55 protein-coding genes and 2 tRNA genes (2 of these 57 cut by a window edge) are annotated in these 56319 nt (G+C 61.4%); 19 read left to right on the top strand and 38 right to left on the bottom strand.

Annotation, left to right across the window (positions count from 1 at the left end):
• Both C795_RS0106780 and C795_RS0106775 read left to right on the top strand, forming a co-directional pair.
• Positions 1 to 534 carry the 3' portion of a hypothetical protein gene (locus tag C795_RS0106780; protein ID WP_017793000.1) on the top strand. It extends 15 nt beyond the left edge of the window, so only the last 534 of its 549 coding nucleotides appear in the window; its start codon lies off the left edge, out of view; the stop codon is at positions 532 to 534.
• A complete protein-coding gene (locus C795_RS0106775; RefSeq protein WP_017792999.1) occupies positions 534 to 950 on the top strand; it encodes a hypothetical protein in 417 nt (138 codons plus the stop codon). The genes C795_RS0106780 and C795_RS0106775 overlap by 1 nt, the downstream gene beginning before the upstream one ends.
• Positions 951 to 1073: 123 nt before the next feature.
• Here C795_RS0106775 and C795_RS0106770 read toward each other — a convergent pair whose 3' ends face one another.
• The 13 genes from C795_RS0106770 to C795_RS0106710 form a co-directional block, all read right to left on the bottom strand.
• Positions 1074 to 2156 carry a hypothetical protein gene (locus C795_RS0106770; protein ID WP_157486994.1) on the bottom strand — a complete coding sequence of 361 codons (1083 nt, stop codon included), beginning with the start codon at positions 2154 to 2156 and terminating at the stop codon, positions 1074 to 1076.
• Positions 2157 to 2512: 356 nt separating this feature from the next.
• A complete protein-coding gene (locus C795_RS0106765) occupies positions 2513 to 2953 on the bottom strand; it encodes a hypothetical protein (RefSeq protein WP_157486993.1) in 441 nt (146 codons plus the stop codon).
• Between the two features lie 83 nt (positions 2954 to 3036).
• Positions 3037 to 4227, bottom strand: coding sequence for a hypothetical protein (locus C795_RS17175; protein ID WP_157486992.1), 1191 nt, complete (start codon positions 4225 to 4227; stop codon positions 3037 to 3039).
• Positions 4228 to 4473: 246 nt separating this feature from the next.
• Positions 4474 to 4899, bottom strand: coding sequence for a hypothetical protein (locus C795_RS0106755; RefSeq protein ID WP_017792995.1), 426 nt, complete (start codon positions 4897 to 4899; stop codon positions 4474 to 4476).
• A gap of 173 nt (positions 4900 to 5072) precedes the next feature.
• Entirely contained in the window at positions 5073 to 6656 is a 1584-nt protein-coding gene (locus C795_RS0106750; RefSeq protein WP_157486991.1) for a P-loop NTPase family protein, read from the bottom strand.
• A gap of 63 nt (positions 6657 to 6719) precedes the next feature.
• Positions 6720 to 6917, bottom strand: a complete 198-nt coding sequence (locus C795_RS0106745) for a hypothetical protein (protein ID WP_017792993.1) — start codon at positions 6915 to 6917, stop codon at positions 6720 to 6722.
• Positions 6918 to 7169: 252 nt separating this feature from the next.
• The gene (locus C795_RS0106740) at positions 7170 to 8189 is read right to left on the bottom strand and encodes a hypothetical protein (RefSeq protein WP_157486990.1); all 1020 of its coding nucleotides are present in this window, start codon (positions 8187 to 8189) and stop codon (positions 7170 to 7172) included.
• Between the two features lie 72 nt (positions 8190 to 8261).
• Complete coding sequence (locus tag C795_RS0106735) at positions 8262 to 9023, bottom strand: hypothetical protein (RefSeq protein ID WP_017792991.1); 762 nt, start codon at positions 9021 to 9023, stop codon at positions 8262 to 8264.
• 194 nt (positions 9024 to 9217) lie between these two features.
• A complete protein-coding gene (locus C795_RS16565; RefSeq protein ID WP_017792990.1) occupies positions 9218 to 10609 on the bottom strand; it encodes a hypothetical protein in 1392 nt (463 codons plus the stop codon).
• A gap of 181 nt (positions 10610 to 10790) precedes the next feature.
• Positions 10791 to 11657 (bottom strand): M50 family metallopeptidase, encoded by an 867-nt coding sequence (locus C795_RS0106725; RefSeq protein WP_017792989.1) that lies wholly within the window; start codon positions 11655 to 11657, stop codon positions 10791 to 10793.
• A gap of 3 nt (positions 11658 to 11660) precedes the next feature.
• Positions 11661 to 12344, bottom strand: a complete 684-nt coding sequence (locus C795_RS0106720) for a S24/S26 family peptidase (protein ID WP_017792988.1) — start codon at positions 12342 to 12344, stop codon at positions 11661 to 11663.
• A gap of 183 nt (positions 12345 to 12527) precedes the next feature.
• Entirely contained in the window at positions 12528 to 13133 is a 606-nt protein-coding gene (locus C795_RS0106715) for a SipW-dependent-type signal peptide-containing protein (RefSeq protein ID WP_017792987.1), read from the bottom strand.
• A 202-nt stretch (positions 13134 to 13335) separates the two neighbouring features.
• The gene (locus tag C795_RS0106710; protein ID WP_017792986.1) at positions 13336 to 13689 is read right to left on the bottom strand and encodes a hypothetical protein; all 354 of its coding nucleotides are present in this window, start codon (positions 13687 to 13689) and stop codon (positions 13336 to 13338) included.
• Positions 13690 to 14198: 509 nt separating this feature from the next.
• Between C795_RS0106710 and C795_RS0106705 the strand changes: the two genes are divergently transcribed.
• The gene (locus C795_RS0106705; RefSeq protein WP_017792985.1) at positions 14199 to 15107 is read left to right on the top strand and encodes a hypothetical protein; all 909 of its coding nucleotides are present in this window, start codon (positions 14199 to 14201) and stop codon (positions 15105 to 15107) included.
• Between the two features lie 87 nt (positions 15108 to 15194).
• Here C795_RS0106705 and C795_RS0106700 read toward each other — a convergent pair whose 3' ends face one another.
• From C795_RS0106700 to C795_RS0106650, 10 genes are all read right to left on the bottom strand, one after another.
• On the bottom strand, positions 15195 to 15956 hold the full coding sequence (locus C795_RS0106700) for a hypothetical protein (protein ID WP_017792984.1): 762 nt from the start codon (positions 15954 to 15956) through the stop codon (positions 15195 to 15197).
• Positions 15957 to 17370: 1414 nt separating this feature from the next.
• Positions 17371 to 17607, bottom strand: a complete 237-nt coding sequence (locus C795_RS0106690) for a hypothetical protein (protein ID WP_017792982.1) — start codon at positions 17605 to 17607, stop codon at positions 17371 to 17373.
• Positions 17608 to 17610: 3 nt separating this feature from the next.
• Positions 17611 to 18222, bottom strand: a complete 612-nt coding sequence (locus C795_RS0106685) for a hypothetical protein (protein WP_017792981.1) — start codon at positions 18220 to 18222, stop codon at positions 17611 to 17613.
• Between the two features lie 813 nt (positions 18223 to 19035).
• Positions 19036 to 20226, bottom strand: coding sequence for a hypothetical protein (locus C795_RS0106680; RefSeq protein WP_017792979.1), 1191 nt, complete (start codon positions 20224 to 20226; stop codon positions 19036 to 19038).
• A 468-nt stretch (positions 20227 to 20694) separates the two neighbouring features.
• The gene (locus tag C795_RS0106675) at positions 20695 to 21183 is read right to left on the bottom strand and encodes a hypothetical protein (protein WP_017792978.1); all 489 of its coding nucleotides are present in this window, start codon (positions 21181 to 21183) and stop codon (positions 20695 to 20697) included.
• A 403-nt stretch (positions 21184 to 21586) separates the two neighbouring features.
• On the bottom strand, positions 21587 to 22087 hold the full coding sequence (locus C795_RS0106670) for a hypothetical protein (protein ID WP_017792977.1): 501 nt from the start codon (positions 22085 to 22087) through the stop codon (positions 21587 to 21589).
• A gap of 158 nt (positions 22088 to 22245) precedes the next feature.
• Positions 22246 to 22521, bottom strand: coding sequence for a hypothetical protein (locus C795_RS0106665; protein WP_017792976.1), 276 nt, complete (start codon positions 22519 to 22521; stop codon positions 22246 to 22248).
• Positions 22522 to 23252: 731 nt separating this feature from the next.
• A complete protein-coding gene (locus tag C795_RS0106660; protein ID WP_017792975.1) occupies positions 23253 to 24161 on the bottom strand; it encodes a HEAT repeat domain-containing protein in 909 nt (302 codons plus the stop codon).
• An 87-nt stretch (positions 24162 to 24248) separates the two neighbouring features.
• Positions 24249 to 25916, bottom strand: a complete 1668-nt coding sequence (locus C795_RS0106655; RefSeq protein WP_017792974.1) for a tyrosine-type recombinase/integrase — start codon at positions 25914 to 25916, stop codon at positions 24249 to 24251.
• A gap of 188 nt (positions 25917 to 26104) precedes the next feature.
• Positions 26105 to 26191, bottom strand: a tRNA-Ser gene (locus tag C795_RS0106650).
• Positions 26192 to 26393: 202 nt separating this feature from the next.
• On the opposite strand from C795_RS0106650, the gene C795_RS16285 reads away from it, so the two are divergent.
• Positions 26394 to 27092: a lipase gene (locus tag C795_RS16285; RefSeq protein WP_232225451.1), complete on the top strand. Its 699-nt coding sequence runs from the start codon at positions 26394 to 26396 to the stop codon at positions 27090 to 27092.
• 24 nt (positions 27093 to 27116) lie between these two features.
• On the opposite strand, the gene C795_RS0106640 is transcribed toward C795_RS16285, so the two are convergent.
• Both C795_RS0106640 and C795_RS0106635 read right to left on the bottom strand, forming a co-directional pair.
• Positions 27117 to 28355 carry a glycosyltransferase gene (locus C795_RS0106640; RefSeq protein WP_017792973.1) on the bottom strand — a complete coding sequence of 413 codons (1239 nt, stop codon included), beginning with the start codon at positions 28353 to 28355 and terminating at the stop codon, positions 27117 to 27119.
• Positions 28355 to 29542, bottom strand: a complete 1188-nt coding sequence (locus tag C795_RS0106635; RefSeq protein WP_017792972.1) for a glycosyltransferase — start codon at positions 29540 to 29542, stop codon at positions 28355 to 28357. Before C795_RS0106635 ends, C795_RS0106640 begins: the two co-directional genes overlap by 1 nt.
• A 241-nt stretch (positions 29543 to 29783) precedes the next feature.
• Here C795_RS0106635 and C795_RS15405 point away from each other — a divergent pair, with 241 nt between their 5' ends.
• A complete protein-coding gene (locus C795_RS15405) occupies positions 29784 to 30134 on the top strand; it encodes a helix-turn-helix domain-containing protein (protein ID WP_017792971.1) in 351 nt (116 codons plus the stop codon).
• Between the two features lie 17 nt (positions 30135 to 30151).
• Here C795_RS15405 and C795_RS0106625 read toward each other — a convergent pair whose 3' ends face one another.
• From C795_RS0106625 to dnaK, 5 genes are all read right to left on the bottom strand, one after another.
• Positions 30152 to 31342, bottom strand: a complete 1191-nt coding sequence (locus C795_RS0106625; RefSeq protein WP_017792970.1) for a class I SAM-dependent methyltransferase — start codon at positions 31340 to 31342, stop codon at positions 30152 to 30154.
• Positions 31339 to 31761 (bottom strand): heat shock protein transcriptional repressor HspR, encoded by a 423-nt coding sequence (locus C795_RS0106620; protein ID WP_017792969.1) that lies wholly within the window; start codon positions 31759 to 31761, stop codon positions 31339 to 31341. The genes C795_RS0106625 and C795_RS0106620 overlap by 4 nt, the downstream gene beginning before the upstream one ends.
• A gap of 102 nt (positions 31762 to 31863) precedes the next feature.
• The gene (locus tag C795_RS0106615) at positions 31864 to 32820 is read right to left on the bottom strand and encodes a DnaJ C-terminal domain-containing protein (protein WP_017792968.1); all 957 of its coding nucleotides are present in this window, start codon (positions 32818 to 32820) and stop codon (positions 31864 to 31866) included.
• Positions 32813 to 33430, bottom strand: coding sequence for a nucleotide exchange factor GrpE (locus C795_RS0106610; RefSeq protein WP_017792967.1), 618 nt, complete (start codon positions 33428 to 33430; stop codon positions 32813 to 32815). The genes C795_RS0106615 and C795_RS0106610 overlap by 8 nt, the downstream gene beginning before the upstream one ends.
• A gap of 2 nt (positions 33431 to 33432) precedes the next feature.
• A complete protein-coding gene (gene dnaK, locus C795_RS0106605; RefSeq protein ID WP_017792966.1) occupies positions 33433 to 35277 on the bottom strand; it encodes a molecular chaperone DnaK in 1845 nt (614 codons plus the stop codon).
• A gap of 205 nt (positions 35278 to 35482) precedes the next feature.
• Between dnaK and C795_RS0106600 the strand changes: the two genes are divergently transcribed.
• Together C795_RS0106600 and C795_RS0106595 are read left to right on the top strand one after the other, a co-directional pair.
• A complete protein-coding gene (locus C795_RS0106600; RefSeq protein WP_033349297.1) occupies positions 35483 to 36823 on the top strand; it encodes an MFS transporter in 1341 nt (446 codons plus the stop codon).
• An 87-nt stretch (positions 36824 to 36910) separates the two neighbouring features.
• The gene (locus tag C795_RS0106595) at positions 36911 to 38263 is read left to right on the top strand and encodes an ATP-dependent DNA helicase (RefSeq protein ID WP_017792964.1); all 1353 of its coding nucleotides are present in this window, start codon (positions 36911 to 36913) and stop codon (positions 38261 to 38263) included.
• A gap of 83 nt (positions 38264 to 38346) precedes the next feature.
• On the opposite strand, the gene C795_RS16860 is transcribed toward C795_RS0106595, so the two are convergent.
• Positions 38347 to 39471: a biliverdin-producing heme oxygenase gene (locus C795_RS16860; RefSeq protein WP_017792963.1), complete on the bottom strand. Its 1125-nt coding sequence runs from the start codon at positions 39469 to 39471 to the stop codon at positions 38347 to 38349.
• A 154-nt stretch (positions 39472 to 39625) separates the two neighbouring features.
• On the opposite strand from C795_RS16860, the gene C795_RS0106585 reads away from it, so the two are divergent.
• Positions 39626 to 40882 carry a serine hydrolase domain-containing protein gene (locus C795_RS0106585; RefSeq protein ID WP_017792962.1) on the top strand — a complete coding sequence of 419 codons (1257 nt, stop codon included), beginning with the start codon at positions 39626 to 39628 and terminating at the stop codon, positions 40880 to 40882.
• Positions 40883 to 40963: 81 nt separating this feature from the next.
• Positions 40964 to 41034, top strand: a tRNA-Gly gene (locus tag C795_RS0106580).
• 65 nt (positions 41035 to 41099) lie between these two features.
• Here C795_RS0106580 and proC read toward each other — a convergent pair.
• Complete coding sequence (gene proC / locus C795_RS0106575; RefSeq protein WP_026139505.1) at positions 41100 to 41909, bottom strand: pyrroline-5-carboxylate reductase; 810 nt, start codon at positions 41907 to 41909, stop codon at positions 41100 to 41102.
• A 172-nt stretch (positions 41910 to 42081) separates the two neighbouring features.
• Between proC and C795_RS0106570 the strand changes: the two genes are divergently transcribed.
• The 5 genes from C795_RS0106570 to C795_RS0106550 all read left to right on the top strand — a co-directional run bounded on the left by C795_RS0106570 (position 42082) and on the right by C795_RS0106550 (position 47295).
• Positions 42082 to 43044, top strand: coding sequence for a cation diffusion facilitator family transporter (locus C795_RS0106570; RefSeq protein WP_017792960.1), 963 nt, complete (start codon positions 42082 to 42084; stop codon positions 43042 to 43044).
• A 258-nt stretch (positions 43045 to 43302) separates the two neighbouring features.
• A complete protein-coding gene (locus C795_RS0106565; RefSeq protein WP_017792959.1) occupies positions 43303 to 44451 on the top strand; it encodes an ABC transporter substrate-binding protein in 1149 nt (382 codons plus the stop codon).
• Positions 44452 to 44496: 45 nt separating this feature from the next.
• On the top strand, positions 44497 to 45348 hold the full coding sequence (locus tag C795_RS0106560; RefSeq protein WP_017792958.1) for an ABC transporter permease: 852 nt from the start codon (positions 44497 to 44499) through the stop codon (positions 45346 to 45348).
• Positions 45345 to 46229: an ABC transporter permease gene (locus tag C795_RS0106555; RefSeq protein ID WP_017792957.1), complete on the top strand. Its 885-nt coding sequence runs from the start codon at positions 45345 to 45347 to the stop codon at positions 46227 to 46229. The genes C795_RS0106560 and C795_RS0106555 overlap by 4 nt, the downstream gene beginning before the upstream one ends.
• Positions 46219 to 47295 carry an ABC transporter ATP-binding protein gene (locus C795_RS0106550; RefSeq protein ID WP_017792956.1) on the top strand — a complete coding sequence of 359 codons (1077 nt, stop codon included), beginning with the start codon at positions 46219 to 46221 and terminating at the stop codon, positions 47293 to 47295. Before C795_RS0106555 ends, C795_RS0106550 begins: the two co-directional genes overlap by 11 nt.
• A 30-nt stretch (positions 47296 to 47325) precedes the next feature.
• Here the strand turns inward: C795_RS0106550 and C795_RS0106545 are convergent, their stop codons facing one another.
• The gene (locus tag C795_RS0106545; RefSeq protein WP_017792955.1) at positions 47326 to 47760 is read right to left on the bottom strand and encodes a nucleoside deaminase; all 435 of its coding nucleotides are present in this window, start codon (positions 47758 to 47760) and stop codon (positions 47326 to 47328) included.
• Between the two features lie 56 nt (positions 47761 to 47816).
• On the opposite strand from C795_RS0106545, the gene upp reads away from it, so the two are divergent.
• From upp to C795_RS0106525, 3 genes are all read left to right on the top strand, one after another.
• Positions 47817 to 48455, top strand: coding sequence for a uracil phosphoribosyltransferase (upp, locus tag C795_RS0106540; protein WP_017792954.1), 639 nt, complete (start codon positions 47817 to 47819; stop codon positions 48453 to 48455).
• 420 nt (positions 48456 to 48875) lie between these two features.
• Positions 48876 to 49577, top strand: a complete 702-nt coding sequence (locus C795_RS0106530) for a winged helix-turn-helix domain-containing protein (protein ID WP_017792952.1) — start codon at positions 48876 to 48878, stop codon at positions 49575 to 49577.
• A gap of 142 nt (positions 49578 to 49719) precedes the next feature.
• Complete coding sequence (locus C795_RS0106525; RefSeq protein WP_157486987.1) at positions 49720 to 50289, top strand: DUF4870 domain-containing protein; 570 nt, start codon at positions 49720 to 49722, stop codon at positions 50287 to 50289.
• Between the two features lie 85 nt (positions 50290 to 50374).
• Here C795_RS0106525 and C795_RS15400 read toward each other — a convergent pair whose 3' ends face one another.
• Positions 50375 to 50728 (bottom strand): TIGR02611 family protein, encoded by a 354-nt coding sequence (locus C795_RS15400; RefSeq protein WP_083879148.1) that lies wholly within the window; start codon positions 50726 to 50728, stop codon positions 50375 to 50377.
• Positions 50729 to 50880: 152 nt separating this feature from the next.
• Between C795_RS15400 and C795_RS0106515 the strand changes: the two genes are divergently transcribed.
• Together C795_RS0106515 and C795_RS0106510 are read left to right on the top strand one after the other, a co-directional pair.
• A complete protein-coding gene (locus C795_RS0106515) occupies positions 50881 to 52107 on the top strand; it encodes a MalY/PatB family protein (RefSeq protein ID WP_017792949.1) in 1227 nt (408 codons plus the stop codon).
• Between the two features lie 95 nt (positions 52108 to 52202).
• Complete coding sequence (locus tag C795_RS0106510) at positions 52203 to 53555, top strand: O-acetylhomoserine aminocarboxypropyltransferase/cysteine synthase family protein (protein ID WP_017792948.1); 1353 nt, start codon at positions 52203 to 52205, stop codon at positions 53553 to 53555.
• Between the two features lie 111 nt (positions 53556 to 53666).
• Here C795_RS0106510 and panB read toward each other — a convergent pair whose 3' ends face one another.
• The 4 genes in view from panB to C795_RS0106490 are tightly spaced (at most 58 nt apart) and all read right to left on the bottom strand, a layout consistent with a single transcriptional unit that may run on beyond the window.
• Positions 53667 to 54512: a 3-methyl-2-oxobutanoate hydroxymethyltransferase gene (gene panB, locus C795_RS0106505; protein WP_017792947.1), complete on the bottom strand. Its 846-nt coding sequence runs from the start codon at positions 54510 to 54512 to the stop codon at positions 53667 to 53669.
• 58 nt (positions 54513 to 54570) lie between these two features.
• Complete coding sequence (gene panC, locus C795_RS0106500) at positions 54571 to 55413, bottom strand: pantoate--beta-alanine ligase (protein ID WP_017792946.1); 843 nt, start codon at positions 55411 to 55413, stop codon at positions 54571 to 54573.
• Positions 55410 to 56219 (bottom strand): DUF2520 domain-containing protein, encoded by an 810-nt coding sequence (locus C795_RS15395; protein ID WP_017792945.1) that lies wholly within the window; start codon positions 56217 to 56219, stop codon positions 55410 to 55412. Before C795_RS15395 ends, panC begins: the two co-directional genes overlap by 4 nt.
• 9 nt (positions 56220 to 56228) lie before the next feature.
• Positions 56229 to 56319, bottom strand: the final stretch of a protein-coding gene (locus C795_RS0106490; RefSeq protein WP_017792944.1) for a UDP-N-acetylmuramate dehydrogenase. Its footprint extends 1136 nt past the window's final position; only the last 91 of its 1227 coding nucleotides appear in the window; its start codon lies off the right edge, out of view; the stop codon is at positions 56229 to 56231.

Raw genomic sequence — 56319 nt, 5'->3', positions numbered from 1 at the left:
TGGATGTGGCTTGACCTTAGTGCAGCACCAAGTGTCTTGGATTTGGTGGCATTCGCTATCGGAGCAGCTGCCCTTGGATTCGCGATCTGGCAGCTCTCGAAAACTCAGAGTTCTTTTGTAGCAGCGAAGAATGCGCTAGACCACACGAGGAAATCACTCATCAAGAACCGAGTGCTGACAGTCCTGTCAGGGTTTGAGAGTTTGCTGAACCGAGTTGACGCAGCTTCAGCTGCGGACAACCGGCATGCACTTGGCGAAGAGCTCACGCAGTTTAGCTTCAGGGCCCATGAAGCAGTAGCGCTTCTAAATGAGATAGACGAGGACACCGCCGAGATTGAGAGAATGTTGGACAACCTAGCTGACAACGTCTCTGATGCGCGCTCAAAACTATTTGAGTCCCCCGACGTGCAACTGCAGGTCCTCGTAGGGATACCGGTTGCACAGATTCGCATTCTGCTACCCCGTGTGAACGCCCTCGGAATCACTCTCCAAAACAAGTCCATTGAATCCATTGCGAATCAGAAGGAAAAGTAATGTCTCTAGATCATGACTCCTGGGAGCGTCTCCTAGCTGCCACAATCAAGGCCACCGAGACAAGAAAGCTCGTCTGGCGAGAAGAGCCAATCGTAAGAGGAGTAGGTCTTGATGGATTCAGACAGACTCTATTGAGCCAACTAGGTGCACCGAAAAAGTTCTACGCTGTCACAACTTCGTTCAGTTACGAGCTTTCTGCTGATGTTTATGGTCGCGCCCCCTATGAGTTGACTATTTGGAATCGTGGCGGCCCTAAGCCCGATGTTCTCGCAAACTTCAAGTCTTCATCTGCATTCAACGAACCGTCAACGATTGAGATCAATCAAAAACTCGAAACACTTTTCCGTATCGTCAACGGATCTAGTGAGCGAAAGATGAAGGACTTCGAGAAACTCCTTGATGAACTAGGCGAGTAAGTGTCTAAAGTCACGCCTCTCGAGAAACTTAAAGAATGAACTTTTAAGAATGAAGATTCTTTGAGTTTGAGCCGCTATTCCACACGCAGGAGACTTCACCCCTCAGCGGCACCTTCAAGGGCGTTACAGGCCCGCAGGAGACGAGAGAGGGCCGCTCTGAGGCCGCTGCAGTAGGAGATGTGGAAGGTTTAGAGTCGAAAGGATTTCTGAAACCTGCTCTGCCGCGTTTACTCCTCCTGCTGCTTCCTTTATGAGTGAGACAAGGTCCGGGTACTGCTGCTGAAACTTGCCCCATTCTTTCTTGTCGATGGCAGCGAGAACCTCCACAGATTCGATTCGTGACGAGGCTTCTTTTTTTCGCGCAGCCCGTAGCTCACCAACGCCGTAAGCCCTTTTAAGATTTGGCGTGAGTCGATAGAGATGTAGGCCGCTCAGGAGCCCTTCAAGATTTTTCCAAAACGTTTCCGCACCGCGCGGAGGCTCAATCCCTATAGCTTCCGCTTCTGCTGATTCGATCAACGGCGCGAACATCGAAACCGAGCGTGAAGGGGAAGTCTCTTCCTCGCTCTCAGGACGTTTATCGTGCAGAGACCCTTTCGTGACGTATGACGAAAGCTTCATCGCTGCTGTGTCTACAGGGTCAGCTATGACGAGCTGTTGATGGGTCAGCCGTGAAGAGTGGCCGTGCATTTCAGCTGCGCGCTTCCATCGGCTATGTAGGGATCGCTTCAAGGTTGCGACATCGGAGGGTACTTTGAGGGGCTTCTCTGTGAAGAGTAAGAAGTGGACGTGGATATGAGCTTGAACGCGCGTGTAGGCCACAGCAGGGTTCGCGTCAGGAGTGAGGAGCACCTCGATAGAAGTCGCCCTGCCGATGATGCCAAGCTGCTTCGATTCTCGGGACCAAACATTCCCTGCGAACATGCGCTGCAGCGCATACCTCACCGCTTCAAGCTGTGAGGCGATCTTCCACCCTTTCGCCCATGTATCGACTTCAGCTACACGCTCAAAATCATCTCGCAGCTTTTGGATCATGGCTTTCTCATCCGCCTTCTTCGCTGATAAAGCCTTGATTTCTTTGTACTGCTTGAGTGACCGGAGACCAATCTCTTGTGAGCTAAATCCCACCGGACTGAATGCAGGTGAGGAAGAAATCGTGAAGGTGCCGAAGAGCACCCCACCCCCTGCCGCAAAATGTTCACTCATCACATGCTGCAGCTCGGCTTGATGATTTGAGGCTGCGCGAGCATGCCCCCGAGGACAAGTCACAGGACTGCATGACTGCGTCTGTGACAGCCCACCGAAACTCTTCCGCTCCGTAGTCGTGATCCTTTTAACTAACTGCGCACCACCACCGAGACCGGCCCTATTGCACCACCGCCCCTGCACTGACCCGCTATGGGCGTTATAGAAACGGTGAAGTTCAGTCGGCGTGAGTAGGGGTGTTGATACAGAGGTAGGGGTGGGCATGGGGACGGGTGACTTTCATGGGTATCTCGGTGGGGGTCTCCTTTTCTGTCGGGAGCGGACATGGGGGCTTAGGGACGGTGCAGCCGGGCTATTTACTCAACGGCAGGCTCCACTTTCTTTCGAGGCGGGCGAGTCTGCAGTTCACCCTCATTAAAAAATGATCGGGTCGCGATCTTCACGGTCATCGTGTCGGCATTGAAGGTCACGATTTCACTGAGTGGCATGTCCGGCAGCTGCTCGACAGCATGCGCGAGAGCTTCGCGAAGATCGTCAACCGCGAGGGGCTGAGCCTCACGCGTAGCGGGGTCTTCTAATACCGCGTTGCCGAAGCGCAGGTAGGCGACGGGCTCACCGCGATTCGCGAAGCTTGGGGAGCTCCTGCGTGCAGATTCGTTGTTGTACCACACCTGAAGATTGCGGATGATGAGCCCCTGCTCCACAAAGAAGTCTTCGATTTCGAGGCGGATTCTCTTAACGGAAGCGAGGACTCCGGCAGGGGTGAAAGAGTGACTTGTTGGGCTTGGGTTTGTCATGGTGATTCTCCTTATAGATAGTGGAGACGCGCACGGATTGCAGACGTCTCCATTTCACTATCGGTACATCCACTCCCGTTAGGTCACCCATTTCGAGAGACCGCCCTCAGGACGGTGATCTTGGGCGACTTGGAAGAGCCGCAGGAGGCCGTATCGGTCGCCCATACGGTCTGCACTCCTGAGCTCAATGAGCCCTGTTTTTTCACCTTGAAGTCGCCCGTAAAGCGGTATTGGGAGCTGAAGTGGAAGGGCCGCTCTTTCTCGGACGCCCAATGGAATCGAATGTCACTCGACTCTTTTTTCACCCATTCACCCCACGCCCATGAAGCATCAAAATACTGCTGCTTCGAGTTCGGGTCAGAAACTTGAGGATTGATGGGCGTCGAGCCGTCAGCGAGGGTCACTTTCACCTGCTCGGCTCTCACTTTTTTGAGGACGTCACCTGTGATGGTGAGTGGGGAGAAGCCCACTGCGAGTGGCTCACCATTTCGCATGACTGAGAGGGGGCCGGTCTGCCCTGAGATTTTGATCTTGCTCTCTGTCGAGCATTCCCACTGCCCGTTTGTGCAGGCGGCAGGGTCAAAGAGTGCGCCTTCCCTCAGTCCTTCTTGCAGGGGTGGCGTTGTGTCGCAGGCGTATGTGTATCCGGTGAGTGAGGTATCTGCGCCTGCTCGTGAGCAGTCATAGGAAGGGGGTTCATTCACCCAATCTTGGTAAGCCCATGTCTCGCAAAGCCGATAATCCATCTTCCACGAGAGCCCATAAAATCCGTAGAGAGGGTCACCATTTGCGGTGGTGCCCGTCGAAGCGTCGAAGCGTGGCGTCCATGCTCCTGCAAAATCGCTAGGCCGTGTCAGGTCAGCGCCTCTATCGACGTACCCGGTCGTATCAGTGAGGGTGCCGCCCCCAAGTCGTGATGCTGTGGCGATGCTGCGGGACTGCCTGAAATCGCCCTGTGCGCCGGTGTAAATCTTCGCTGATGATTTGAGGCTGCGCTCTACCGACTCTGTGGGGTAGACGCAGTAGCTACTGATCTGCTTCGAGGTGGGCTCCCCGAGGATGATCGTCCAACCATTTTTCCAAACGTTAATCCATCCAACAGCAGACCGGTCAGGTAGCGCGGGGCAGAGGCTCGCGTACGGGATGGCACCACATGAGGAGGGGGTGGCGGGATACCCGGATTTACCGAAGCCGCTGTAGAAGCCGCATTGAATGAAGACTGCTTCGATGGAGGGGTCGATGACGCCACCACCGGGCTGAGGTGGACTACTCACGATTTCACTACCGTCAGAGTCGACGTAGCTATTTGTGGGGGCAGTGCTGCTTACGCTGCAGGAGGGGGCAGCTCCGCACTCTATGGCGTAAGCATCAGAGGTAGGGAGGAAGAGCAGGACGCAGACAGCGAGCGTTGACGCGGCAGCAGTTAGGAGCGCATACAGGAGAGGCACCTGTAGACGGGACAGCTTAAAGCTATTGAGTTGTGTAGACATGGACGGGTGGACAGTAGAGCGGGAGTGCGCTTACAGCTTGCCTTCCGCTTCGAGAAGCTTCATGACTTCGTCAGAGACGGGATAGGCGCATGTGTAGGTGAACCACTCACCGGTGTCAGTAGCGACTGCGTTAGGGGTGCCCTCAGGAACCGGGACAGTACGAACCGACGTGGCTGCACCCGTCTCCGGGTCAGGCTCACAAGTGATTTCAGCACCCTGCACAGTCATAGTGCTTTCCCCCTCAGGGAAGGCGATCCGCTCCTGCACAGGCTCCGAGGCGGGCTCTGTGGGCTTCTTAACGGTCAGCTCTGTAGGAGTCTCTGCAGGCTGCTCGACAGCAGGCTTAGGGGAAGGCTTAGGGGCAGCTGCTGTACTGCAGGAAGTTAGGGCTGTGATGGCGAGGGCAGCAGCGGTGAGGGTGGCTACTGCGCGGCCTCGAAAAATGTTGGTGGTCATAGTGTGTTTCCTATCTGTGTTTTAGAAGTGTGGCAGGGACCGAGGACGTTTGTGCCAAATACCCTGTTTTGGAGGCTCTCGACATCTGAGCCTCATCTTGAGTATCGGTCGGAACAACTGTGCCCTCTCGACTGAATGTTGGTCGAGAGGGCACAGGGGGCGAGGGCAGGCTGTTAGAGGATGGTGCCTTCAGGGAGAGTCGGAGGCTTCACATTCAGCAGCTCCTCCGGCGTATACATGAGTCGAATCTTTTCCTGCAGGTCGTCGTCTGTGTGGAACGCTCGGACCATCTCGAAGGTGTTCTTCTCCTCTACGAAGATGTATCCCACGCCTGCAGACTTATAGCCGTTGTTGACGTTAGCGAGGGGGATGTTGTGGGGGCGCACGTCGGCCGCTTTCAACGTTTCCTGCTCTTTTCCGAACAAAGTTCCGGCGTCGGCTTCTTTCTCTTGGCGAAGTGAAACTTTCGTCATGAAGGCATCCCTGAGGGTGAAATCACTTTTGACGGAGCTCTGCACAAAGGCGATTATGTATATTCCAAGACTTCTGCCCTTTCTCGCCACATCTTCGAGCTGCTGTGCGGTTTCTTTGCTGAAGGCTTTTGCTCCGACCTGAATCTCATCGAACATCAGCAGAACGAGAGGCTGAGACGGGCTGATTTGGAAGTCACGATTTTCGGAGTATTTGATCCTTTTCTCCATCCGGTCGTGTACAGCGGAGATGGTGGCCGCGATCTGCTCGGTCGTATGGGCGACCCTCCACTCCTCGCCACCGCTACGGACGGTTTCAAGGAAGATAGTGTGGTGGTACGCCTTGAGCTCGGCGTTCTTCGGGTCTGCGCCGTAGATTGACACGAGTCCTTGGTCGAAGAAGCTGTATTCACCTTCGGGGGCGAGAGTGAAGTGATTTATGTAGGCATGGAAGAATGAGCCTTTTCCGGAGCCTGACGCTCCCGCTACGAGCGTATGGGACACAGCGATGGTGGCGACTTCACGCTCTTCATTCATGCCGACGCAGATGTTATTCCATGACCTTTTTTCCATCGGGTAGGAGGTGTAGAACTCTTCTGCTGAGTAGTAGTCATAGATCGGGTTGGAGTCCATACTTGGGGTGATAACCATTTTGTAGAAGCCGCCCTCCATGAATCCGGCATCCTCTTTTATGCGAGCGAAGCCGAGGTCGTACTGAATATTGGTGATCTGTTTCGCGAGGGCTTTGGGATCCTCTTGGATGCGGAACGTCACTTCATACGACGGGATGAGGGTGTCTCTTTTCGTCGCCTCAACAATAAAAGCTTCGACGGAACGAGCGCGAGCCTTCTCATCAACGATTTTGTTTTCATCCGTGTAGTCACGAGCCGGAGCATAAAGGTCCTTCAGGTGGCTTGATGAGGAGAGCGCAGCGATGACCTGCTTCACGCCTTCATCCTGCTTCGGCTTCCGCGAGCGGATGAGGTGTGCGATATAAGGAATCGTTGCGACGTTGCCTGCAGTGATCAGGATCGCGAAGATGATGCCCCAAAGCCCCCCGTTCGAGATGAGCTGCTTAAGGACAGGCAGACTGAGCAGCACGAGGACGACGCAGGTGCTCACTATAGGGAAGCGCTTGAAGGCGAAGATGATGCCTTGGAAGATGAAGCGACTCACCACGGCTATCACGGTGCCGACGGCGACGAGGATTGGTAAGTATGGCATTTCGGGTTCTCTCTCTTTCAGTATGTAAATGCGACCCCTCTCGGTTGATGTGAGGGGTCGCATTTACATATCGGTCAGATGAGAGGTCGGCAGTCGATATTGAGACTCCGACTTAGCGGGGATGACTTAGCCTTCGCGTGAAGCACTATGCAGCGAGCTCACAAAACCACCATCAGAGGATGGGGAAGCGCTTTGAGCGAGACCTGCATCGGCGAGCAGAGTCTCAATGCCTCCCGCACTTCCCCACGAGATGAAGGATGCGACGAGGATCAGCGCGAGGGCGATGAAGATGAAGATTTTGTTGGTGATGATTTCGGTAAACATGTTGGGATTCTTTCTCTTGGCATCTCTCGGTATGAGATGCGGGTTATGACTTATAGCTAACAGCGCGATAGTTCGCGGCGTACAGTTTTGAGACTTTTCCGGGAATGCACTCAATCAAGGGACCAAACGTGGAGAGAGGGAGGGCGTTTCGGTCCCCGCGATTGTGTGCATGCTTAGAGACAAAAAACGCCCCCACTCTTCGCGAGACCCGTATGCGAGAGAGAGGGGGCGTTGGGTGAAGTATCGGCCTACTTACTTCTTTCGGCGGCGAGGAGGTGTAATCCTTGGCAGTTTCTGAGGCTTTTTCGCTGAAAGCTTCGGCGGTGCTGCAGGGGCTTCGGCTCCCTTCGGCTTTCCTTCACGGATGCGCTGCATTTCTCTCTCACTCGCAGCGAGCTCGATCTGCTCACGCCTTTCCCTCATAAGCTTCGCTTGTGCCTGCCGAGCGAACATTTCACGGCCCTCTTTCTCCATGTCATGCACTTCCTCTTCCTTATTGATGACGGGCTTCGGCTTTGCGAGGCGTTGGCGGAGAGCAGTTTCATCGGCTGTTGTAGCTTCATCTGCTTCTTCTATGACGGGCTGACCTGACGCGAGACGAGCACGAATGCCGACCTCATTTTTGTCTGCGTTAGGGTGACGGGCCTGAACTTTTGTGAATGCTTCCGACACGGAGGAGGCGATGGGTTTGCCTTCAGTGAGTTCTTTCTGCGCGGTCGCGAGAATCTCCGCCTCAGCCTCTCCATACTCAGCAGGCGCTTGATCGCGGAGGAGCTTCATCAAAGCCACACGAGCATCATTTGAGGGCGGCAGAGCACCCTTTGAGCGAAACTGCGGGAGCGCTTTCTTCGCTCGAACCGAAGTTTTCAGGAAGCCGTAGTAGGAGGGATTTTTTGTTTTGATGTCGGTCACGAGCGAGATGATTTCGCGCGCTTCTTTCACCGCTTCAGTTTCTTCTCCGCCCTGCTGCTCAAAAAGAGTGAGAGTCGATTTTGCAGTGGCCTCTTTCGATACTGCCACTTCGTGATACTGAATGCTGCGCTTCTGCAGTACTGCCGTCGCAGTAAAGAGCTGACGCTGAAGTGCGGGCGGCACTTCCTCATCATTTGAGGTGAAAGAACTTTCTTTCTCACGAGCGACGGCGAGAGCTTTAGTAGCTTTCGCGAGGTCTTTACTTGCATGATTTTGGCATCGGAGCCCCGGTTTCTTCTGACACATTTTTTCTGTTTCCAATCGGTGATGTGCAGGACGAGTTCCTGCAGCTACATACATAGATCGGTCAATCTGTCCTTGAGCGTCTCAAATAGATGCACCATTTTGGTGGCTCAAAAACTTCCAAAGTTTTTAGCGAAGGTGAGCGGGTACTAAATCCCATGCTTCTTCGGTAGTGAGGAGGAGGCGGTGGTGAGGTGACGGAGGCGTTATGACCCCGTTGGCGGGGATGACGTACCAATAAACAGTGGTCTGTGTCCGCTTCTCTGTGGCTGTCACCTTATTGAAAAGAGCCCGACGGTCGCGGGTGAGGAGGGGATTCTTGTCGCCTCCACCCTTGAAGAATGACGCCGGTTTGACCTGCACGAAGTAGTCGCCATCCTTTTTCTGAAGAGGATTCTCAATCAGCATGTCTACCCCTAGAGCGCGATCCTCTTTACCTGTCATGAAGGTCGCCCGTGCATAACCGTCGTAGTGGCTATTTACGAAGTCGAGGAGCACGGTCTCATCTGTGAACCCTGCGAAAGTGCGATCACAAAGCATGTGGATAGTGATGAGGTGGGCAGTCGCGAGGGGACTGTGATGCGGGTTGGGCGGTAGCAGGGGCGCGAGAGCAGTTGCGCAGTAGGCGATGTGCTGCAGCTTCACGGAGGCATATATCTCTGCGAAGACATCAGGGGATGAAGGCAGGTGCTGCTTATAGAAGTCCCCCATGGAGCCCGCCCTGTGTGATGCTTGGCTCCTGAAGTCCGTGCGGCTATTCCATGTCTGCTCGAAGTGGCGACGGTTGGTAGCGAAGAATCGCGCGCGATACTCGGCAGGGAAGAGCGTGTAAAGCTGAAGGACTTGCTCTAGCGACGGCGATGGGGCTTGGGGGTTCGTATTGGTGGTCATTGGGTTCTCTTCGGTATGAGGCTTACTCTCCCCTATACCTAACGGCTCATCAGTGCCGGAGTCTCGATTTGAGGCTTTCTCGGCTCCCTCCTCTATCGGCAGAGATTTGTCCCATGCTCGTGCACAGTAATCGAGGACAAAGCTTCGCCCCCGAGCTCAAGAGAGACCGGGGGGCGAAGCAGTTAGGTGATCGCTTAGACGTCAGCGTTACGGCGACGAGCAGCAGCCACGCCACCAAGCCCAAGAGCGCCACCAAACAGCATCACGCCTGCGGCACCGATAAGCAGCGGGGAGACCTCGCTACCGGTCTGCGTGAGCTCATCAGGAGTGTCTTCAGCGGGGGTGTCTTCAGCGGGGGTGAAGGTACGAGTTGTCGTCTTACCGGGCGTCCCATCCTCGATACTCGGTCCACCGGGATTCTTTGACTTCTTTGGCTCCTCAGGCTCCGGCTTTTCGGGAGTCTCCGGGTCCTCCGGCGTTACAGGAGTCTCCGGGTCTTCCGGCTCAGGAATGACAGGAGTCTCCGGGTCGGGGTCAGTGGTCGGCTCTTCAGGATCAGTCGTCACAGGTGGAGTACATCCACCCTGCTCATCGGGCATCCCGATACTCCCATCGTCAAAGGTGCAGACGAACGCCTCGTAGAAGTTCAGGGGCATCTGCAGGTAGCCATCCATATCTATCGCCGTATCATTTCCGTACAGGAAGACAGACTTGTCATGAACAGCTTGGATCGAAGCGGAAAAGCTGAAGCCGCCGAGGCGGTAGTCCTTAGTCCTTTCCTGCGAAAAAATGTTGGGCGCGATTTCTTCCCATCCGGGTACGAGCCATGTGATCCTGTTGTCATTTGTCAGTGTCATCACTGCACGTACGGTTGCAGCTCCGGTCTCGCGGTCGAGATTCACAAAATCGAAATCGAGTAGAGGCTCGTGGACGTTGATGACCTCGGGAGAGAAGAAGAAGACGTACGGCTTTTCTTTGATGCCCCCATAGAACATGCTTCCGGGGGCAGCGACTGCGAGAGCCTCGAAGCGGTATATAGGGGCTCCGGTCATGGAGTCATAATCTTGATCCATGGAGACTTCCTCGAAAGAGAATCCATCCTGCGGGCCAAAGACGACATCGTCCCACGAGGGTCCGTATGCGGTGGGCACTTCCGGTTCTTCAATCTCGATGAGATAGTAGTCGGATTCGTACGAGCCCGAGAGGTAGAAGGGCACCGCCGTCTCGCCATCGCCGAGGAGGTCAGGGTTGAGGATGTAGCCGGGGGCTGCGGAAGCTTCTACGTAGAAGTCGTAACTGATGAGACTCGCCCCGTTGGAGTTGCTCCCTGAGACTCGTTCATAAATGACGCCTTCAATCTCGGGCAGATGAAGAATCGCCTGCTCAGGCGCTTCCTCTACCCATGGCTCTTGGATGTAGGAGACTACGATGAGGTCTTCTCCGTCTGCGGTAGGAGCGGCTACAGGGGCGCTCGCAGGAGCAGAGCTCATGGGAGCCGGCCCACCAAACGCAGCAGGCATGACACCTCCAAGAGCGAGCGATGTGCTGACGATGAGGGCGGCAGCGGTGGTAGTGAGTGATGACATATTTTCTCCTTTGTCGGTATTTATGGGGTGAGTTCGTGATGAACTCTCGCCCTCAAATATCGGCAGAATGAGACCCATCAGACATTCCGATTTCAGACACCAAAAAGCGCCCGTGCAGGGATGAGCTGCAGGGCGCTAAGGAGTGCGTCAGAGAGGCGTAGGCGGTCGCCGTGTGAGGCTGCTACGTGAGGGCGAGCACCCACAGGAGGCGTGCAGTCGCAGCGAGAGAAATCGGCAGCGCTACTGCACAGAAGAGGACAAACCATCCGCGTGAGCTGCCCCCAAGGTCTTCTTCGATGATTCCGAAATCTCCCCCATGGTGATTGTGCACGAAGATGGTCTTCCATCCCGAGAGCGTCAAAAATATGCCGAGTCCGAAAAGCACGGGAGCAGTCGCGGTCGGGAAGAGGAAGAGGGCGGCGATTAGTGCGGCGGAGATGATCAGCACAGCGAGAGTCCTGAGAGAATCCTTCCGCCAAATCGTGAAGAGGTGCGTCCACGCCCCCAAGACGAGGCACACGAACACGGCTCCTATGATGGCTGCGCCTGCCTGCACGCCCGCGACACTGCCGTGGTTCTGCATCAACTCGGGTGGTGCGAGGAGCAGTAGGACGACACCTATATGGAAGGCGAGTGTGATGATGACTCTCACTGCATAGAAGAAGTGCAGCATGACCGCCATGAGTCCATACAGCGCTATGAGGACGAGCAGCAGGAAAGGCACCTGAATCGTAGGGGTGAGCGAAAAGAGAAGAAGTGCAGGCCCGACGAGCACCGGGAAAAGATAGCCACCATACGCGGGCATCAGGTAGGTGACTCCCCGACTTTCAGAGAAAGTCAGGCTGCTTACTTGGGCTTCGGCCTTACTGAAGAAAGTCGTCCGGAGGGGTAGCGATTGCATGAAAGCGACACCCATGAGGGTGTGCCCTGCCTCATGAAAGATAGTCTCGACCGTCTCGGGTATTTGGCGGAGACGGTCATTGAAGATGAGGGCTGTGATGGCGACGGCAGCAGCGAAGATGAAGGCGATGATGGTGGCGACTGTCATGGCTTACTTGCCCTCCTCCTGTGCGGTCGGCTCATGGTTGAGAGTAGTGCCCCTATCCGTCACAGCAGAGCTCTCAGGCTTACGAGTAGGAATCAGCAGCACCACAAGCATGAAGATGATGAGGGTGCCTCCACCCCAAAGGAGTGTCGTGGGAGAGGTGAGGAGGTCGAAGACGTAGCCTGCGCCTTTCACCTGCAGTACCGGCTTCCATATTTGTGAGTGAATCAGGTACGTCTCCCCGTCAGCAGTGGGGTTCGCGTCCCCTTGCATGCGTACCGCGATGTCTGTGGGGCCATAGAGGAGTCCCGCTCCACCGGTCAGCTCTGCGGCAGGGGTGTCTTCCTCGATCACGGTGCGGGTGTAAGTGTCGCCGCCATCCTCAGAAAGAAAAACCGTCTCCCCCTTTGCCACAGTGTCAGAGACGGCGATAACACGGTGCATGACGAAGCGTTCGTTACCTTTCTGCTGCGCGAAGAAGACATCGCCTTCCCGGATCGTTTCGTGATCGACTGTGACAGCGAGAGTCAACCCCCCTGTGGGATAGCGAGGCTCCATTGAGGCTGACTGCGTGCTGAAAAGTGCGACGGTGTGGGATTGTGTCAGTGCAGTGAGCAGGGCCCCGAGCACAAGCATCACCATGATGGCGGTGTAGATCAGCCCTCCTATCGCTTTCAGGAAAATCTTCATGTCGTGTCCTCTCTCTTTGATGCCGTCGCCTGTGACAGTGGCGCGGCGCTATCCATAAAGATCGGCATCTCAGTACAAGATGCGCGAAGGAGAAGAAAGAAAGCGCGAGAGTCCGCAAAAAAGTAGGGGCCTAAGTATCCATGTTGGTGAATGCTTAGGCCCCTACAGGTGCTCAGGAAAACCCTAGATTGTGTACGTCTCCACTTCGAGATTCAGGATCACTTTGCCGGTGCTTCCGGCATAGCTGTCATCCATGCTGTCAGGAATGCTCACTGCCAAAGTAACGGGCATTGCTATCCCCGGTGAGAAAGGAGCAGCAGAGGTGTCAGGATCGAGCGCGCCCAAATCCACGGAAGCTTCTGCAGGCGTACTGCCCTCAAAAACGTCACCCTCTGTATTGAGCGTCGCGGAAGCGAGCTTGACGATAGGAGCTATCCCATCGCCAAGAGGGTTGACTTGACGAATCTGCAGCACCTCGGTGTCGTATATTCCTGTCGATGCGGAGGCTCCGGGCGTCAGCCCAAGCCATCCGTCAGAGAAGCCAAGCCCGATGGATGCTGTAGTGCCATCGAAAGGCACCCACGTAGCGCCATTGTCGATGGTGTACTCCATCTGTACGGCTTCAGCGATAGTGACTTCCTGCTCGAAGCCCTGAGAGGCGGTCCACGAGGCATAGGCTCCGCCCCCAATGACGCCGAGCGCGAGGGCGGCTGCGGCCGATCCGGCGATGAGCTTTTTCTTCGCGGTCTCGGTCATACAGAAGCGGGTTGTAGCTGCAGATGTGTTCATTTCTTTCTCCTTTGTGATTGATTGAGGTGACCCTTCACGAGCGAGCTCGCTAGATCACACCTCTATGTATCGGCTTTCCATTTCGAGATGTGCAGAAATGGTCACCTTGATGCGTGACAGCGGGGTGGCGGAGAAAGAAAACCCCCACACTTTCAACGAAGTGCAGGGGTTCTATTGAGGTGGGGAGCTGCCCCGGAATCTTTCAGCGGCGACGTCCGAAGAGGGTGCGACGTGCTCCTGCTTCTGCTTGTACAGCAGCGAGCTCTTCGCGAGTAGAGGCGAGCTGCGCTTCGAGCTCTGCGATTCGGTCCTGTGCGAGGTCGAGCGGTGAGGGCTTTACTTCTGCAGCTTGAGCGGGGGTGAGCCATTCCATCTTCACGAGGGCGGCGAGCGGGATGGCCCAAGATTTTTCGGTGATAGTCGCACCGAGCTCCTGCAGGCGGGGGCGGTTGTAGCGGAAGCGTCCGAGTGAAGAGCCGGTCAGGTGAGCTGCTTCAGCGAGGGAGACCATGCCGCGAACGGTGGTGATGGTGGCGGGGGTGAGAAGTGTGGCCATGAGGTTTCCTTCCGTGGGCTCATATAGCGGTTTTGTAGGTGATGGGTACATCTTCGCGTCAGCCACCGACATTGCAATAAGGTGGGGTTTTGCCTGCTATTGCTTTTCCTTATGTCTCAAATATCTCAAAACAGGGTCCCAAACGCACACAGGGGCCGTTTTAACGCACTTTGGGGCGGAAGTGGCACACTCGGACACCCCCGCCCATGAAAGTGTCTCAGAATCCATTTTCCGGGGTTTTTGGGAAGATGGCCCGTTTTGCACCCTTGGGGTACAGATTTGGGGGCTTGGTGGATCGGGCGCTTTCACGCATCGAGGGGGCCTTGGGGGATTTGTACCTCGGGGGTGCAGGGTGCGCGAGAGGGCCCCACTTTTGTCCCGCCATATGTGTGCATGGATCAGGGGACAAAATGAGTTTCCTCATCCATGCACGGTATCGAGAGGGACCAATCTGCCGATAACTACTTGCGAGGCCGACACGAGCTTCGCAAAAAGTTAGGACAGAAAAGATGTGCAGATCAAAAAGTGATGGAGGACAGCGGTGCCTCCCCCACACAAAGCAGAAGCTAGAGGCAGCAGAGAGGCGAGAAGAGAGGGCGATACAGCTGCTCGAAAAGATGGAGCAGCAGCTGCAGGGAGAGCTCACCCCGGCGCAGCGTGAACGCCTTGAAGAGAAGAAGGCGGCTGCAGGCGGAAAGCTTGAAGAGAATCGCGCGTGGATCGCCGAGCTCGCGGGCAGTATCGAAGAGATAGGGCGCAGGAAAACCGAGCGGGCTGAAGCCGCTCAAGCTCGCCGCGAGGCAGAGGAAGCCCGGAAGGGTATACGAGAGGACATGAAGCAGGGCGGTGAGGGTACTCCCCCGCGCATTCATCCAAAGCATCAGCGCTTGAATCTCACTGAGTCGGAGATGGGTGACCTGCGGGAGCGGGCTACCGCTGCAGGTAAGAGCGTGACCGCGTTTGTGGAGGACCTCCTGACTCGCCCTCCACTCTTCACCGCTGTATCCGCAGGGGATGAGACTGCAGGATTCATTCGACTACAGAGTGGAGCGCAGACAAATGTGGGGCGTCGGCCGCAGTCTTCAGAGCGGACCATAGCCTCCTCCCCTACTGTGAGTCTTTCTGATGAGGCACGAGAAAGGGCTGAAGCGGAGGCAGAGGTTTTCAATCTCACAGTCGCTGATCTGATCAGGCGGCGCGTGCTCGGGATTGATCCGCGTCAGCGCGGGAGCCATATGGCGAAACCTCGACAGAAGTCAGAGGTGGAGACTTTCGCGCAGATCGAGCATGCGGCGCAGATGCGAGGAGCTGTCACGAGCGAGAAGCTCACCACCCTCTATGAGGGCCTCATACAAACGCAGCTGCAGCGCACGCGTAAAGCTCACGGGAAGAAGGTCAGCGGTGAGGAAGCGGCTTGACCCCCCTTGGTGATGAAAGCACAACGACGCCCCCACTCAGATTTATTGAGTGGGGGCGTCGTGTTTGTGAGGAAACTATATTCGTGACTAGTGCTGTACATCAGTAAGTATTTTGATGACCTTACTGACTGTCTCATCGCTCACCTCCTCCATCTCCCTGAGGCTGTCGTCTGTGGCAGTCGTGGTGGCGCGCAGCAGCTCAAAAACTTCAGGAGTCGGAGCGCCTACGGGAACCGGGTCTGTGTGGGTGCCCACTCCATCACGAGCGCGAAGCAGTGAGAGGGCTACAGCGTCCACTCCCACGTAGGGGTCATCAGCCCCTGAAGCGGTCGTGACTTTCACGAGATACATGCCGTCAGCGTCGAGGTCGGCATATTCGTCTGCGCCTGCGGCTGCTCCGGCTTCGGTGATGAGGGTGTTCATGCGGGCGGTGTTGTCGTCAGTGGGCTGAATAAAAAGAGTGCAGGACGGGGTTCCCCATGCGACCTGTTCGCCACCGTTAGAGAGGGCTGCTTTCTTGGTCATGGGAGCCCACAAGTCTTCACGCTTCGGGGCGGTGTCACTCAGAGTGATGACCCCTTCCGCCGAGAGGCAGGTCCATGAGGGTGCTTTCTTGAAGCCCTGACGGAGAGTGATGAGCTCCTCGATCAGGGCGGGCTCCTCAACCGTTGGGGTGGCAGGCTTCGGTGCGGGCTTCACAGGGGCAGGCTTTGGAAGCAGCGAGATGAGAAGCGCGAGGATGCCTGCCGTTATGAGCAGCAGGATAAGGGCGATCACTGCTACACGCTTGGGAGTGGCTTTCGGGTCCTGCTCGGTAGTGAGGTGGACGGGTGGTGTGGGGTAGCTCATGAGGGTTCTCCTTGATATCTGTGGGGGTCACGGATATATATCGGGAGATTGGGCTCATGCGTGCGTCTCAGACTGAAGAGTGGCCTGCAGCAGTTTTCAGCTACGTCCCACACGCACGCATGAACCCCCTCACCGGGCCGGGAGGGGGTTCATGCGTGCGTGTGCAGTTAGTCGATTTCGACACTGATGATGAGGCCATCCGCGTCGTAGGTTGTGATGCTCTGCCACTGAATGTCTGCGACAGGGTCGAGTACAGTTTCGAGCTCAGTATGTGACGGATTCATTTCTTTCCACCTCCTCTATTTTCGTTACGAGTAAAAGTGATGGTGGCGGGCTTCCGGTCTTCAAGACATGGGCGGCAGCTATAGCGACCTGCCGGTTTGCGTCCACGAGCATATGCGTGCCCTTGAGGGCATGTCCCCTGCCATGGGGCGTTCTCTCGCTTTTTCTTGGCGGCGGCGAGCTCAGCGGCGTACTCAATGTCTGTGGGGGTGTGAGTAGAGGTTGAGGTTTCAGGCACCTGAAGCGCGGCCTGTGTGAGGCGAAACATTTTCACCCACGTCTCACCATGTGCAGCACTTGGGGGCGCGAGGGTGTGGGCGAGTTCATGAGCGAGGAGGATGGCGAGGGTTCTCGGCTCTGCATAGCGTCCCCGCTTGTCTGATAGTTCGATGGTGCGCGTGAAACGGTGGGGTGCAGCTGTGTAGTAGCTCAGCCGAGCCTTTCCGAGAGTGGTGGTGGATTGACTCCATCTGTCGAATGTGGGGGCAGAGTCATACACATACCCGGGGCCTTCATTTTTCACGTCAGGATGCTCCATGAGGATTTCCACAGCTTCACCAAGTGCATCTTCGATGATTTTCTTTCGCAGCTTCCATGGACGGGCGAGCCACTCCTTAGGGTCAGCTGTGAGGAGAATGTTAAAGTTCTCCGTCTCCGGATTTAGTGACGGGGCAGACTCAGGCGTTGGCGAAGTGGGTGGCGAAGCTGTCGAGGGTGGGGCGGTATCAACTCCCACCCTCGACAGCTTCGGGGCAGAGGCGAGGGGTGTGTCCGATTTTGCCGGTCCGGTTCCCGGGCATCGGCGGCCCCCATCAGCGATTGATCTACACATATTTGTAACCTTCTTTCTTCATTCGGTAAGTGCCTCCCCCTACACTCAGGACAGAGGGGGACATCGTTCGTGAATAAATATCGGCAGATAGGAGGGTCTTGAGCGCCCCGATTTCAGACACCAAAAACGCCCTACAGCGAGTCAGGCTGTAGGGCGTCAGAAGAAGCGGCAGAGCAGTCACCTGCAGACAAAAAGAACCGCCCCCTCCATGACGACGAAGAGGGGGCGGTTCTTTTGATACCGAGAGATAGAGGAGAAAGATTTCCTCATACTTAGTATCGGCTGATTGATGTGAGGCGTTCAGGTGCTTCTCCGCATTTTTTTGAGCCGCTCTCGCGCAGAGTAGTAAAGCGGGTGGAAGTAGTCCTCACTGAGGCGCTCAACGGTGTCGCGAGAGATGTGGCGATTGGCGAGGGCGGTCTCTTGGATCGTGACGAAGCGGGTGTGCTCGATGAGGTGGTCGAGAGTGTCAGCTGAGGTTGAGGTTTCCGCGAGATGCAGGAGCTCAATAAGGTCGAGGTTACTCAAGCTATCCATGATTTACATCCACCCTTCGAGGGCAGTGAGGGTCTCTGCGTCGAGGCAGGTCATCGAGAGGTGTGCAGCTTCAGCGATGAGGCGAGCCTGCCAACACTCAGGCAGGGGCACGTCGCGAGCAGCGAGTAGGTGGCACGCCTCAGAGAAGTAGTAGCTCTCGACACAAGCTTCAATGAAGATGATGGAGCGGACAGTCCGGGTAAGCTCCCTCTCCATTAGGTCTGCGAGCAGCTCAAGACCGACTGAGGGGTGCTCTGCGATTACTGCAGCTGCGACGGAGCAGTCTTCAAGACGGGACCCTACTTCGCGCAGCACTGTATTCGTGACGGAGGGGTTTTGGGTGTTCTCTGCGATTTGGAGGAGTGCGTAGACCGTCGTATCCTCACGCATCGCAAGAATGAGGAGGCTCGTTTCCGAGACTGTGGGGTGCTTTGCGATCAGGCTCTGATCACTGTAGGTGAGGGCGTCATCGAAGGTGAGGTCCCACTCCGGGAGAGCGAGCTTCTCACGGATATTGAAAGGCTCGGCGACTTGGTATCCAACGAAGCCTTCATCGAAGTCGTGGATGAGGTCTTCGCTGAAGCGGTCTGCGGGGGTCAGGGTGGCGATATTCATTTTGTGTCTCTTTTCGGTAAGTAAGCCTGAATGGGGGCTTATTTACATACCTAACGGCGGTCGATTTTGAGACGCACAAAACGAAACTTTGCAGGCTTTCGGGGTTTCGGGTGGTGGTGGATGAGGATGGCACTATCCGGTTTCCGGGTGTGAGCCTCGTTTCTGTCCCCGTTAAATGTGTGCATAGTCGTGGGGACAAAAAACGAGCCCCGCCCAACTCGGTTTTGACTGAGCAGGGCGGGGCGGTGGTGAGTGGTGCTATTTCACCCACATGCACCATCATGCACTCGTATGAGTGACTGTCATTATGAGCACAGGCTCGCCCTGACTGCCCTGCCCCCATATGGTGTAGTCGGCAGGATCATGAAGGCTATGGTTTTCGCTTGATTCCTCTGTAGCTACGGGCGGGTAGGTATCAAGGTTGTTGTTCGTGTTGGCGGTGGTCTCTTCGGTGTTCATTCTTATTTCTCCTTTGGATTGTGATTTTTGGGGTGGGCTCCTCTCGACAGTTGTTCGATTGGTTACCTGATATATATCTAACGGCTCGCGTCTCAGAAGCAGACACGAGCGGGGTTTTGCAGGCTTTGAGGGTTTAGATAACCTCAAAGCTTTGCAGGATGCGCTGAGCGACAAGCACCGAGCGCATGGGCGGTGAGTTGGGCGGCATCTTCGTGTGCAGCCTTGAGGGTTACTCAGCCGTTCACGGCGTGGGCGGGATCATGATTTGTCCCCATTTGTGCACGCTTATTCAATGGGATCGAAGTGGGTCGGGCACGATTAGTCCCCCATTAATACTGTGCATGCCTTTCCTACTTACCCCCGGCATGTATCCATCAAGATGTCCGTGAGCTCAACGCCATGCGCGGCGTACTCCTCTTCAAGGCCAAAGTTGTCAGCGAGCTCCACGAGGATATTGTCAAGAACCTCGTGGAGGCACCCTTCGTGTTTGTCGTGGTTAGAGTCAGGGCAGTTCTCGTCGTAGTGCTGTGCGAGGTCGTCAATGAAGCTCCACCATGCAGGTAGCCCGAGCGCTTCCTCCACAAGGGGGAGGGGTAGTTCTTTCCCTAGAGCTGCGAGGGAGAGTATCGCGTTGAAGCATGCGCGGGGAGCGGCAGCAGGTGCGAGAGCTTCATATAGGTCGCTGAGCTCGCAGTCATAGTAGTACTCGCTAAGCACTTCCTCAGGAGCTGTAAGGACTCGCTGCCATATGCCAAGTGCACTATCGGCGAGCGGGCGTGGGATGCTGTCTGCGGATGAAGCGTCAAGCGCGGTCAGCACGATGAAAGTGAAGTCCGGGTCGGCGAGGAAAGCTTCGCTACTGCAGGCCCTCTCTATGAGTGAGTAGGGGAGCGGCAGGTCGGCCTTGATGAGCTCACGCAGTATCGAGAAAGAAATGTTCGGGTCAGCGGTGAGGAGAGCATCACTAACGCTTGCGCTCTCAATCAGTGAGAAGGGGAGGTCTAAGATTTCTTCGATTCGCTCACTCACCACTGCGAAAGAAGTGTTCGGGTCAGCCGCGCGAAAAACCGCCTCCGGTACGTCAAACCCAAAATCGTCGGGGACATCGCTCCCCCACAAAGTAAGCGCCCTTTTGGCGAGTGGGCGAGGTACGGGTTGGTCTGAGAAGCCAAGCTCAGTCAGCACGTCATAACAGGTCTCAGCATCAGCAGACCGGACCACCTCCTCAACGCATGCCCGCTCAAAGAGTGGGTATGGGAGACGGTGAAGACCTGTCGAGATGAGGTGGGTCAGAAGCTTGAAGCATTCGCTCGGGTCAGCATTTTGCGTCACTCCCGGATCATGCATTTTTTCAAGCAGCGAGAAAGGAACTTCGTCATGTGAAGCAGCTAGGGACCGGATCACCTCAAAGTAGGTGCTTTCATCTATGGCATCAATAACCTCCTTGAGAAGAGCGCTCCTGAAACTGCCTGCTATGTCTTCAAGCTTAAAAATGTAGGTGATTTCTGCTGCTGCGGATGATGCTTTGGTGAGGTTGGTGGTCATGTTTTTGTTTCCATTTCTGTTTAGGTCTGCTGTGGTTCCTCCTCCGTTGGGTTGAGGTGGACGGGCTGACATTTACAGAATGACAGAAGTCGAAAGAGCCCACGTCGAAAGGGCCGTTTTGAGCTGTCTCAGTGGGAATCTTTTTGTGACGGTTCCATGATCCGCATGTTTGTGCCGTTTTTTGTCCCTTGCTCGTGCACGCTATTAGCAGGGACGGAAGAGCGGATCACACACCCCCACCCCCACGATCCACGCCCTCAATCCGCCAAGGGCTTATCTCGTAGAGGTCTCAAATCTCTTCGCCGTGAGTGGGGATACAAGAAACGGTCCTGCAGCTGTTCGTATGCTGCAGGACCGTTTGGTTAGCATGTCGGGTGGGTGTGGCCTACTCCCCTTCGTGGATCGTCAGAGGTAGTGAACTTCATCGGGCTTCATGGTCGATGAGTAGCCCTGTGGCTTGTTCCACATTTATGCGCTGAGGTTTGAGCGGCCTAGCCAATCGTTGTACGCCAACTCATAGGCTAAGGATTCAAGGGCGCTGTCTGTCACACAGTCCCGCATGCCGTACTTATCTGCCTTCTCATGGAGCACGTCGAGGAGCTCGAAGTACTCGCATTCACAACCGCCATACTGCTCATTGCATTGATAGATACTGAGTATGGTGGCGATGGCACGGAGCTCATGCTCGTCCGTAGTGTGCTCCCCGAGCTTCTCTTCAAGGAAGTAGATGAACCTTTCGTCCTCTATAGCTTTCATCCGCTCATCAAAATCGGATCGAGGGCCGAGAACCCTCTCAGCGAGAGCTTCAGGAATCTTCTCACCTGCAGCATTCAGCTTGAGCATGACCTCGAAGCATGTGCTCTCACAAGTGGAGGTGAGGGCTTTTGTGATGAGGGTGCTCATAAGCTCAGTCGCTTCAGGCGTTGTCTCGGTGAGGGTGACATTAGTGATCGTCATGTTTTCGTTTCCGTTTCTTGTTGGGGTCTGCCGGGCTCCTCTCTTTTTTGTTTGAGGGGTTGACGTGCTGACATTTACAGAATGACAGGACTCGAAAGAGCCCACAGAAAGTGCGTTGTTTTTGACCGCTTCAGTGGGAATCTTTTTTGTGGCGGTTTCATGATCCGCATGTTTATGCCGTTTTTGTCCCTCTCGTTTGCACGCTATTGATGGGGCCGGAGGAGCGGGATCAGGCAGCAGCGCCCCCGCGATCCACGCCCCCAATCCCCCAATCCCCCATGGCTTACTCAGTCATCTCTAGGCCACCGAAGTCAGTCACACGTACAGGCACCCACACACAGAAAAAGGGGCGACTCGTACAGCTGTGGTGTGCTGCAGGATCGCCCCCAATAGGTGCGGTGGGTTAGTTGTTTGGGTGGTGAATCTCCTCACAGACCTCAACCCCGTTCGGCCATGCCCACACGTCCACCATCATGCGGAGGAGCTCTACAGTCGTCTCCCGTGAGAGATTCGGCTCCACCCCACAGCCATGCAGCAGGACAGCGTTGAGGGCATCCCCATACTTCGGGTGTTCCTGTGCCGTTTGAGCCACTTCTTTATTGCCGTCCAAGGAGAGTGCGGTGATCAAGAGAGCAGGGAGCATCTTCCGGTCTCTTGCGATCATCAACCTGACCGAAGCTTCACGATCCGCCGCGAGGAGTTTCAACTGTTCGATGGAGACGGCAGCGTTGACGCAGAGCGTCTCCCTAACCTCCACCTCTTCGTCACTGAGGAGGGTGAGGATGTCGGCGGGGGTGAGGTCAGGGTTGGAGGCAGCAGCGATGCGGTCTTCTACCTCGATAGAGCCGACAAGCTCAGAGAGGTCTTGAGGGTGCGAGCTTTGAGGGGATGATGTGGAAGCCATGGGTGACACTCCTTCACTGTGGGAGTTGCAGTGTCTCTTGCACCTCGGACATGCGAGCCCATCCGAACAGTGATCACTCCCCCTATATACAGAAGCCGCCCCACAGAGAACCGAAGCTGTCCATGGGGCGGCGAGTGAAGCGGGATCAATGAAGTGGGTCACCCGGCACGAGCAGAAATGCTGCCGTCCTGAGTGATGATGATCACCGACAGAGGAGTCGAGATGACCGTCTCAGTAGGCGACGTGAAGAGGTGCGCCTCACCGGGGCCACCCGCGAACGAGGACAGGGCTCCGTCCTCCGTGATCGTGATGGTCGTCGCATAGCCGGAGTCTGTAGGCGTCTCAATGGCATGCGCCACATCCGAAGAGAGTGGGGCGACCGTAAGAGCGAGGACAGCTGCAGCGGTGAGGGTGAAGGTTTTAAGAAATGACATGAGAGTCTCCAATCGAGATAAAGGGGTGATGCCCTTAGTATCGGTCGCTCACCAAAAAACAGTTCCTCGAATAGAGACACCTGAAGGTCACCTCAGACTCAGGTGAAGAGAGACATCCCCACCCCCAATACAGCAGGGCGGAGCCACGACGGAGCCACAGCAGCGATCACGACAGGACGGAGCCACACACCGAACGGAGCTCCCAAGCTGCGAGAGCGGAGCGGTAGCAGCGAAGGGAGTGGAGGAGAGGGGTTGTGGTGGAGTCTCGACGGGGTTGATGATGTGGTGGAGATTCGTGGGCGGACGCTTCGCTGTATTGGGGGTGGGGATGCTGGGCTCTTTTGGGAGTGTGAGTTCTTTTCTTTTTTCTTCTGAAAGGGGGTGTGTGTTGGGTGGAGGTGGGGAGTTGGGTGGAGGTGGAGTTCTTTTCCTTTTCTCTTCTAAATAAGGGGGAACTATTTGCTGATGACGAATGAGGTTTGAGGTGAGTGGTGGGGATTGATGAGTATGTGGGGATGGGGATGGGGGTGGAGAGGTGAAGGGTGGCGTCTCAAATCGAGATAGGAAAAACCGTTACAGGGATACCTAGGCGTGGATCGTGGGTGGGCGCGATGTGAGGGTGTGTTTTTGGTCCCCCGCGATTGTGTGCATGATCTTTGGGGTGGTGGGACAGGAACCCCCTCCTGCGCCCTGGTTGATCTATAGGCGCGAGGAGGGGGTTGGTGTGGGGGTTATTCCTGAAACAGGTTGTGTGAGCTTGTGGGGGCTTGTGTGGAGGCGGGGAGGGCTTCTGTGTCGTATTCGCTCCACGGGTCTTCGTCCGGGTTCCATGCGTCTGTAGGGACGGGGGTGCTTTCCGGTAGGGGCTCTATGAGGTCATCTTCGTGGTCAAGCTCTGAGCGAAAAGTTTCGAGCCATTCCCAAAACCTTGTCCGTTCAGCATGTTCTTCCTCTGAGAGGGTGTCGTCGTCGTGGTTGAAGTTGAGGATGTCGCTGAATGTTGTTGTGAAGTTGTTGAGGGCTTCACTGGTATCGAGGAGCTCGGTCATCGTGTCGGCTGCGTCGGCGCTGTCTTCGAGGTGGCGGTGCTGGCGTTCCCATTGCTCTTGGTTGGCTTCGTTGAATCCCCATGCGGCTGCGTAGCGCACGAATGCGCGTGGGTCGTTGTGGAGGCGGTCGAGGAGCCGTTCGGTAGCTGGGGCGGCTGCGAGATGGCGGAGGGTGATGTTTTTGGCGGCGGCGAGGCGGGTGGTTCCCCATTCGTCCCACTCGATGAGTGTTTTGAGGGCGGTGAGTGGGGTGGCGGGGTTTTCGGCGACGGCTGCACGCACTGTAGGTGTGGGGTCGGCGCTGAGGGCGTGCAGGATGTGTGGTCGGGTGGTGGTGCGGGCGGTGAGGACTCTGATGCTGTCGGTGGGGTGTTGCGCGAGGATCGTCTCAATGGCTTCGGGGTGGTGGGGGTTATTGAGGATCGCTTGGACGAGCTTTAGCGCTTGGAGCTCTGCGAGTGGGGTGAGGTACTGCACGGATGGGTCTGTGATACCGGTGGCGTGGAGCAGGGTGGTGAGGGCGTCCGGGGTGGTGTGGGTGGCTGCTTGGTCGAGATGGTGGGCGGTGATCCGGTTGGGGGTGGCGTTCATAGTTGTGGTCCGTTCTGTGGTCACTCTCTACTATCTGACGGTGTGACGGTGGCGCACACGGTAGGGGTGACGATGCAGGGTTTGGGGTTATGCGTTGGTGTCGTCGGTGTCGTCGTTGTCTTGAGCGTCGAGCAGCGCGAGCGCTTCCATGGAGCCTGCTGGGACCGGGAAGAGGGGCGTAGCGGGTGCTGTGGTGCCTTGTGCCGCGTTAGGGGCTGTGGCGTCGTTTGACTGCATGCGCAGCTCTGAAGCGTTCAGGTGAGGGACGAGGGACTGCAGGTTTCGGTGCTGATAGAACGCGGTCATCGCGGTAGTGGAGTGCCCCATGATCTGTTGCGCGATTTCGATGGGGGTGCCGTTACGGGCGAGGAACGTGGCGGAGATGTGGCGTTGGAGGTGGCCGCGCAGGGTGGGGATCGTTTCTTTCCCGGCTTCAGTGAGGCACGCGTTCGTGTTGGTGATGAGGGCGTGCCACCTCGCGTTGTCTGTTTTTTGGCGGATGGGGGTGCCGTCAGGGTGCGTGAAGACGAGCTGATTGAGCTTCTTCAGGCCGAGCCCTGTGTGGGGTTGTGGCGTGAAGGTGGGGAGAGTGCGAAGCTTCCGCTGCTCTTTCAGATGCTTGGAGGCGAGCGTCACGAGGAGCGGTGTGAGTGGGATGCGGCGCACGCCGCCGTTTTTGCTGCGGGATGACTTGGTGAAGCCTTCAATGAAGGGCGCTCCGGTGCCGACGGCTTGGGGGCATTTGTCGGCGTACTTATGGCCGCACTGCCATGTTTTGTTGGTGTTTTGGTCCCCGCAGCCATGCACACGAATGTCGAGGGCGAGCACTTGACGAATCACCACATGGGGTGGTTGACCGGTCGTGGGGGTGAGCACGAAGGAGTCATCGGTGAGGCCGATCACTTCGGACTGTCTGAGGCCGAGGGTGAGGCCGAGATTCCATCGGAGTCGGTCAGCGACCTTCGGGACGGTTTCGGGCATGTAGTCGAAGAGGGCGGTCACCCACCAATCTTCAACCTCCACCTCGGAGACCTGCTTCGCACCGACCGTGATGTTTTTGGTGACGTTCTTGGTGAGGACGTCAAGGTCGATGCCGTGCTGCAGCAGCATGGAGAGGGTGTCCTTGACGGCTTTCACGGTGGTGGGTGAAAGCTTCGGGAGTGTCTTCAGGTATGCCTCATAGGTGAGGCCCTCTTGGCGGGCGCGTTTCCGGAGCTGTTGTGGGGTGGTGCGGCTCATCACGGCAGGCGTTTCGAGGAGCTGTCGGGTGAGGAAATCTTTCACTTTCAGGAGGGTGAGCTCCTGCACTCGGTTCGTGCCTGCCCACGGGAGGATGTGCGTGTTGATGGTGGCGCGGTAGGTGTCGAGGGTGGAGCCTCGGAGGAGGTCTGATCGGACGGCGAGCTCGCGGTCGCGCAGCCATGAGGAGCACAGCTCTGCGACGGTCATGGAGGCGGAGCGCAGTTCCGGGTCTCTGATGTCGCGGTCGAGGCGCTCTTGCGCTTCATACGTGTAGATGCCTTTTTCGCGGCGGTAGGCGGCGACTTTGGCGTTGCGGCGGGCGACGGCGATGTCGGGGGTGGGGCCGTAGGCGGTGACGCGCTTGAGCGTTTTGTAGGTGATGGGGTCTTGGATGGGGATGGATGCGGCGTATCCGAGGGACTTTCCGTGGACGATGCGTTCGTAGACGGAGCCTTCGCCGTTGGCGCGGAGCTTGGGGGTGCGGGCGGGCGTTGCGGGGGTGGCGGGTCGCATGGGGGCTCCGGGGGTGCAGGGGTGAAAGTGAGTACAGTTGCATCTACAGTAGCGAATACAGTTGCGGGCGGGTGAACCCTTTTTGCGGGGCGCGGATGGCGGGTAACGAAAATGGTTGCTGATCAGGTGTTTTGATGTGTGGAGGGAACAAAAAAGCCCCCTACCGAAGTAGGGGGCTTTCTCTGAAGCGGAGGATAGGGGATTTGAACCCCTGAGGGCTTTAACACCCAACACGCGTTCCAGGCGTGCGCACTAGGCCGCTATGCGAATCCTCCTGACTGGCAGAAGCCAGCGCGCATCAGTCTATCGCGGAACGCCCCTCAGCCCGAATCGACACACTTCGGGCGCGTAATAGCCACGGCCCTCTACCTGAAAATTTCTCCAGAAACTTGAAAGTAACGGAACGGTAACGCATACTGGGTGAGGCGCTCGGGCCCAAGGCCCAGCGCTTTCTGTTGGAATCAAGGAGAGTAGTACGTGAATTTTTCCGTCACAGCCAAGGCTGCGATTGTGGGCTTCGTTGCCTGCATCACCTTCGCATTCGGGACGGCCCCTTCGTACGCTGAGACCCCCATCACCGACTTTTCGGCCGCAGCAGCGCAGCCCGCTTCGGCCGCAACACAGACGCTCGCGACCACGAACGACGCCCTCGCCGGCGTTCCCGTCGACGCAATCCTGGCGATGGAAAAGATCGCAAACGTGCCCTCGGGCTTTGACGTAGCCGCTTCAATCGCACTCGCCGAGGAAGAGATCGGCACGAGCCGGCCCACCGGCTGGAGTGCCCCCGGCGAGTGCATCATGTCGGCACAGCGATGGATCGTGAAGGGCGGCGGCGCGTGGACCGGTGGCGGCGACCCCGTCTCCAACTACGACAATGCAACTCGCATGACCATTGCCACCGCGGCTCCCGGTGACATCATTCAGTATGAGTACATGGCCTCACCCTCATCGTGGGTGACGGGAGTGCACACCGTGATGATCACCGAGGTCAACACTGACGGCACGTTCACGATCATTCAGTCGAACAGCCCCGGCGGCTCTGGCCTCGTTACCAAGGAAGAGAATTGGGTACCTCAGCCCCCGCGGGCTTTGAAGCCGCCGTCTGGCGCTTCTAGCATTCCTCCCGACCCCTCTCGGGGCCGGAAAACCGAGGGCCGGTGCCTCACCATCTGGTGAGGCACCGGCCCTCGGTCGTTGCGGCTAGCGTCGTGCCTTCAGCGCGCGCTCGTACACGGTCACAAGCTCTGCCACCCTCGCGGACTGCAGAAACCTCGACGCGGCGGCCTCGGGCACCCGGAGCGAAACTGTGTCTCGGCCGTGGAGCGCCGCGGCAAGCTCCCCGACCGCGCACGTCAGCGTCTCCGCGAGCGCCACGACGCTCGCATCGGCAACGCGCCACTCAGGGGTGACGGCGACGTCGTCAGCAATGCCCGCATCGCAGAAGATCGTGGGGGTGCCGAGTGCGGCGGCCTCGAACGGTGTGAGCCCCTGCGTTTCAAACCCCACCGAGGTCTGCACGAGCGCATCGGCATCGCGCATGGCCGCCAGCGCTTCGGCATAGGGCACTGGCCCAGGGATCGTCACGCGGTCCCCCAGCCCCAGCTCCTCGATCCGGCGCTCGATCTTGGGGAGCAGGAGGCCTGCGCCGTGCAGCGCGATGTCTGCATCGATACCGGATCGCCCGATCGCTTCAACGAACTCGAGTACACGCTTCTCCTGGCTCATTCGGCCGAGCCACACCAGCTTGGGGCGCCGGCGCTCGCTGCGCGGCTGCGCGCGCACCGCCGCGATCGCATCGTCGTCCACCCCATTGGGGGTGACGAGCACGGAGCCGGCGACGCCGTGCGCCTGCAGTGTCTGGGCGAAGTGCGCTGACGGTGCTGTGACGAGGTCTGCCTGTGCGGCGAGCTCGGCCAGGTAGCGCCAGGCACCGCGAGAGCGATCGTCGATCGTTCCGCGCACCCGTCCGAGAGTGAGCCCCCGCCAGGCCCGGAGCCCAACGAACGCCACCCTGGCAGCGCCGGGCACTGGGGCCACGGCTCGGGTGCCCTCGTCGACGTGGTTGTGCATCGTGTGCACCACCGGCAGCCGCAGGCCACGCGCCGCACGCAGTCCCGTAAGCGCACCCCAGAAGTCGCCCTGGATATGCACGAGATCGACTGGCGGAAGCCCGCGCAGCCCCCGCGCGAGCGCACGGTCGGTGCGCGCACCCGGCCACGAGATACCGTACTCGCGGTCACGTGTGATTGCCCGAGACGGGAGATCGATATAGGCGGCGCGATCCGGAGCAGCGGTCTCGTAGCCCGCCCGATGCAGGGCGGGTGCCGCGATCGTCACCCGATGCCCCAGCCGCTCGAGGAACTTGCGCTGGAGGCGGATCGCCACCTGCACGCCCCCGAGCGACTCGGGATGCTGGTCGGTGACGATCAGCACGTGCATTAGCGCGTGACCTGCTCACCGCGGTACAGCGCCTCGAATGTGTCGAGCGTGCGATCGATGTCGTGCACCTTGACGGCTTCGAGCGACGCAAGCTGCATCGCCTCGAACTCGGCCGGGGCGAAGTTGAGCACCGTGCTGATGCGGTCAGCGAGCTCGCGGTCGTTGCCGGGCTGGAACAGGAAGCCGTTCTCACCCTCGTGTACCAGGTGCGGCAGTGCCATCGCGTTCGCGGCAACGATGGGCAGACCAGAGGCCATCGCCTCCATCGTGGCGATTGACTGCAGCTCGGCGATCGAGGCGATCACGAACACGCTTGCGTCCGTCAGGTGCGCGCGCAGCTCGGTGTCGGTGACGCGGCCGGTGAATGTCACACGGTCAGAAATGCCCAGTTCGCTCGTGAGCTTCTCGAGATTCTTACGCTGGTCGCCGTCTCCCACAATCGTGAGGGTCGCACCTAGGGCCGGATCCAGTCGCGGCAGCGCACGCAAGATGACGTCGATCTCTTTTTCGAGGGTCACTCGCCCGACGAACACAATCTTGTGCTCGGCGCGCGGGCCAATCTTGGCCTCGTAGTCCGAAGCGCGCAGCCCGCAGCTCACCGGCAAGACACCGCGGCGGTGGGTGTTGCGCTCCAGGAAGTCTGCGGCGCGACGCGTGGGGGTGGTGACTGCGGAGGCGAGGCGCAGCACGCGGTCGGCTGCACGCCAGGCCCAGCGCACGAACACGCGCTTGGCCCGCTCGGGCAGCAGCGTGAAGTCGAGCACATTCTCGGGCATGACGTGGTTCGTGGCAACGATGCGGATGCCCCGTCGACGTCCCTCGATGGCGAGTGCACGCCCGACGATAATGTGCGACTGAATGTGAATCACGTCGGGGCGCACGCGGTCGAGCAGCTTACGTGCATGCGACCTTGCGCGCCACGGCAGTACGAATCGCAGCCAGTCGTGCGGATACCAGCGCCAGCTCGCCCATCGGTGAACAGTCATTTGCTCACCCTCGATGGTTTCGAGGAAACTCCCCGAGGTGGCGTAGGTCTTCGAGGGCGCGACGACGTGCACATCATTACCCCGTCGCACGAGTCCCGCTGCGAGCCGCTCTGCGAACCTGGCTGCGCCGTTGACATCGGGGTAAAATGTGTCGCACCCGAGCAGAATGCGCTGCGGTTGCGGGGAGTCAGCTTGGCTCACGAAGTCTTGGATCCTTTGTCGAGGCGGCGCGCGTAATTTTGGACAGTTCCCAGTGTATTCAGGCCCCACTCGGAATCTGCGCAATACCGGGCGAATGCTCGAGGATTGGCGACAAATCTACGGTTCACCGTAATAATGACCTCTGCTTCACCCCCCGAAACTAGGTGCAAACATACTGTATGCACACGCGCTGGGTGCAAACGTTCTGGCTCAAATCCATTGTGCTCGCCAGTCTTAAGGGATGCCCAAAGTCAAGTCTGTCGCCGCGATAAAAATCGGCAAACGCATTCGAGCGGTGCGTCGACAGCTCGGCATTTCACTCGAGGACCTCGGTCAGCTCTCGGAAATCAGCTGGACCAACATTGGCAAGATCGAGCGAGGCGATTCGAGCCCGACGGCCGAGTCACTCGTGCGGCTCGCCACGGCCCTTGAGGTTGATCCCGGAATGTTCCTCACGGGCATCTCAGCCGATGACTACGGACGCCGGTCTCACCGATTCACCGTCGGCGACCTGATTCGGGGGCGCGACCAGCACCTTTCGAAGGGTGACGAAGAAGACCCCGAAGTCGTCGGCGACTCCGCCGCAAGCTAACCGAGAGGTCCTCGAGCCTACGGTCGCTTCGTCCCCGCCAGCACCGTGAACGTGCGGTCGCGCGCAACCTCGCGAGTGGCTCCGATCACCTGTGTCACCAGCGGGCGGTAGCGCAGGTGGGAGTTGAACACGATGCGCAGTTCGCCGCCCGGTGCGAGCGCGCGGGTACACGCCTTGATCAGACGGTGAGCCACTCCGGCGTGCACTGTCGCTCCTGTGTGGAACGGCGGGTTCAGCAGGATCAGATCAGCCCAGCCGTCGGGCACGGCCTCAAGGGCGTCTCCGCGGTGGACCTCGACGCGGTCATTCACTCCCGCCGCATCCGCCGTAAGTTCGGTGGCCAACGCAGCAGCGGCAGACTGGTCGGTGGCGATCACTCTGGCCGCAGGCCACAGCCGGGCCGCAGACACCGCGAGTACGCCGTTGCCGCACCCGAGATCGACAATGCGCGCGGGCGCTCCTTCGGCCCGCTCGCCCGGAGGATCGCTCCGCAGCGTCTCCAGCAGCAGCCGGCTGCCGTGATCGAGCGTGGGCCCGCCAAAGGTTTGGCCAAAGGCCGCCACCTGAAACTCGAGCGCGGCATCGCCGCCCCACTGGGGAAACGGCGCGGGAGCGCCCGCGGCCGGCGCGTCAGCGGCGCGCGTGGCCGCGGCGGTCAGCACGCGCGACTTGCGCCAGCCGAGGCCTGCGGTCACCTCGGCAAAGTGTTCGGCCAACAGCTCATTCATGCGTCGGCTCATGTGCTTGTCCCGCCCGCCCGCGTACACAACCACGGCGGGGTCAGCGTGCTCCGCGATCGCCCACACAATCTCGGTGAGCGCCTCGAGGCTGCGCGGCAACTGCACCAGCACCACGCGCGCACCCTTCAGCAGTGACCCATCGAGGGGACGGGAGACATATGCCTCTGGGAGCCCCACGCGATGTGCATTCAGTGCGAGCGCGCGCTCGGCAAGCACCGGGTCCTGGTGCGTGCGGATCCGGATCGCACCGTGTAGCTCCGCAGCGCCCAGCGTCAGCGCGCCGTGACGGTCCCCAATGATCGCGAGCTCGCCGGGCCCGATGGCGCGGATCGCCTCGGCGGCCCGCTCGAGCAGCAACACATCGGTCGCGTCGTACGCGCGCAGCTCAGCCGCGTCGAAGTCGGGTTCGCGCGAGAGGCGTTCGCAGAACGCCTCGATGTCAGGAAGCGTGGGCAACTCTCCGGTCACGGCTTCCACACCACGACATCCGCGGTGCGACGCACACGCGTGCCACGATGCAGCGTAATAACCTCGCCACCCGAGGAACCCGCGGCGAACACGCGCCGATCGGGGCGGCGTAGCTGCTCCTCGGCGAGCGCGCGTTCGAGATCCCGCACGCGGGTTTCAAGGTCGTGTACCTTGCTTTCGAGCTGAAACACGCGCCGGATCCCCTCGAGGCTAAGGCCCTCGGCAGACAGCCGGGCCACCTCACGCAGCTGCGCAACGTCGTGCAGCGAGTATCGGCGGGTGTTCCCGCGCGTGCGCCCCGGCGATACGAGCCCGATGCGGTCGTACTGCCGCAGTGTTTGCGGGTGCATCTCGGCGAGCTCAGCGGCCGCGGCAATCGCAAACACCGGGGTGTAGCGGTCTAGCTGCGCGTTGGCCATGGGCTCTCCGTTCGTGCGTTTCATTTCCGGGCGCCATTGGCCCCGGGCTGGGATGAAGATTAGGGGGTGCGGGCGGCGCATGCGCCGCCCGCACCGGGTCGCTTACCCGCGTGAGCGGGCGAGCAGGTCCTCGCGAGGATTCTCGTCGGACTCGGCCTCACGAAACGCCTCAAGCGCCTCGCGTGCTTTGTCGGACAGATGGCTCGGGACGACCACCTGGACCTCGGCGAGCAGGTCGCCGATGCCCTTTGCGCTGTTGACACCGCGGCCCTTCACGCGCAGCACGCGGCCGCTCGGGGTACCGGGCTGGATCTTCAGCTTGACGGTCGAGCCGCCGAGGGTCGGCACCTCAACCGTTGCCCCGAGTGCCGCCTCCGAGAAGGTAACGGGCAGCTTGAGGCGCAGGTTCTGGCCATCACGCTCAAAGACGGGGTGCTTGCGCACCGCGACCGTCAGAATGATGTCGCCTGCGGGCCCGCCGTTGGGGCTGGGCTCGCCCTTGCCGCGCACCTTGATCTTCTGGCCGTCTGAGACGCCCGCGGGGATCTTCACCTTCACGGTGCCCGTGGGTGCCTGCAGCGTGACGGTGTGGCCGTTGACCGCAGTCTCGAAATCGAGCGTGGTCGAAGCCTGCACGTCACGGCCGGGCTGGGGGCCACGTGCTCCCCCACCGAACATGTTGAAGATGTCTTCGAAGTTCTGGCCGCCTTGGGCGCTGTACTGGCCGCCCCGGCCGCCACCGCCACCGCCACCGAACATTCCGCCGAACATGTCGTCGAAGCCCTGGCCACCGCCGCCGCCCGAGGTGAACCTCGCGCCGCCGGTGCCCATTGCACGAATCTGGTCGTACTCAGCGCGCTGTTCGGGGTCAGAAAGCACCGAGTAGGCCTCGCTGATCTCTTTGAACTTCGCCTCTGCCGCAGCATTACCCGAATTGGAATCGGGGTGATACTTGCGAGCAAGCTTGCGATAGGTCTTCTTCAGTTCAGCATCGGTGACGCCTTTTGAGACGCCGAGGATCTGGTAAAAGTCCTTCTCAAGCCAATCTTGACTAGCCATCTGCCCCCACCGCCACCGCCACCTTGGCGGGGCGCAGCTCGACATCGCCGATCCGGTAGCCCCGCTCGATTACGTCGAGCACCGTGTGCACCTCGGTGCCGGGAACCGGCACCTGGGCAATGGCCTCATGGCGCTGCGGGTCGAAGGGCTCGCCCTTCACTCCGTGGCTTTCGAGACCGAGCTTCTCGAGCGAATTGCGCAGCTTCTGCGCGATCGCTGCGAAGGCCGAACCTTCAACGAGATCACCGTGCTGCTCAGCGCGGTCGAGATCATCGAGCACCGACAGCAGCGGCGAGACCGCGGCGGCCACGGCACGCTGCTTGTCGATCACAACGTTTGCCTCGGTGCGCTTGCGATAGTTCGCGTACTCCGCGCTCAGACGACGCAGGTCCTCGAGGTACGGGTTGTCGGCCTCTGCCGACTGATCACCCTCGGCAGCTTCGGCGTTCTGCTCGGCTCCCAGGATGTCTTCTACAGTGAGATCGCCCTCCTGCGGCGCAGGGCCGGAGGCATTCGCCTCCGGCCCTGCAGCAGGAACCTCACTGCCGAGCTGCTCGCCCTCGACGTTGTCGTCGCTGGCGCCGGGCACGTGCTGTTCCTTGTTCGTCATGCTTACTTCTTCTCCTCGTCGTCTTCAACGACCTCTGCGTCAACAACGTCGTCTTCGTTCGACTCTTCAGCGCCACCCTCGGGGGCCTCGGCCTGGGCAGCGGCGTAGATCGCCTCGCCGAGCTTGCTCTGGCTTTCGCCCAGCTTGTCGGCGGCCGTCTTCACGGCGGCGTCATCTTCGCCCGCGAGCGCCTGCTTCAGCGCGTCGAGGTCACCCTGTACCTCGGTCTTGACGTCCTCGGGGAGCTTGTCCTCGTTCTCCGAGATGAGCTTCTCGACCGAGTAGGCGAGCTGCTCAGCGTTGTTACGCTGCTCAGCGGCCTCGCGGCGCTGCTTGTCGTCTGCAGCGTGCTCCTCAGCCTCGCGGACCATGCGCTCGATGTCTTCCTTCGAGAGCGTTGAACCACCCGAAATGGTGATCGTCTGCTCGGTGCCGGTGCCCTTGTCCTTGGCCGAAACCTGCACGATGCCGTTAGCATCGATGTCGAACGTGACCTCGACCTGCGGCACGCCACGGGGGGCGGGAGCAATGCCGGTCAGTTCGAAGGTGCCAAGGTTCTTGTTGTCGCGGGTGAACTCGCGCTCGCCCTGGAACACCTGGATCGCGACCGAGGGCTGGTTGTCCTCAGCGGTCGTGAAGGTCTCGCTGCGCTTAGTGGGGATCGCGGTGTTGCGGTCGATGAGCTTCGTCATGATGCCGCCCTTGGTCTCGATACCGAGGCTCAGGGGGGTCACGTCGATGAGCAGAACGTCCTTACGCTCACCCTTCAGTACGCCAGCCTGGAGGGCGGCGCCCACGGCAACAACCTCGTCAGGGTTGACACCCTTGTTGGGCTCGCGGCCACCGCTGAGGCTCTTGACGAGCTCCGTGACGGCGGGCATACGGGTCGAACCACCGACGAGCACAACGTGTGCGATCTCGGAGACCTTTACGCCTGCCTCAGCGATAACATCCTGGAACGGCTTGCGAGTGCGCTCGAGCAGATCCTTGGTGAGCTCCTCGAACTTGGCGCGGGTAAGCGTCTCGTCGAGGTTTGCCGGGCCGTTCTCGGTGAGCGAGAGGTAGGGCAGCTGAATCTGGGCGCTCATCGAGTTCGAGAGCTCCTTCTTCGCCTGCTCAGCAGCTTCCTTGAGGCGCTGCAGTGCAATCTTGTCCTTCGAGACGTCGACGCCGGTCGAGTTCTTGAACTGTGTGATCAGCCAGTCAACGACGCGCTGATCCCAGTCGTCGCCACCGAGGCGGTTGTCGCCCGAGGTCGCGCGCACCTGGATGGTCGAGAAGTCGTCGTCCTTGCCCACCTCGAGCAGCGAAACGTCGAACGTGCCGCCACCGAGGTCGAATACGAGGATGAGCTCGTCTTCCTTACCCTTGTCGAGGCCGTATGCGAGAGCCGCAGCGGTGGGCTCGTTGATGATGCGCAGAACATTGAGGCCTGCGATCTCACCGGCTTCCTTGGTGGCCTGGCGCTCGGCGTCATTGAAGTATGCGGGGACGGTGATGACCGCGTCGGTCACCTTGTCGCCCAGGTAGGTCTCTGCGTCGCGCTTCAGCTTCATGAGCGTGCGCGCGCTGATCTCCTGTGCGGTGTAACGCTTGCCGTCGATCTCGTCGGTCTTCCAGTCAGTGCCCATGTGGCGCTTGACCGATGCGAGAGTGCGATCGACGTTGGTGACGGCCTGGCGCTTGGCGGTCTCGCCAACGAGCACCTCGCCGTCCTTGGTGAATGCAACGATCGAGGGAGTCGTGCGGAACCCCTCAGCGTTTGCGATGACGGTGGGCTCGCCGCCCTCAAGTACTGCAACAACAGAGTTCGTGGTGCCGAGGTCAATGCCGACTGCACGTGACATACATTTCTCCTTTGTGTTGAACAATGTGGCGCGAGCTTCGCGCCTGGCTTACGGGGCCAACTCTTGAAACCTCAAGATTGAGCCTGATGGACTCAAGTTTACTAGACACCCCTCGAGAGTCAAGTCCGATTAACCAAACTTGAGCGCCTTTCACTCAACTTTAAGGTTCGGGCTCACAATGCCACCAGCCGGTACGCTTGCAGCCATGAGCGAGCACGCCCCCGAGGCCCCCGTCGACCCCGGAGCCCCCGCCGGATCCCCTTCCGCCCACATCAAGAAGCGCACCGTCTTCGCCTGGTCACTGTGGGACTGGGGGTCGGCCGCATTCAACGCGGTCGTCACCACTTTCGTGTTCAGTGTCTATATCACCCAGTCCGCGTTTGGCCCAGAAGCAGTGGTGTCGGCCCAGCTCGGCACCGCCCTCATGATCGCTGGCATCGTAGTCGCGCTGCTTGCCCCAATCACAGGCCAGCTCTCGGATGCTGCCGGGAAACGCAAACTATGGCTCGGCATCAATACTGTCGTCGTCGTGGCGTGCACGGCCATGCTCGTGCTCGTCGCTCCCGAACAGCAGTACCTCATGCTCGGGCTCGTGCTGCTCGCCGTTGGCAACGTCGCGTTTGAGTTCGCGAGCGTCAGCTATAACGCCATGCTGTCTCAGATTTCAACGAACAAGAATGTGGGACGAGTCTCTGGGTTCGGCTGGGGCATGGGATACCTGGGCGGCATCGTTCTGCTCGCTATTCTGCTCGTCGGCTTCATCTTCCCCACGGAGGGCTGGTTCGGGGTGACACCCGAGGACGGCTGGAACGTGCGCGTTGCCATGGTGATCTCGGCGCTGTGGTTTGCGGTAAGCGCAATCCCAGTGTTCTTCGCGGTGCCCGAGATCAGTGCCGATCCCGCTCGCAAGCCGGGCCTGCGCGGCGTACTCACCGCCTACGGCACACTCTTCCAGCTCATCCGCGAGCTCTGGACCAACGAACGCGAGACGCTCGCGTTTCTCGTCGCGAGCGCCGTGTTCCGCGACGGCCTCGCGGGCGTCTTCACCTTCGGTGGCGTCATCGCCGCGCTGAGCTTTGGCTTCGACCCCACGACAGTGATCATCTTCGCAATCGCCGCCAACGTCGTCGCGGGCCTCGCCACGATCGTCGCGGGCTACGTCGAGGATCACATCGGCGCAAAGCAGATCATGGTGTGGTCGATCCTACTGATGGTGGTTGCGGCGATGCTCGTCTTCATTCTTGCGCCGCTTGGCAGCTGGGTGTTCTGGGTCTTCGGCCTGGTGCTGTGCGTCTTTGTGGGGCCGGTGCAGTCAGCCAGCCGCTCATTCCTCTCACGGCTCATCCCACCCGGGCGCGAGGGCGAGCTCTTCGGCCTCTACGCCACCACGGGCCGCGCGGTCTCATTCATGGCCCCCGGCGCATTCGCGCTCGCGGTTAGCCTCGGCGGCGCAGCAATCTACGGCATCCTGGGCGTCGCACTCGTACTGCTCCTCGGCCTGCTCCTGCTGCTGCCCGTCAAATCACCCCGCACCGCCAAGGCCTAACTGCCACCCCGGGCTAAATGCCAACAAATCGCGATCCGGATCACCCAGCGGCCGGGCCCAGCCCGCGCCGCGCGGTACCCTGGTCTGGTGGCCCGCCCCTCCCTCTCTTCTGAACAGCTCGACGTCTACGAGCGCCTCGAGCTGACCCGCGAACACGTGTTCGTGACCGGGCGCGCGGGCACCGGCAAATCGACGATTCTCAACCACCTCGCGTGGAACACGAGCAAGACGATAGCGGTGTGCGCGCCGACGGGCGTCGCCGCGCTCAACGTAGGCGGGCAAACCATCCACTCGCTGCTGCGGCTCCCGACCGGCATCATCGCTGATCACGAGCTCGACCAGCCCGCCGAGCTCAAGAAGATGCTCGCCGCGATCGACACGCTCGTGATCGACGAGATCTCGATGGTCTCGGCTGATCTCATGGATGCGATCGACCGGTCGCTGCGACAGGCGCGCGGCAAGCGGCACGATCCCTTCGGTGGCGTACAGATCATCATGTTTGGCGATCCGTTTCAGCTGCCGCCCGTGCCGCCGCGCGACCCGCACGAGCGTGCCTATTTTCACGACACCTACCGGTCGCTGTGGTTCTTCGACGCGAAGGTTTGGCAGCAAGCAGACCTCGGCGCGATTGAGCTCACCGAGGTGCATCGGCAGAGTGACGACCGGTTCAAGCAGATTCTCGGTGCAGTGCGCCACGGCGTCGTCGACGTCGACCAGGCGGGCGAATTGAATGCCGCGGGGGCGCGGCCCGCGCCTCGCGATGTCATCACGCTCGCGACCACCAATGCGACCGTGAACCGGATCAATGCCGCGCGGCTCGCAGAGATTCGCGGGTCTGCATTGAAGGCGGTCGCCGAGGTGACGGGCGAGTTCAAGGAGAACACGTACCCAGCCGACGAGGTGCTCGAGCTCAAACCGGGCGCCCAGGTAATGTTTTTGCGCAACGACCCCGATGGGCGTTGGGTGAACGGCACGATCGGCACCGTCTCTCGCGTCAAAGGCACCGTGTGGGTCGCGGTCGACGATGAGGAGTTCGAAGTCGAGCCCACCACATGGGAGCGGTTTCGTTACCGCTACGACGCCGTCACCAAGAAGCTTGAGAAGGAGGTCGTGGCCGAGTTCGAGCAGTTTCCGCTGCGGCTCGCCTGGGCCGTCACGGTCCACAAGTCCCAGGGCCACACCTACGAAGCGGCCAACATCGACCTCGGCCCGCGGGCGTTCAGCGCTGGCCAAACCTATGTGGCGCTCAGTCGAGTGCGCTCGCTCGACGGCCTGTACCTCGCCCGCCCGCTGCAGCCGCGCGACGTGATTGTCGACCCCAACGTGGTGCGGTTTATGCAGGAGCGCGCCGCTCGCGCCTCCGACATGGCGCTGCCGCGCAAGTCGGCTTCGGCAAAGACGTCGGCAAAGACGTCGGCAAAGACGTCTACGAAGAGCTAGAACCGAGCACCCCAGAAACGACAGCGGCCGGGCCGAAACCTCCGCGAGGGAGGTTCGGGTCCGGCCGTGTAGTGCAGGCGGGGTTAGATGGCCGCGGCGGCCTTCGCCTTGCCAAGGTCGACGAACACTGCCGTGTTGAAACCGTACGCCGCACGCACCTCATCGAGCATGCGCTTCTGCTCGTCCTCGGAGAGCGTTGCGCCGAGAGCGTCGAGCGCCCCGCGGTACTCGTTCTTGAAATCCGTGAGCGAGCCGAGCGTGGTGAAGTCGTAGAACGCGACACCGGCGTGCTCGAGATCGTGCTGCTTCGAGACACGGCGGGCGATGATCTGGCCACCCGACAGATCGCCGAGGTAGCGGGTGTAGTGGTGCGCGACGATGCCGGCAACCCAACCCTCGGCCGCGCACTCGCGAATGCGCGCCGCGTACTCTGCGGTTGCCGGCACCGGGGCGACCTTGTCGGCCCAGTCTGCACCGATCAGGTGCGCGAGATCCAACTTGAGCGCGTCGAGGCGCTCAAGCTCCGAGCGGTGGAACGAGGCCATCGTGGCATTGTCGGCGAACTGTGCGGTCGCGGACTCGAGCGCCTCGTACATGAAGTAGTGCTGAACTGACAGGTCGATGTAGTCCTGCTTGGTGGCCTTGCCGCGCATGATGTCTTCCATGAACGACGCCCCCTCGCTGTCCGAGTGATCGCCCCAGGAGCTCTCGCGCATGACCACCGAGAACGGCTTCTCGCCTTCTGCGTACTCTTCGGTGCTCGCGTGCGGGTTGCCGCCGCCGTGACCGCCACCGTGTCCGTGGTGGCCCTTCTCACCGTGGGCGCCATGCGCGCCGTGCGAGTGGCCGCCCTGAGCCGCGTGATCGTGCGCGTCGTGCGCGCCGTGCTCACTCTTGAGCTCGGATTCGTGCTCCTGGCGGGCCACGACCCCCAGCGTCTTGCAGGCCGCGCGGTACACGAGTACAACGTCACGGCGAATCTGGGCACGCTCAGTGAGCGGCGCGCTCGGCCATGCCACCGACAGCTCGTGCTCACCCGAGGGGTCAGTCACTCGCCAGATACCGGCTTCTCCAGTGACGCCTACCATCGTGCTTGCCGTGGCTTCGGGGTAGCCGAAAGCACGAGCGATCAGGAGACTGTCCTCCTGATGGTCGACATTCATGTGGCCGGTCACTCCGGCGATTACGTCTTCAGCAAAGTTCGTCACACCTTATATTCTAGGCGCTTTGCACGGCCGTTCTTCAATGGATCGACCGAATCCCCGCGGAGCGGTCCGTTCCTCTCAGCCCTGACCAGTAGAATCCCGTTGTTTTGTCTTTATTCACCTGGCGTGGATTCGAAGCGTTGATTGGCGGACGAGTTTGCTTTCAAACCTTGCACATCGAGGCCGTTTTGCTGCGGTCGCCCTTGTCGCGTCGGCAGCACTGCTGCTCACGGGCTGCACCGGCGACGCCGGAGCCAAGGACGCGGTTGATGTAGCCACCGTTTCTGACTCCACAGCGACCCGCATTGACGATGCGATTGCGTCGGCGATGACCCAGAGCGGGTCGACCGAGGCGATCGTGGGCGTTTGGGGCGAAGGCGACAAGTCGTATGTACGTGGGTATGGCGACGGCATCGGTGCCAACACCAAGATTCGCGGCGCCCAGGCAACACAGCCCGTCATGTGTGCGCTGCTCCTCGACTTGGCCGCCACGGGACGCATCGACCTCGACCGCGAGATCTCAAAGGACCTCACCCGTCAGGCCGACATCGAGGGCGTCACGTACCGCCAGCTGTGCGACATGCGCTCGGGCATCGCTGACTTCAAGAAGGCGTACACGGACCTCTTTGCGAACAACCCCACGCGGTACTGGCCAGCACAGGAGCTGCTCGCCGAGGGTTTTGCGCACTCGCCCTTGGCTTGGCCCGGCCTCAACATGAACCAGTCAGACACGAACATTCTGCTGCTCGCCCGCGTGCTCAAGGTCGAAACTGGCGTTGAGCCCGCTGAACTACTCAAGGAACACGTGTTCACCAAGGCTGGGATGGGCGCGTCCTATTTCCCCAGCCTCGACTCAAACACGATTGCTGGCTCAACGCTTGCCGGCCTCACATATCCGTCTGCGGGCGGCAAGCCGGTCTGTGACGTCGAGCCCGTCGCTGTTCCCGAGGTGTCGCCGTCAATGCTCGGGGGCGCGGGTGCCACCGTGACCACGGTCACCGATCTGAAGAACTTCTACGAGAACTACCTCGGGGGCACGTTTGGTGGCGAGGAGTATTCCGCGCTGACGACCGATGCGTTCCCCACGACGAACCCCAAGCGCGACAAAGAGGGCAAGCCCACTGAGGAGCCCGCCGCCGAGGGCCGCCAGTGGACCTTCGGCACTGAAAAGATGGGACCGCTCTATGGCCGAGCCGGTGCCATCACGGGCACGCTGACCGCCGCGTATCACGACCCCGCCTCGGGCTACTCGGTCGTTGTCACCGTCAACAACTCGTCGGCTGGCGCCGGATTCATCAAGGCACTGGCGTTCGAGATCGCTGCTATCTCGGCGGAAGAGGGCATCGGCCCCGAGCTGCCGTGGACGGTCGACGAGCAGGTTGCCGAGCTGGGCAAGGCTGCCGTCTGCCAGTAGTTTTACCTCGATCTCGGGGGTGCGCGAGGCACCGCTCCTAACTGCTATAGTTGGGGCGGCGCCAGCGCCACTCCCGGTTTCGGGATCGTCGTCTAGTGGTAAGACATTTGCTTCCCAAGCAAAGAATGCGGGTTCGATTCCCGTCGGTCCCTCTGAACAGAAAACCCCCGCGCTCGCGGGGGTTTTCTTGTTTTTGGCTACGCGCATGGGCGTTCGGCTACGCGCCCTCAAGCTCCTCTGAGCGCTGCACATTCGCCGCGAGCGCCCGATCAAACAGGGCACCCCAGTCGTCGCCCTGCAGCACCTCGATCGCTCGCTCCGTCGTCCCCTTTGGGCTCGTCACGTTGCGACGCAGCTGCGCTGGGCCGTCGTCGCTGCGGGCCAGCAGCTCGGCCGACCCCACGAGCGTCTGCTGTACCAGCAGCCGGGCCTGCTCGGGAGTGAAGCCGCGGCGCTCGGCGGCTGCAATCATGTGCTCGGCGTACAAGAAGACGTACGCCGGGCCTGATCCGGATACCGCAGCAACGTCATTGATTTGCGCTTCGCCCACCTCGATTACCTCGCCCACGGTGGCGAAGAGCGCCCGTGCGAGTTCGACGTCGGCGGGTGCGGCGGTCGCGCCACCAGCGATGCCGGTCATGCCGAACCCAATGTGTGACGGCGTGTTGGGCATGGCCCGCACGACCGCAATGCCCGCGGGCAGGAGCGCCTCGATGCTCGCACTCGTCACGCCGGCCGCGACGCTCACGAGCACTGTGCCCGGCTCGAGATCCGCGGCGATCTCGCGCACGACGTCGTGAATCAGCCACGGCTTCACCCCGAGAATCACAAGCCCCGCGCCGCGCACCGCGTCCCGGTTCGCGTCGGGATGGGTCTCTGCGGCGAGCGCGACCACGCGCTCTTCGACGGCGCGCGAAGCGGCGCTTAGCGCGGACTGGGTGGTCACGGTGATGGGCAGGGCGATCCGGATCCCGGGGGCCATGAGGCCCGAGAGGATCGCGCCACCCATCGAGCCGACCCCAATCATGGCGGTACGGGGTAGCGAGACGGCGGAGGGCGCGGAGGCAGTTGATTCGGTCACGCCCCCAGTTTAGGAGTGGCCGCGACACCCCGCAGCCGAAATGGTGCATGCCGCCGTGCACAGCCGCTGCGTCGTAGACTGGCCCCATCGAGGCAGTATTCAAGGGAGCATCTGAATCATGAGCGCGTCAGGCGGCAGTAAGGCAATCATCGCGGCGTTTCTCGCGAACGTGGGTATCGCGATCGCGAAGTTCGCGGCGTGGGCGATCTCTGGTTCATCTTCGATGCTGGCCGAGGGCGTGCACTCGCTCGCCGATTCGGGCAACCAGCTACTGCTGTTGCTCGGTAACAAGCGCGCCCAGCAGCCTGCAGACGCGGCGCACCCCTTCGGGTACGGCCGCGTGCGCTACGTCTACGCGTTTGTCGTGGCGATCGTGTTGTTCTCGGTCGGTGGCGTGTTCTCCATCTATGAGGGCATCGCGAAGATTCGCGAACCACACATGCTCGAGATGTGGTGGCTGCCGCTCGCTGTGCTCGTTATCGCGATCGTGCTCGAAAGTTTCTCGCTGCGCACCGCGGTGCGTGAGAGCCGCCCGCTCAAGGGCCGGCGTTCGTGGGGACGCTTCATCAAGGAATCGAAGGCACCCGAGCTCCCCGTCGTGCTGCTCGAGGACTTCGCGGCCCTCGTCGGCCTGACGATCGCATTCTTCGGGGTGGGGCTCACCGTGCTCACCGGCAACGGCCTGTTCGACGGCATCGCGACCGTCGTGATCGGCGTGCTGCTGATCGTGGTCGCGTTCGTGGTGGGCATCGAGGTCAAGAGCCTGCTCGTGGGCGAGGGTGCCAGCGATGAGGATGTCGCAAAGATCGAGGCCGCTCTGGTCGATTCGAAAGACGTCGGTCGCGTCATCCATATGAAGACGCTGTACCTCAGCCCCGACGAGTTCATGGTGGGTGCGAAGATCGACGTCAACCCGCTCGCCACGATGAGCGAGGTGTCGGTCATCGTGAACCTCGCCGAGCGGCGCGTGCGCCGCGCGGTACCGGCAGCGAAGGTCATCTATCTCGAGCCCGATATCTATCTCGACCCCAACGCCGACACCCCCTCGACGAGTTCGATCGTCATGCTCTCGAGCGACTGACCCTTTGGTTATCTGAGATCCCCGGGCGCGAGCGACGCCCGGGGATTTTTTGTGCCACCTGGCCGCTACGGACAGCACCGAGCCGTGACCTTCCCGTGATCTTGAGTTCAGGTGTGCGTAACCCAGTCGTTACCATCTGATTCCTTGCAAGTGTCGCGCCGGTTGCTTTACGTGGTTAGGCTCTGAAATAACGCCCCGGTTGCATTGTTGGCAGTGCCGCCGTGGGTTGTCCCATATCCCTTTAGAAAGGAATTCACCGTGAAGTCACGTGCAATTCTCCGTTCTACCGCCCTCGTTGCTACCGCTCTTGTGCTGGGAGGCTCGCTCATCAGCTGCTCGAGCGGCGGCTCAGGTGACACGGGCGGTTCGGGTGGCGATACCAGCGTTGACGCCGCCACCGCCACGAGCGCCAAGGACTTCGGGGGCCTCGACGGCCTCGTCAAGGCGGCTCAAGATGAGGGTCAGCTCAATGTCATCGCGCTGCCCGACACGTGGGCGAACTACGGCAAGATCATCGCCGCGTTTGAGGACAAGTACAAGATCACGGTGAACTCGGCGTCACCCGACGCTTCGAGCGCCGAGGAGATCCAGGCTGCCGACAACCTTAAGGGCCAGGACACCGCCCCCGACGTCTTCGACCTCGGTACGGCAGTCGCCCTCGAGAACCTCGACATGTTCGCGCCGTACCAGGTAGAGACCTGGGCCGACATTCCCGACACCAACAAGGAGGCCACCGGCCTCTGGGTGAACAACTACTCGGGCATCATGTCGCTCGGCTACGATTCGGACAAGCTCCCCAAGCCGACGGCGCTGACCGATCTCACCGGCGCCGACTACAAGGGCTCGGTCGTACTCAACGGCGACCCGACGCAGGCGGGCGCGGCCTTTGCCGCCGTCGGCTGGCTCGCGGCCCTCAACGGCGGCAGCATGGACGACTTCGGCCCCGGCGTCGACTTCGTGGCAGACCTCAAGAAGGCTGGCAACTTCCTGACGCTCGACCCGACGCCCGCAACGATCGCCTCGGGCGAGACCCCCGCGGTCTTCGACTGGTCGTTCAACAACGTGGCGGCGAAGGCCGACAAGCCCAGTTGGGAGACCATGGTATTTGATGGCCCCGCATACGTTTCGTTCTACAACGAGGCAATCAACAAGGACGCCCCGAACCCGGCCGCAGCCCGTCTGTGGCAGGAGTTCATCTTCTCGGATGAGGCGCAGGCCCTCTATCTCGAGGCCAACGCAGTGCCCGTGCGCGTTGACGCGCTGAAGGCAGCAGGTGCCGCAGACGAGAAGCTCATCGAGCAGGCCACCTTCGGCACGGACAGCGCCGACTGGGTGACGCCCGATCAGAAGCAGACCGAAGCCGCCAACGCTCTCCTCGCAGAGCGCTGGGCAGCGGTTGTTAAGTAGCGTGCCAGGTGGGCACGGGGTTCGCCCCGTGCCCACTCACGCTGTGTGATTGTGAAACGGTTCTCTGCGGCGCTCGGGCTTGCCCCCTTCGCCGTCTACATCCTGCTCTTTCTCGCCGTCCCATCGCTGCTCGCGGTTGGGAGCGGCTTTTTCAGTGACGGCACTTTCTCGCTGACTCAGCTCAAGGTGCTCGTCGCGCCCGAGACGATCTCGGCGTTTACCGCGAGCATCTGGGTGAGCGCGCTCACCGCCGTCATCGGTGCCGCCGTTGGCGCCGTATTGTGCTGGGCGCTCGCGGCGCTTCCCGAGACCGCAGCGCTGCGCCGCGTGGTCGACTCGGCGAGCTCGGTGCTCGCCCAGTTCGGTGGCGTTATGCTCGCATTCGCGTTCATCGCGACGATCGGCATCCAGGGCCTCGTCACCGTGATTTTGCGCGACACCTTCGGAATCGACATCTTCGCCGAGGGCGTGTGGCTGTATGAGCTGCCCGGCCTGATCCTGCCGTACCTATACTTCCAGGTGCCACTCATGGTGATCACCTTCTTACCCGCGGTCACGGCGCTGAAGCCGCGCTGGGCCGAGGCCGTCGCCACCCTCGGCGGCTCGAGTCGCGCCTACTGGACGAGGGTGGGCCTACCCGTGCTCGCCCCCGCTTTTCTCGGGTCGCTGCTGCTGCTCTTTGCGAACGCGTTCTCGTCGTACGCGACCGCCGCCGCCCTCATCAGTCAGGGCTCGCAGATCGTTCCGCTGCAAATTCGCGCCGCCCTCATCGGTGAGACCGGCGCTTCGTCCGCATCTACCGCGGGCGTACTGGCGCTCGGCATGATCATCGTGATGACCATCGCCATGATCGTGTATGGTCGGCTCATGGCGCGCGCAGCAAGGTGGCAATCATGAGTGCCCGCGTTCCCGGTCGCCCCTCGCGCCGCATCGCGTACACCGTCATCGGCATCATCGGCGGCGTCTTTCTGATTCCACTACTCGCAATGCTCGAGTTCACGCTGCGCCAGACTGCGGGCGGATACGGCCTCGAACACTGGGCCGCCCTCTTCGATCCTGAGCAGGAGCGCAAGTATCGCATCCTGTTTCAGGGCCTCACGAACTCTGGCATTCTCGCCGCGGTCACCCTGGTCATCATGCTCGGGCTGTTCTTTCCGACGATCGTGTGGGTGCACCTGCGCTTCCCCAAGCTGCAGCGGGCCCTCGATCTACTCACGGTGTTGCCCATCGCGATCCCCGCGATCGTGCTCGTCGTCGGGTTCGCCCCTATCTACCGCGTGATCGGCCAGACCATCGGCTCGGGCGTCTGGACGCTCGCGTTCGCCTACGGTGTGCTCGTGCTGCCCTTCGCGTATCGGGCGATCGTGGCCGACCTGCACGGTATGGATGCGCGCGTGCGTGCCGAGGCCGCCCGATCGCTGGGGGCTGGCTGGGGCACGGTGCTCGTGCGTGTGATTGCTCCCGGCGTGCGCCGCGGCCTGCTCGCGGCCTCGCTCCTCACGATCGCGATTGTGCTGGGCGAGTTCACGGTGTCGTCGCTGCTCAACCGCACGACACTGCAGGTCGCCCTGCTGCAAATGTCTAAATCTGACCCGTTCGTCGCGGTGATCGTCTCGCTGCTCTCACTCATTGGCGTGTTTGTCTTGCTGCTGCTCGTGAGTGCGACCGGATCCGCAGGAGGATCCGGATCACGGCGTGCCAAGCGCCGCGCCAAGCGCGCGGACCCCGTGCCGAACACCGACGCTCTGACCCTGAAGGACCTTACAAGTGCCCAGTAACCAGCCCTACTCCCCCGCGGGATCCACCGTCGAACTGCAGCAGGTTGTGAAGGCGTATGGCTCCACGACGGTGCTGCACGGCGTCGACCTCGCGCTCGAGCCCGGCGAGCTGGTCTGCCTGCTCGGCCCCTCGGGATGCGGCAAGACGACCGCACTGAGGTGCATCGCCGGCCTCGAGGACGTCTCGGGCGGGCGCATTCTGATCGGCGGCGAGGACGTCACGGGTGTGCCCGTGAACCGCCGCGACATCGGCATGGTGTTTCAGCAGTACTCGCTGTTTCCGCACCTGACCGTGACGCGCAACGTCGAGTTCGGGTTGTCGATGCGCAAGATCGCCAAGGCGGAGCGCACGCAGCGCGTCGGCGAAATTCTCGAGATCGTCGGCCTCGATCACCTCGCCGAGCGCTACCCGCACGAGCTGTCGGGCGGCCAGCAGCAGCGCGTCGCGCTGGCACGCGCACTCGTCACCCGCCCGCGCGCGCTGCTCCTCGACGAGCCGCTTTCGGCGCTCGACGCGAAGGTGCGCGTGCGGCTGCGCGACCAGATTCGGGCGATCCAGACCGAGCTCGGCATCACGACCGTGTTCGTCACCCACGATCAGGAGGAGGCGCTCGCCATCTCCGACCGCGTCGCGGTCATGGAGGGCGGCCGGATCGCGCAGCTCGGCACTCCCGAGGAGCTGTACCGGCGCCCGGTGTCACCGTTTGTGGCGGACTTCGTGGGACTTTCGAACCGGATCGCCGCCACCATCGCGGGCGATGACGTCATTGTGCACGGATCGCGGCTGCCCGCGCTCGGACTCGATGCGGTGCGTTCGCACCCGAGCGTGACCGCGTTCGTGCGGCCCGAGCATGTGCTTCTCGAGGCTACCTTGGGCACCGCCGGCGAGCTCGATGCGGTCGTGCTGACGAGCGGCTTCCTGGGCTCGATTCGTCGCACCGTGGTGGTGCTACCCGACGGTACGGAGATCGCGTCGCAGCACGATTCGGGGCTCACTTTCAGCCCCGGAGAGACGGTGCGCGTCAGCTTCACCCACACCCCGGTGACGGTCGCTGCGCTGAGTTAGGCCCGCACAAGCCGGCCAGTACGCAGTCCGCTACCGCATCCGGGCGAAGAACTCCTCGAGCAGCGTCGCGCACTCCGCCTGCCGTACGCCTGCAATCACCTGCGGCACCGGGTGCGGCAGGCGGCCGTCGCGCAGCAGGTCGTAGACGCTGCCTGCGGCCCCCGCCTTCGCGTCCCACGCACCGAAGATCACGGTGGGTACGCGCGCCGCGAGCATCACCCCGGCACACATCACGCACGGCTCGAGCGTCACGACGAGCGTGCATCCGTCGAGTATCCTGTCGCCCCGCGCGGCGCAGGCCGCCCGAATCGCGAGAACCTCGGCATGGCCGGTGGGATCCGGAACCTGCTCGCGGGTATTACGGCCCCGCCCAATGACGTCACCGCCTGGTCCCAACACGACCGCTCCGATGGGCACCTCACCCGCCGTCGCGGCCTCTCGGGCAGCGTCGAGGGCGAGGCTCATTGCAGAGAGCTCAAAAGCTGATGGAGGGATCAAGGTCACGGCAATAGAATAGGCGCATGCGAGTTTTCGTGGCGGATCATCCGCTCATCACCCACAAGCTTTCCGTGCTGCGCGATAAGAACACGCCGCAGCCGACGTTCAAGCTGCTGATCGACGAACTCATGACGTTGCTCGCTTACGAGGCGACTCGCGAGGTTCGAGTTGAGCCCTTCGAGGTCGAGACGCCCGTCGCCAAGACCATGGGCGTGCACCTGAGCGAGCCGCGGCCGCTCGTCGTTCCGATTCTGCGCGCAGGCCTCGGCATGCTCGACGGTATGGTGCGTCTCGTGCCGACCGCCGAGGTGGGGTTCCTGGGCATGGCGCGCGACGAGGAGACCCTCCAGCCCACTACTTACGCCGAGCGGCTGCCCGACTCGGTGGATGGCCGGCAGTGCTTCGTGCTCGACCCGATGCTTGCCACCGGTGGCTCACTCGCGGGCGCGATCAAGTTCTTGTTTGACCGCGGCGCCGACGACGTGACCGCGATCTGCGTGCTCGGTACCCCCGAGGGCGTCGAAGCGATTCGCGAGGCAGCGGGAGACCGCAACGTCACGCTCGTACTCGGTGCACTCGACGAGGGCCTCAACGAGAAGGCCTACATCGTGCCCGGCCTCGGCGACGCCGGCGACCGCCTCTACGGCACCGTCGACCACTAAGTCGTTTTGTTACGGGCCGAGGGTTGCGCCTCGGCTATGCGCCCTCGCCCCGTGAATATGCGCGGGTTTGTCTGCTTTACATCACGTATTGAGCAGACAAACCCGCGCATTCTTATTCCCCGGGGTCACTCACACTTGACACACGGCGCAACACTTTGATTTACTGAGCAACATGCATGAGATCACTCGTACCCTGTCAGCCTTCGAGGTGACTATTGGGGAAACCGGCATGATGATGGCCGGGATGAGTGGCATGCGATGCCGAATGTGCATGTAACGACCCACCAGTAATTAGGCAGTTTCGTTTCATTTGCGCACACCCTGAGGGTTGCGCTCTCGTGAGCTTCTGAGCACCCGCTCGCTCACATCTACACTTCGCATCCCGCCAACATGGCGCAACGCAGCTCCAAGGACATCATCATGGCTACCATCACTCAGCCCACCACCCAGACCATTGCTCGCCCCGACCTGTCGGCGAAGCTTCCCACCACTCCCGCCCCGGAGCGCAACGTGCCCGAGGGCACCGAGGTTCGTGGTTTCGCGCTCTACGTCGGTCTCGCCGAAGCCAAGCTCGACGAGACCGACCCCAAGCTCGGCGCCATCGTCTCCAAGATCAAGCAGCTCGTGGCACAGATTGCGCCCGCCGCCGAAACCTACGCGGCGGTAGCGCTCGCCCCCGAGGGCACCGGTGGCCGCGACGTCGACGTCGTACGCCTCGCGCTCGGTGATCCGGCAGCGCATGCTCGCCAGAAGCAGCAGGCCGCTTCGGCCGAGGACCGCGCCGAGAGCGGCGTGATCCTCGATCTGTCACGCAAGCGCGTGCTGCTCGACAACGTGGCTGCCGCCCTCACCTTCCGCGAGTTCGAGCTGCTGCAGTACCTCGTGCTGCGTGAAGGCCGCACCATCAGCCGCGAAGAGCTCATCACCGGCCTGTGGGCTGACGCCCAGGGCGAGGAGATTCCGAGCGAGCGCACGATTGACGTACACATTCGTCGCCTGCGCGTGAAGCTCGCCCAGTACCAGGACATCGTGCGCACGGTGCGCGGCACGGGCTACCGCTTCGATCGCCACGCTGATGTGCAGGTGCTACAGACCTCGGCTCCCAGCCCCGACCTGTTCTAAGCCACCCGGATTCTACTCGCCAGGATTTTCGCTGGCACCTCATTAGTTTTAACGTACGCAGGTATTCGCGCCTTCTTCACTTTCGGGAATGCACTTGCTGCGGTAACGTCTAAGTCAGCGCTCTATTCATAAGGAGATCAACATGACTACGCTTCCCCCAGAGGGCCAGAACCCTCAGGTGCCCGGCGGTCAACCGTCGAATGATCCTGTCGCGCCTCCAGCTCCACAGGCTCCCGTGCCGCCCCAGCAGCCACAGGCACAGGCTCCGCAGGCACCCCCGGTTCCTCCGCAGCAGCCGCAGTACCAGCAGGCTCCGCAGTATCAGCAGCCCGCTGGCGGCCAGGTGCCCCCCGGTGGCGGCTACCAGCAGCCGTACGCGCAGCAGCCTGTCACTGATCCCGTCAGCAACATCACGCTGAACTACTGGTTGTCAGTATTCTTCAGCTGGCTGCCGGCCCTCATCTTCTTCCTCATCGAGAAGGACAAGGGCAACCGCCAGGCTTACGAGTTCCACCGCGACAACCTGAACTTCTCGCTGTTGCGCGTGATCGTTGGTTTCGTCGCGATCATTCCCTACATCGGCTGGGCTATTGCGGTTCTCGGTGGCATCGTGCTGTTCGTGTTCCACATCATCGCGGCCGCGAAGGCAGCAGAGGCGTACCGCACCGGTCAGAAGCCTCCGTTCATCTTCAACGTCCCTCTGATCAGGTAACGTTTACGCGCGACTTTTTCACAGAGAAAGGCCCGCTGATGCAGGGCCGCCGCCTTTCTCTGTGTCGGCTAGTTCTCTCGGTCGCCTAGTCCGCTTGGGCCTCGCGCTTTGCGCGCCGGGCAGCGCGCCACATGTTCCAGCGCTCCCAGAATCGGGCAAGCACCCGGCGCAGCCAGCCGAGAAGTCTGCGCGCCCAGTGATACTCGGTGCCCAGCAGCGTCAGACCTATAAACACGATCAGCCAACCGGGCCCCGGCAGCGGCACGAGGATCAGACCGATCACGACGATGAGGCCGCCAAACGTCGTAACGAGCACCTTGTAGACCGTGTTCAGCCAGGGCCTGCGCCGGATCCTGCCGCGCCATCGCTCCATAAATTGGGCGACCCGGCGACTCAAGCGGTGTGCACGCTCTGCATCGTCGGCATATGGATCAACCATATTCAGAGAATAGGGGAGGTGCCTGAAATCACACAGCCAGAAATCCCAGATTTCGCCCCGAACGAACCTTCACGTCGCGCGATCCAGGTGTTACATGACGTTGCCTTACTTGCCGAGTCGCGCGGTTGAGCGGCAGGGGCCACCATGGAGACATGAGCGCAGGCGATTGTTCCACCGTCACCCCCGATGTCGATCCGGGCGGTGTCCCGTTCGCGCAGCTCGATCCGGCTCTGCTGCGCACCCAGCGCACGAGTATCAAATGGACCCGCTTTCCCGCCGATGTGCTGCCGCTCTTCGTCGCCGAGATGGACTTTGCCCTCGCGCCAGCGATCCGTGAGACGCTGATCGAGCGCGTCCAAGCTTCAGACACCGGCTACCTCGACTCGGCAGGCCCGCTTGCCGAGGCCTTCGCCGGGTTCGCCCGCGATCGCTGGGGCTGGGAGGTGCCGCACGACCGTGTTCACCTCGCGACCGACGTCGCCACCGGCATCGTCGAGGCGCTGCGCGTCGGCCGCCCCGCGGGTGGCCGCATTGCACTCACCACCCCGGTCTACCCAAGTTTCTTCGAGATGCTCGAGGAGGTGCCCTTCGAGGTCGTGGAGATTCCGCTCGCAATTAATGACCCGGATCGCGCACCGCAGGCCCGCCTCGACCTGGCGGCGATTGAGCGTGAGTTCGCGAGCACCCAGGGCATCGACGCGTTTCTATTGTGCAACCCGCATAACCCGCACGGGATCGTGCACTCGACCGCTGAGCTCACCGAGCTCGCCCGGCTGGCCGCCAAGTACGACGTGTTTGTCGTCTCTGACGAGATCCATGCGCCCCTCACCCACGCCGATGAAGCATTCGTGCCGTTTGCGCCGCTCGCTGCCGCGGCAGGTGCACTCTCAGTGACGACGACGTCGGCAAGCAAGGGCTGGAACCTCGCTGGCGCGAAATGCTCGGTGATTGTCGCCGCCGATGAGGCCGCCAACCGCGTACTCGAACAGCTACCCCCCGAGGTCGCCGTGCGCGCGAGCATCCTGGGCCTGCACGCTGGCGTTGCCGCCTTCTCGCAGGCACGCGACTGGCTCGATCGGGTTGTGGCGCAGGTGCAGGCAAACGACGAGCTGCTGGCGGGGCTCGTCGCCGAGCAGTTGCCGGGCGTACGCTACACCCGGCCGCGCGCCGGATACCTCGCGTGGCTGGACTTTCGCGGTGCCGGGCTCGGTGAAGACCCTCACGGTCGCATCCTCGAAGAGGCCCGGGTTGCGCTTAACAATGGCGCTGCGTTCGGGGAGGGTGGGGCCGGTCACGTGCGTCTCAACCTCGCTTGCGCGCCCGACACCATTGTCGAGGCCGTGCGCCGCGTCGCCGCGATCCTGCCGAGCGCACGTTGACCGCCCCCTCGGCGCCGTCGGTGCCACTCACCACAGCCACGGCCGCCACCGCCAGCTTGAATAACAACAATCTTGAACTCGACAGGAGCCCAGCGATGACCGGTTCTCGCGCAGCCACGCCCATCTCCGAGTGGGGCGGCTTCGACTTCGACACCCGTCAGGTGCACGCGGGCGAGTATGCCGACCTGAACTCGGGGCTTCGAGTGCCCTCGATCGCGGTGTCGGCCGGCTACGTCTTCGAGGACTTCGATGACCAGGTCGACCGCTTCGCGGGCCGCTCCACCGACCCCATCTATTCGCGCCAGGGTAACCCGACGAACTCCGTGGCCGAGTCACGCCTCGCCTCACTCGAGGGCGGCACCGCCGCTGTCGCAGTGTCGAGTGGGCAGGCCGCGATCTCGTCGGCGCTGTTCACCCTCGCCGGTCAGGGCGACCACATCGTCTCGACCGCATCGGTCTACGGCGGCACCCGCATCCTCTTCGGCCGCAGCTTCAAACGCTTCGGCATCGAGTTCGACTACGTGTGGGACGCTGCGGACGACGCAGAGTGGGAGCGTGCAATCCGTCCCAACACAAAGGCGATCTACACCGAGACGATTCCCAACCCGCGCAACGACGTCACCGACCTGCGCCGCATCGCCGAGGTGGCCGCGCGCTACAACCTCCCCGTGATCGTGGACAACACCGTCGGCACCCCCGCACTGATTCGCCCGTTTGAGCACGGCGCCAACATCGTGGTGCACTCCACGACCAAGTTCCTCACCGGCCATGGCGCCGCCGTGGGCGGCGCCATCGTCGACGGCGGCAGCTTCGATTGGGCGGCGGCGGAGCTGGCCGGGCGTTCGTACCCGCTCATCACCCAGTCCTCGCGCCCCGGCCTCGGCTCACTGCTCGAGCGCTTCGGCGACGCGGCCTACGCTCGCGCCGCTCGCGAAGCCGTCGTGAACGATATCGGCCCGACGCTGTCACCTTTCAACGGATTCTTGCTGCACCAGGGCATGGAAACGCTGTCGCTGCGCATGGATCGCCACGTCGAGTCGTCAATCACGATCGCCGCGTGGCTCGAGCAGCAGCCCGAGGTCGAGTCGGTCGATTTCGCGGGGCTGCCGTCGAACCCGCTCTACGAGCTGGCCTGTCGCGACTATGGCACCGATGCCAACGGTTTTGCCCGATCCGGATCGGTGTTCGGCGTCACCGTGCGCGGCGGCGTCGACGGCGCTCGCGCATTCGTTGATGGGCTGCGCGTGTTCTCGCGCATGACCGGCATCGGAGACACCCGCTCGATGGTGCTGCATCCGCAGACCTCCACGCACGCGACGTTTGCGCCCGAGGTCAATGAGAAGCTCGGCATCACGCCGGGGCTGCTGCGCCTCTCGGTCGGCCTCGAGTCGGCGCGCGACCTCATCACCGACCTGCGCGCGGGCCTCGACCGGGTCGCGGCCCTGTAGCCGCCCAAAATATGCGCGACTACTTCCGCTTCTCAACGAGTCATAGACGGAACTAGTCGCGCATCTTTGCGCCGGATCGGTGGGCCCGGCGGCAAACCGGCCCGGTCCGCCTCAGATTCCGAGCGCCGAGCGCGCGGCCGCGACCGCGTCCTCGCCCGCCGCGTACTGGTGCTCGGAGCCGGGGAAGACCCCGTCGCGGACCTCGGCGGTGTAGGCCGAGATCGCGGCGACCGTGTCGTCCCCGATCGTGCCATACTGCTTCACAAATTTGGCAGTGTGCCCCTCCGTGACTCCGAGCAGGTCGTGCAGCACGAGGACCTGACCGTCGGCCTCACCCGCGCCGATGCCGATGATCGGAATCGTGAGTACCCCACGCAGCAGCTGCGTGATCTCGGAGGGCACCGCCTCGATGACCAGGCAAAACGCCCCTGCCGCCTCAACGCCGAGGGCCTCACGTACGAGCCGCTCGGCGCTCTCGCGCGTGCGGCCCTGGGCGCGCAGTCCACCGAGCGCGATCGCGGTCTGCGGGGTCAGCCCGATGTGCCCGACGACGGGGATGCCGGCGGCGACGATCGCACGGATGCGGCTGAGCCGGCTTTCGGAGCCGCCCTCGAGCTTCACGGAGTCGGCACCGGCTTCCTTGACGAAGCGCACCGACGTCGCGACGGCCTGTTCATCGCTGAGCTCGGTGGAGCCGAAGGGCACGTCGCACACCACGAAGGCGCTGGTGGTGCCGCGCCGCACAGCGCCCGCGAGCACCAGCATTTCGTCGGTGGTGACCGCCACGGTTGAGGAGTGGCCGAGCACGACCTGCGCACCCGAGTCCCCCACGAGCACCATGTCGACGCCGGCCCGTTCGGCGGCGCGCGCGCCCGGGTAGTCGTAGGCCGTGACCATAACGATCGGTTCGCCGCTGCGCTTCTTCTGCTGCAGCAGGGGAATCGTGATCTGTGACATCTCAGGGCTCCTTCGAGGGAACTGTTAGGGAAATTGTCGAGTGAAAACTGGGCGAAACCTAGCCGCCAGCGGGCACCAGGATCTCATTGTCGATGAGGCGCACATCGCCCACGCGCGTCGCGATCGCGCACAGCACGGGTGCTTCTACTGTAACCCTGCGGACCAGGGTCTCGGGATCCACAATCGCCACATACTCAGGCTCGAGCCCGGCCTCAGCGAGCACGCCGGTCACGGTCGAAACGAGAGCCGAGGCGCGGGTCTCCCCCGCGGCGAGCACGACCGCCGCCGCGGCAAGCGCGCGCGGAATCGCGAGCGCGACGGCCCGATCCGGAGCGGACAAGCGCTCGTTGCGACTGGAACGAGCGAGCCCATCGGTCTCCCGCGAGGTGGGGCACGGCACGATCTCGGTGGGGAGCCGCAGGTCGCGCACGAGCCGCTGCACGACGAGCAGCTGCTGGGCATCCTTCTGCCCGAAGTAGGCCCGGGTCGCCTGCGCCGCGATGAGCAGCTTCGCGACGACGGTCGCGACGCCGTCGAAGTGGCCGGGCCGCGACGCACCTTCCAGCACCTCAGTGATGGGGCCCGTGACGTGCACGGAGGTCGCGTGCCCCTCGGGGTACATTTCGGCCGCGTTGGGTGCGAACACCAGGTCGGCGCCGGCGCTCGCGGCGAGGTCGGCATCGCGTGCTTCGGTGCGCGGGTACGCGGCGAGGTCGGCGGGGTCATTGAACTGGGTCGGGTTCACGAACACCGACACCACGACGAGCTCGTTCTCGGCGCGCGCCGCCCGCACGAGCGAGAGGTGCCCCTCGTGCAGCGCCCCCATCGTCGGCACGAGACCGATGCTGGCCGCGCTCCGCGATGCGTCGCGCAGCTCGTCGATCGTGCGTATGATCCTCACGCGGGGGTCTCCTTCTGGGGTGAATCCGGATCCTGCGGGCCCGGCCCGCCGTCCTGCTTACTGCTCTGTTCTTGGCGCTGCTCTGGGCGCAACGCTCGAGTCTGCTCGCGCGTCATGAGGGCGCGGGTCGCCGCGGTCAGCGCGTCGAACAGCGCGAGGTCCTGCGGTGCAAGATGGGTGGTGCCAGCACACCGGGCGGCGAGCGCGGCACGCTGCGCCGCGACGGTCGCCTCGTCGCCGCGGGCGATCGGCCCCGTGAGCGCGGCCGCACCGTCGCGGGTCCAGCCGGTTAGGGCGGCCTCGGCGAGGGGCGCGAGCGCCTCGCGCGGCACCCCCGCGGTCGCGGCCAGACGCTCGGCGAAATCCTCGATCGTCACGAGAAAGTTTGCGGCGATCGATGCCGCCGCGTGATAGGCGACCCGATCTGCTGGGGCGACGTGAAACGTGCGCAGTCCAAGCGTCGACGCCAGTGCTTCAGCCGCCGCCGACGCTCGCCCCGGCGTCGCGTCGATCGCGGCGTACGCCCCCGCAAGGTCGGTGTTCGCGCCCGTCACCGCGAGCAACGGATGCAGGCTGAATGCGTCTCGCGCGCCCAGCACCTCGAGCCCGGTCGCGCCCGAAAAGTGCGCGACGATCGGGCCCGGCACGATGAGGGCGGCCGCGGCGGCAATCTCGGCGTCGGGAACGGCGATCAGCACCAGATCGCACCCCGTTCCCGTCGCGCCACGGCCGGCAGTCTCCGCGGTGGGAAGTGCACGGGCAAGCGCCGCACCCATGCGACCGCGGCCGACGATCAGTATGCGCATCGCCTGCCGTTACACCTCGAGGCCGTACAGCCGGGGCTCGGGCACCAGAACGACGCCGAACTCCTGCTGCACCCGCTGCACGACAAACCGGGCCAGCTCG

The sequence above is a fragment of the Leucobacter salsicius M1-8 genome (genome assembly GCF_000350525.1).
GTDB classification, from domain to species: Bacteria; Actinomycetota; Actinomycetes; order Actinomycetales; family Microbacteriaceae; genus Leucobacter; species Leucobacter salsicius.
Note: the sequence above shows the minus strand (reverse complement) of the source record. Positions and strands in the feature narration are given on the sequence as shown.

Excerpts from the sequence above, each read along its gene's own strand:
- C795_RS0106775 (WP_017792999.1), top strand. The coding sequence starts at position 534 with ATGTCTCTAGATCATGACTCCTGGGAGCGTCTCCTAGCTGCCACAATC.
- C795_RS0106770 (WP_157486994.1), bottom strand. The coding sequence starts at position 2,156 with ATGAGTGAACATTTTGCGGCAGGGGGTGGGGTGCTCTTCGGCACCTTC.
- C795_RS0106765 (WP_157486993.1), bottom strand. The coding sequence starts at position 2,953 with ATGACAAACCCAAGCCCAACAAGTCACTCTTTCACCCCTGCCGGAGTC.
- C795_RS0106755 (WP_017792995.1), bottom strand. The coding sequence starts at position 4,899 with ATGACCACCAACATTTTTCGAGGCCGCGCAGTAGCCACCCTCACCGCT.
- C795_RS0106750 (WP_157486991.1), bottom strand. The coding sequence starts at position 6,656 with ATGCGACCCCTCACATCAACCGAGAGGGGTCGCATTTACATACTGAAA.
- C795_RS0106745 (WP_017792993.1), bottom strand. The coding sequence starts at position 6,917 with ATGTTTACCGAAATCATCACCAACAAAATCTTCATCTTCATCGCCCTC.
- C795_RS0106740 (WP_157486990.1), bottom strand. The coding sequence starts at position 8,189 with ATGTATGTAGCTGCAGGAACTCGTCCTGCACATCACCGATTGGAAACA.
- C795_RS0106735 (WP_017792991.1), bottom strand. The coding sequence starts at position 9,023 with ATGACCACCAATACGAACCCCCAAGCCCCATCGCCGTCGCTAGAGCAA.
- C795_RS16565 (WP_017792990.1), bottom strand. The coding sequence starts at position 10,609 with ATGTCATCACTCACTACCACCGCTGCCGCCCTCATCGTCAGCACATCG.
- C795_RS0106725 (WP_017792989.1), bottom strand. The coding sequence starts at position 11,657 with ATGACAGTCGCCACCATCATCGCCTTCATCTTCGCTGCTGCCGTCGCC.
- C795_RS0106720 (WP_017792988.1), bottom strand. The coding sequence starts at position 12,344 with ATGAAGATTTTCCTGAAAGCGATAGGAGGGCTGATCTACACCGCCATC.
- C795_RS0106715 (WP_017792987.1), bottom strand. The coding sequence starts at position 13,133 with ATGAACACATCTGCAGCTACAACCCGCTTCTGTATGACCGAGACCGCG.
- C795_RS0106710 (WP_017792986.1), bottom strand. The coding sequence starts at position 13,689 with ATGGCCACACTTCTCACCCCCGCCACCATCACCACCGTTCGCGGCATG.
- C795_RS0106705 (WP_017792985.1), top strand. The coding sequence starts at position 14,199 with ATGTGCAGATCAAAAAGTGATGGAGGACAGCGGTGCCTCCCCCACACA.
- C795_RS0106700 (WP_017792984.1), bottom strand. The coding sequence starts at position 15,956 with ATGAGCTACCCCACACCACCCGTCCACCTCACTACCGAGCAGGACCCG.
- C795_RS0106690 (WP_017792982.1), bottom strand. The coding sequence starts at position 17,607 with ATGGATAGCTTGAGTAACCTCGACCTTATTGAGCTCCTGCATCTCGCG.
- C795_RS0106685 (WP_017792981.1), bottom strand. The coding sequence starts at position 18,222 with ATGAATATCGCCACCCTGACCCCCGCAGACCGCTTCAGCGAAGACCTC.
- C795_RS0106680 (WP_017792979.1), bottom strand. The coding sequence starts at position 20,226 with ATGACCACCAACCTCACCAAAGCATCATCCGCAGCAGCAGAAATCACC.
- C795_RS0106675 (WP_017792978.1), bottom strand. The coding sequence starts at position 21,183 with ATGACGATCACTAATGTCACCCTCACCGAGACAACGCCTGAAGCGACT.
- C795_RS0106670 (WP_017792977.1), bottom strand. The coding sequence starts at position 22,087 with ATGGCTTCCACATCATCCCCTCAAAGCTCGCACCCTCAAGACCTCTCT.
- C795_RS0106665 (WP_017792976.1), bottom strand. The coding sequence starts at position 22,521 with ATGTCATTTCTTAAAACCTTCACCCTCACCGCTGCAGCTGTCCTCGCT.
- C795_RS0106660 (WP_017792975.1), bottom strand. The coding sequence starts at position 24,161 with ATGAACGCCACCCCCAACCGGATCACCGCCCACCATCTCGACCAAGCA.
- C795_RS0106655 (WP_017792974.1), bottom strand. The coding sequence starts at position 25,916 with ATGCGACCCGCCACCCCCGCAACGCCCGCCCGCACCCCCAAGCTCCGC.
- C795_RS0106640 (WP_017792973.1), bottom strand. The coding sequence starts at position 28,355 with ATGCACGTGCTGATCGTCACCGACCAGCATCCCGAGTCGCTCGGGGGC.
- C795_RS15405 (WP_017792971.1), top strand. The coding sequence starts at position 29,784 with ATGCCCAAAGTCAAGTCTGTCGCCGCGATAAAAATCGGCAAACGCATT.
- C795_RS0106620 (WP_017792969.1), bottom strand. The coding sequence starts at position 31,761 with ATGGCCAACGCGCAGCTAGACCGCTACACCCCGGTGTTTGCGATTGCC.
- C795_RS0106615 (WP_017792968.1), bottom strand. The coding sequence starts at position 32,820 with ATGGCTAGTCAAGATTGGCTTGAGAAGGACTTTTACCAGATCCTCGGC.
- C795_RS0106610 (WP_017792967.1), bottom strand. The coding sequence starts at position 33,430 with ATGACGAACAAGGAACAGCACGTGCCCGGCGCCAGCGACGACAACGTC.
- dnaK (WP_017792966.1), bottom strand. The coding sequence starts at position 35,277 with ATGTCACGTGCAGTCGGCATTGACCTCGGCACCACGAACTCTGTTGTT.
- C795_RS0106600 (WP_033349297.1), top strand. The coding sequence starts at position 35,483 with ATGAGCGAGCACGCCCCCGAGGCCCCCGTCGACCCCGGAGCCCCCGCC.
- proC (WP_026139505.1), bottom strand. The coding sequence starts at position 41,909 with ATGATTGGGGTCGGCTCGATGGGTGGCGCGATCCTCTCGGGCCTCATG.
- C795_RS0106570 (WP_017792960.1), top strand. The coding sequence starts at position 42,082 with ATGAGCGCGTCAGGCGGCAGTAAGGCAATCATCGCGGCGTTTCTCGCG.
- C795_RS0106555 (WP_017792957.1), top strand. The coding sequence starts at position 45,345 with ATGAGTGCCCGCGTTCCCGGTCGCCCCTCGCGCCGCATCGCGTACACC.
- C795_RS0106545 (WP_017792955.1), bottom strand. The coding sequence starts at position 47,760 with ATGAGCCTCGCCCTCGACGCTGCCCGAGAGGCCGCGACGGCGGGTGAG.
- upp (WP_017792954.1), top strand. The coding sequence starts at position 47,817 with ATGCGAGTTTTCGTGGCGGATCATCCGCTCATCACCCACAAGCTTTCC.
- C795_RS0106530 (WP_017792952.1), top strand. The coding sequence starts at position 48,876 with ATGGCTACCATCACTCAGCCCACCACCCAGACCATTGCTCGCCCCGAC.
- C795_RS0106525 (WP_157486987.1), top strand. The coding sequence starts at position 49,720 with ATGACTACGCTTCCCCCAGAGGGCCAGAACCCTCAGGTGCCCGGCGGT.
- C795_RS15400 (WP_083879148.1), bottom strand. The coding sequence starts at position 50,728 with ATGGTTGATCCATATGCCGACGATGCAGAGCGTGCACACCGCTTGAGT.
- C795_RS0106515 (WP_017792949.1), top strand. The coding sequence starts at position 50,881 with ATGAGCGCAGGCGATTGTTCCACCGTCACCCCCGATGTCGATCCGGGC.
- C795_RS0106510 (WP_017792948.1), top strand. The coding sequence starts at position 52,203 with ATGACCGGTTCTCGCGCAGCCACGCCCATCTCCGAGTGGGGCGGCTTC.
- panB (WP_017792947.1), bottom strand. The coding sequence starts at position 54,512 with ATGTCACAGATCACGATTCCCCTGCTGCAGCAGAAGAAGCGCAGCGGC.
- C795_RS15395 (WP_017792945.1), bottom strand. The coding sequence starts at position 56,219 with ATGCGCATACTGATCGTCGGCCGCGGTCGCATGGGTGCGGCGCTTGCC.